This is a genomic window from Pseudoalteromonas phenolica (genome assembly GCF_005876835.1).
Classification (GTDB): domain Bacteria; phylum Pseudomonadota; class Gammaproteobacteria; order Enterobacterales; family Alteromonadaceae; genus Pseudoalteromonas; species Pseudoalteromonas phenolica_B.
The window spans coordinates 115343-173013 of record NZ_PPSW01000008.1 but is presented as its reverse complement, the minus strand read 5'-3'; the positions used below and the strand labels follow the sequence as shown (position 1 = coordinate 173013).

Genomic DNA, 57671 nt, shown 5'->3' with positions numbered 1-57671 from the left:
TGCCGGGTTAGTACCGTGTGCTGAGCTTGGGATTAAACAGACGTTACGGTGACCTTCGCCACGTGACTCGTGGTATTTACGAATCGCGATAAGACCTGCGTATTCACCTTGTGCACCTGAGTTAGGCTGCATAGATACTGCGTCGTAACCTGTGATGTTTACTAACCAGTCGTGAAGCTCACCAATCATTGTTTGGTAACCTTGTGCTTGATCTAGTGGGCAGAACGGGTGAAGCTCTGCAAACTCAGGCCAAGTTACTGGGATCATCTCAGCTGTCGCGTTTAGTTTCATAGTACATGAACCTAACGAGATCATTGAGTGGTTAAGCGCTAAATCTTTGTTTTCAAGACGCTTGATATAACGCAGCATTTCAGTCTCGCTGTGGTACGAGTTGAAGTTAGGGTGCGTTAAGATTTCGTCGTCGCGTACTAGGCTTGCAGGAATACCTGTGATGTCGTCTGCAGATACTTGTGCATCAAGTGCTGCAACATCAAGACCGTGGCCTTCACCTAAAATAACATCAAATAGTGCCAGTACGTCTGCACGTGTTGTTGTTTCGTTCACAGATACTGAGAACTCACCCGCGTGGTTCGTTGCAAAGTTAGTCTCTGCCGCGATTGCGCGTGCAACGATCTCTTCTTTGTTGTCAGCTACCACTGTAATTGTGTCGAACCAAGTGTCATGCTTAAGGCTTACACCTTTCGTTTTAAGACCTGTCGCTAAGATGCTTGCGAAACGGTTAATGCGCTGTGCAATCGTCTTAAGACCTTGTGGACCGTGGTAAACCGCGTAGAACGCAGCCATATTTGCAAGAAGTACCTGAGCTGTACAGATGTTTGAGTTCGCTTTTTCACGACGGATGTGCTGTTCACGAGTCTGCATCGCCATACGAAGTGCGTCGTTACCTAAACGGTCTTTAGATACACCGATGATACGACCTGGTAGTGAACGCTTGTACTTGTCGCGTGTTGCGAAGAATGCCGCGTGTGGACCACCGTAACCCATAGGTACACCAAAACGCTGTGCCGAACCAAGTACTACGTCAGCGCCAAGTTTACCTGGTGCTTTAAGTAGCATTAAGCTCATGATGTCAGCAGCAACACAGGCAATCGCTTTTTTGTCTTGTACTTGTGCGATTAGGTCAGTGATGTCTACCACTTCACCTGATGTTGTTGGGTACTGGAATAATGCACCAAAAATTTCATGGTTTGCTGCATCTGCCGCAGGACCTACTACAACTTCGAAACCAAACTGCGCTGCACGTGTTGCTACAACGTCGATTGTTTGTGTGTGAACGTCGTCAGCGATGAAGAAGATGTTTGCTTTTTTCGCTTTAGATACGCGCTTAGCAAGTGCCATTGCTTCTGCTGCTGCAGTTGATTCATCTAGTAGAGATGCAGATGCTAGGTCTAGACCTGTGATGTCAATCGTCAACGTTTGGAAGTTTAATAGTGATTCTAAACGACCTTGAGCGATCTCAGGCTGGTATGGCGTATATGCTGTGTACCAACCTGGATTTTCTAATACGTTACGTAAAATTACATTCGGTACATGTGTTGGGTGGTAGCCCTGACCGATGTAAGATTTAAAGATTTTATTTTGGCTAGCAACAGACTTTAGGTAGCTTAGTGCTTCAACTTCTGTGCGGCTCTCACCCACTGCTAAACCCTGCTCTAAACGAATACCAGCTGGTACTGTTTGCGTGATTAGCTCTTCAACGCTCGATACGTTAAGTGCCGATAGCATGTCGCTCACTTGTGCCGGTGTAGGGCCAATATGGCGGCGGATAAAATCTTGCTTTTGCTCTAATTGCTCAAGAGATTTAGCGTTTGACATTAGTCTAGATTCCTATGATCCAAAAAATTTAGGGGGTTAGTGCTGATTCCTGCTGCGGGTACTGCTCTGGCTTCAGCTTTATCAACCTATCGCTAAGTTGATGAAAAAGTTCTGTACTCTGTATGGTTTAGTACGGACCTTTTTAAAAATTAAACTCTAAAAGTTTAAAACAACAAAAGCCCCACAAGGGGCTTTTGTGATCAACGAAGTAATTAGTCTTCGTCGATTGTGTTTTCGTAACCTTCAGCGTCAAGAAGGTTCGCAAGCTCTGACTCGTCAGACGCTTTAACTTTGAACAACCAACCGTCACCGTATGCGTCGTTGTTAACGTTTTCTGGTGAATCTTCAAGGTCTTCGTTGATTGCTACAACTTCACCAGTGATAGGTGCGTAGATGTCAGATGCTGCTTTTACAGACTCTGCTACTGCACAGTCTTCGCCAGCGTCAACTTCGTCACCAACTTCTGGTAATTCAACGAATACCATGTCGCCTAGAAGCTCTTGTGCGTGCTCTGTGATACCTACAGTGTAAACGCCGTCGCCTTCAGCGCGAACCCACTCGTGTGAAGACGCGTATTTTAACTCGCTAGGAATGTTGCTCATCTTTTTGTTCCTTTGGTTCGGTGTAATAACTGGGCGATGGTTCGCCCTTATTAATATTAAATAACTGACTTGCCGTTACGTACGAAGCAAGGCTTCACTACTTTAACGTCAACTAACTTTTTACGCATTTCTACTTGCGCTGTTTCGCCCGTTGAGCGAGGAACACGCGCTAGTGCAACACTAAAGCCTAATGTCGGAGAGAATGTACCAGAAGTAATGATACCTTCGCCACCTTCTACGACAACTTTAGAGCCACCACGTAGAACACCTTTGCTTTCAAGTACTAGACCAACTAGCTTGTGTGTGCTCTTTTCAGCACGTTGCTTAGCAACCGCTTCACGACCGATGAAGTCACGATCTTCAGGTTCCCATGCAATCGTCCAAGCCATGTTTGCAGCAAGTGGAGATACAGTTTCATCCATATCTGAACCGTATAGGTTCATGCCCGCTTCTAAACGTAGCGTATCACGTGCGCCAAGGCCAGCCGGAGCGACGCCTGCGTCTAATAATTTTTGCCAAAGGTCAGCTGCATCATCGTTGTGTACAACGATTTCGTAACCTGCTTCGCCTGTGTAACCAGTCGTTGCAATGAATAGATTGCCCGCTTGTACACCGAAGAATGGTTTCATCCCTTCAACTGCAGCGTTTTGCGCGTCATCAAGTACTTTAGCTGTTTTTTCTTTTGCGTTAGGACCTTGTACTGCGATCATTGCAAATTCAGGACGCTCAGTGATTTCTACTGCGAAATCAGCCGCTACTTTAGCAATGTGCGCTAAATCTTTTTCACGCGTTGCTGAGTTAACAACTAGGCGGTATTCAGTGTCAGAGAAGAAGTAGATGATAAGGTCGTCAATTACGCCGCCTTCTTCATTTAACATGCCTGTGTAAAGTGCTTTACCAGGTACCTCTAGCTTAGCTACATCGTTCGCTACAAGCTTACGTAAGAATGCTTTTGCGTCTGCGCCTTTAACGTCCACAATCGTCATGTGAGATACGTCGAACATACCTGCATCAGTACGTACCGCGTTGTGCTCTTCGATTTGTGAACCATAGTTGATTGGCATTTCCCAACCGTGGAAGTCAACCATTTTTGCGCCAGCTTCTACGTGCTTAGCGTGTAGTACAGTTTTAGAAGTCATATCATTCCTTCACTAATTACTGACCTTGTAGTGTATGGCTACAAGATTGCCTCTTCGAGGCGGGGTTAATGCAATAACAGCTAAGGCACCCGTATTGAGTGCCTTAGCAAATTTTATTTGAAATCTAGTTTAGGCTAAAGCCTTGTTCTTGCAACTGCTGATGCCATTTGTTCAGAGTGTCTGTTTGGGCAATCAACTGATACTGCTGCAAGTCGCCTGCAAGTAATGAAGTGACGAACACTTCACCACTTTGACGGCCGTAGCACACTTGCTCGTCTGATAAACGCAGACCCGGTGTTAAGCCAAACTGTTTGATAATGGTATCAAACGCTTGCTCACCGCTTAGTGTGCTCATGCTTAAATCTTTACGCGCCACCAGCTCAATGTCGTAATCACTGTGGTGGGCTTCAACCAAGTTTTGTAGCTCATCAGCGTGATTTTGTTCAATCACAAAGCGGTAAGCCGTTTCGCTGAAGTAATAAACCGTAAATGCCGCACCCGATGCCAGTTGGCCTTTAACGCCTAAACCCGGTGCTAATAGTTTATTTAGATTAATACCTAAAACTTGATTTAAAAATGGTGTGGTTTCGAAGCCACTGAAGTCTAAGACCAACTGTGCGCTGTCTAACGCTAATGTATTTAGCGCAGGCGCTGTGCCTTGACGATGTTTTGCAAACATACTGGCTGAAAATGTCATAACCACACCTTAATAAAACTTTAATTTTTGCAGTATATGAGTGCATTTGGGCAACAACAAATTGTATTTATTTATACATTGATAAATAATGCTTATGTAACTTGGTTTTATAAATTGATTTTTTAAATATGAAGAACTTATCGAACGACGGCTTACGCACATTTGTTACTGTGGTTGAATTAGGTGGCTTTGCCAAGGCCGGTGAACTACTGGGATTATCGCAACCTGCGGTGTCATTACAAATCAAACGACTCGAAGAAATGCTCGGCTGTCGACTGTTTAAAAAACAAGGCCAAAGACAAGTTATCAATCAATATGGCGAGCTTTTGCTGCCGCTGGCTAAACAAATGCTGCAACAAAACGACGCCATCCTACAGCAGTTCACCTCAGAGAGTGTGACCGGTAAAGTGCGCCTAGGTATTCCGAGCGAATTTGCAGCCCGTATTCTGCCGTCGATTATTGGCGACTTCGTTTCTCTTTACCCTGATGTGGCCCTCGAAGTTAAATCACGTTTGAGTAAGCATTTGTTATCTGTTTCGCGCCAAGATCAATTCGATTTAGTGTTGGCACTGAATGAAGAGCTTAATTCAGATCAGTTCCCTGTGTTTATGCAAGACCAACTGGTATGGGTCGGCAATTTAAACCTCGCTAAGAACGATATAGTGACTTTGGTCACCGCACCTGAGGGCTGCATCTACCGCCGCCGCGCCATCGAAGCCCTACAGCAAGCCGGATTAAAATACCGCATTGTATACAGCAACGCCGATTTAACCGGTTTAATCGCCGCGATTAAAGAAGACCTAGGCGTCACCGTGCTTGCTAAAAGCACCGTACCAAGCGATTTAAACTACCAGTCACACACCCCTCACCTGCCCGAACTCGGCCAAATTGGTATTTGCTTGGTAAAAAATTCACCCGAATCTGTGCATGCCGTTGATAAGCTGGCTGAGTTCATTGAGTTGAGATTGGGGTAAGAAAGCTTTCAACAAGCGCGACATGAAGTCGGCGCCCACAGGAAGGAGTTTAGGCTTTCTTTGTAGGCGCGGGTTTACCCCGCGCAGATTAACTTTGAAATGAATATTGGTGTTGTATTACATCCATGTAGCTACGCCCATCGGGTATCCATCCCCTCACCTCCTCGCGCTGCGAAACTTCGTTTCGGTCACTCGTCACCCTTGCGCAAAATAACCTTGCTTCGCAACATATATTTTGCACGGATGCACTTACTTACCCACGGCCTCTTTGGCAAACAGGGTTTTAATCGGCCCAAGGTTATCAACCATACTCAACCCAACACCACGGATCAGTTTCTTCAGCGGGTTATCGCCTTCAAACAACTCTTTTAAGCCTTGCATCATGGCAATGTGCTTTTGTGCATCGAGTTTACGAGCTCGTTCGTATTCACGCAGCACGCGGGTACTGGCAAATTCTTGCTTGCTGTCGGTGAGTAGTTTAATTAAAAGCGCTGCATCTTTAAGACCTAGGTTCATACCTAACCCAGCCAGCGGATGGATGGTGTGTGCAGCATCACCCATTAATGCAATCTTGCCGTTTACCCACTGTTGGGCGTAACGCATTTTCAGTGGGAACACTGCACGGTCGTCTTGTACTTCGCATAAACCGCACTGACCGTCGATAGCGACATTCAATGCTTTATTAAACTCAGCGTTGTCTAATGACATCAAATGCTGTGCTTGCTCAGGTGACGTTGACCATACTATTGATTGGCTTCGTTCATCACTCAGCGGTAAAAACGCCAAAGGTCCGGTTGGTAAGAATACTTGTCTTGCAGTGTGGCTGTGTGTCTCTTGCGTCTTAACCGTTGCGACGATGGCGTGGTGGTCGTAGTCCCAAAAGGTAATGGGCATTTTAAACTGAGTACGAATACCCGAATTTGCCCCATCTGCTGCAACTAATAGCTTGGCCATAACCGGCATGCCTGATTCTAAGGTGATTAACACGTCAGTGTCGGTTTGATGAATAGCTTGATAGCGAGTATTAAAGCTAAGCGTTGCAGATGAATACTGTTTTAACTGCTGAAACAGCGCATAACGAATGGCATCATTTTCAATGATGTGGCCAAGCTCAGGTAAATCTAGCTCGGTGCTGTTAAACGCGATTTTGCCAAAACTATCTTTGTCTCTGACATCCATATGTGTATAGGCACAAGTTCGCTGCGCTAAAATATCACCCCATGCGCCTAGCTCAGTAAATAACGTTTGGCTGGCAAGACTGATGGCACTCACGCGATTAGCAAACTGCTCAGTAAGTAGCGCAGGTTCATTACCCGCATCAATCACGTGTACGCTAATGTTATTTTTCGCCAGACCTAACGCCAAAGTGAGGCCTACACAGCCACCACCGACAATACATACTTGCGCTTGTTGCATCAGCTTTTTCCTTTAATAACATGACCCATTAGTTGCTTGGCTAACGGTGCTTTTAAATTTTCAGACAGTGACATGGCAAGTAAACCGCAACTGCGACCGAGTGCCATTAAACGAGATGAATTGGAGAATAGTCGCACGAGCGCATCGGTCAGTGTCATCACCATTTTGATGTCTTGTGCGCGCGCACGGTTATAAGCTTGTGTGAAGGCATGCTCACCCAAAGCATGTTGCTTTGATGCAATCAGCTCAACCAAAGCTTGAATGTCTCTTAAACCCAAATTAAAACCTTGCCCAGCAATAGGGTGAATAGCATGAGCTGCATTACCGATTAATAGGCTACGGTGATGAACGAGCTGCTCGACTCGCCCTAGTACCAGCGGATATTGTGCGCGCATACCAACTTGCTTGAATACTCCTGCGCGATAGCCAAAGGCAGTTTGCAGCTCTGAAATAAAGGCGTCAGGTTCAAGCGTTTTATAATGTTCAAGGTGTACGCTTGGCATACACCAAACCAGCGAGTAGCGGTTTTGTGTCATAGGCAGCAGTGCCATTGGCCCATGCTCGGTAAAACGTTCAAACGCTTGACCGCTATGACCACCTTCAACTTCGATATTGGCGATTAGTGCCCCTTGCTCATAAGCCAAACTATCAAAACCAATGTTTAGCTGTTTGCGCGTGGGGGATTGTGCGCCATCGGCAACAACCAACAGCTTTCCACTTAACTGGGTTTCGTCGTTTAAGGTCAGCTCAACACTAGATTGGGTTTGCTTTAATTCATTAATGGTCGCTGGGCAGTATAGTTGAATGTCAGTTTTAGCTAGCTGTTGGTGTAAATAAGCACCAAATGGGTTCACTTCCACCACATAACCAAGGGCATTCGTTTTATAGTCTTGATGGTGCAGTGAGGTTTTACCAAAGTGACCTCTATCAGACACGTGCACTTGCTTAATGGCTTCGGCAAACGGCCAGTCGGCATTAAACAAGTTAAACTGCTTTAAATACTGCACAGACTGATCAGCCAAGGCAATTGAGCGGTCGTCAAAACTGGGATGTGTTTGGCTTTTTGGTGCAAATGCCTCAATCACGGCAACTTGCAAAGTTGGGCTGGTCTTTTTGATTGCCAAAGCAGCGGTGGCCCCCGCCATACCGCCGCCTACAATCACAACATCAAAGTGCTGCAACGCATTCTCCTACTGCTGCATTAACGCTTCTATTTCTGCTACGGTTTTCGGCACGTCTTGGGTCAGATTTTCGTGACCATTTTCAGTTACCAATAGGTCGTCTTCAATACGAATGCCGATGCCTTTATATTGCTCTGGCACTTGCGCATCTTCATCGAAGTACAAACCTGGCTCTATGGTCAACACCATACCCGGTGCAAATGGACGGTCGGCTTCATCGAGCTTGTACTCGCCCACATCGTGAACATCAAGACCTAACCAGTGACCTAAACCATGCATATAGAACGCTTTGCATGCTTGTTTTTCAACAAGTGTATCTAACTCGCCAGATAAAATACCGAGCTCGATCAAACCTTGGGTCATTACTGTCATCACCGCTTTATTAGCAGCAACCAAAGTACCGCCCGGCTTCACATGCTCAAATGCCGCCGCTTGAGCTTTTAATACCAGCTCATAAATGGTTTTTTGTGGCTCACTGAATTTACCAGACGCAGGGAAAGTTCGCGTGATATCAGCGGCATAACCTTCAAGCTCACACCCTGAGTCAATCAACACTAAGTCGCCAGCTTTTAAGGTATCGCTGTTTTCTGTGTAATGCAGAATATTGGCATTATTGCCTGAGCCGACAATGGTGCCATACGCCGGGTAGCGTGCGCCATTCATTGCATAATGATGATGAAGCTCGGCTTCTAGTTGATATTCTGTGGCATCAGGCTTGGCAAACTGCATTGCTCGCACATGACCTTCAGCGCTAATTTGACCCGCTTTACGCATCACGGCAATTTCGGCGTCTGATTTAAACAAACGCATTTCGTGAATAAGCGGTCGTGTATCTTTGATTATCTCCGGCGCGCGATAGCCTTTTTTTGGTGCGCCGCGCAGGGTATTTAATAAAGCCCATACCTTGTCATCAAACGCACTGTAAGTACCTTGCGCATAAAATAAAGTGCGATTGCCATTTACCAATTGCAGTAGCTCATCGTCTAACTCACTCAACGGGTAAGTTTCATCAAACTGATAATCAGATTTGGCGCTTTCATAGCCCACTCGGCGGCCGTGCCAAATCTCGGCAGTTTTATCCTTGTTACGACAGAATAACGTGCTTTTGCCTTCACCTTGCTTGTCTTTTGATAAGACTAAAACGGCATCTGGCTCTTTAAAGCCTGTCAGGTAGAAAAAGTCACTGTCTTGGCGAAACGGGAATTCGGTATCGCGACTGCGGGTGATCTCAACCGCAGCAGGAATAATCGCTACGCTGTGGTTGTCGAGTTGCGCAAGTAATTTGCTTCTGCGCTGAACAAATTCTTGAATGCTGATCATTAGTGTAACGTCTTTGATGGAGTAACAGTTTCTCTGCCCATTTCAGCAAAACATAACAGCGCTGAAACACGGATATATTCAACTATCTCGTGGAAAGCTTGTTGGTCTTCTTCTTCTTCACCGAAATCAGTGTCGAGTTTAGTGATTTCACTAAAATCGTTGATCACTTCTTTTACATCAACCGACAGCTTGCCATAGTCTTTTTGCTTTAAGCCAAAGCCCAATAAAAAGCCCGACACCCATGCCACTAGCGCATTGGCTTTATCTAGTAGGGTTTCGTCTTCATTTGGCAAATACAGCTCAAAGTTTGGTTCTTCGCTGTTGAAGCATGACATAACATGCGTGAACATTTGGCCAAATAGCCCTTTTAATTCGTTGGAGAAACTTTGTCCGTCGTTAAACACGTCACTTAACATGATTAAGTAGTCTTTTTCATCAATGTTTAAGCCACAAGCCAGCAAACCACTGATGGTGCCGTGTGCTTCTGAAGGCGATACGAAAATATCATGCTTTTCAAGCAGCAGTTGTGCTTGTGTGTAATCGGTCATTTCTGTCATTGCTAATGCTCGTCAAAGAATCTTCATTATAAGAACACACTCCATTTAAAAAGTATGTCTTAATTTAATTGCTATCAATGCTAACACTCACAGTATAGCAACTCCAAACAATTGTCTTTAAAGGGCTTCAATTATGAACAGTTGTCGGTTATGTCGGCAATGGCGTTTAATTTGCCAGCAGTTGAACTGATATTTTTTGATTTATGGTTTACCTCTGCTGCAAGTCTTATATACTGAACTTAATTCCCTAGCTCGTAGGACAGCAGATTAAGTCCCTGAGCCGATAAACTTTATCTAGGGGTGTAGTTTGCTTACTATTGCGCAAGCTTGGCATGTACCGAGAAGCCTACGGTGAGCTGTTACACTCCGCCTTGAACCTTAGGGTTCAAGGGCTGACATCAGCATCCGCGAAGCCGGGGAAGTCTTACCTTTATTTCTGAATCTCTTTTCTTTATCCATCTAAATTTCTTACCCCTATTTTTAAATATCGAATTGTTAAATATAGCTTTTTTAGGCAAAAAAAAGCCCCGGCATTTGCCAAGGCTCTTATCTATTAACTCAATCGAGATTAGTCAGCTTGTGGACGCATATGCGGGAACAAGATAACGTCTTTGATTGTTGGTGAGTCAGTGAAAAGCATCACTAGACGGTCAATACCAATACCCTCACCCGCTGTTGGTGGTAAACCATACTCAAGCGCTTGAATGTAGTCAGCATCGAAGTGCATTGCTTCGTCATCACCGGCATCTTTTTCTTCAACCTGACGCGCAAAACGCTCAGCTTGGTCTTGCGCATCGTTAAGCTCAGAGAAACCATTAGCAAGTTCACGACCACCAACGAAGAATTCGAAACGGTCAGTGATGAATGGATTTTCATCGTTACGACGTGCAAGTGGAGATACTTCCCACGGGTACTCAGTGATGAAAGTCGGTTGAATTAGCTTATGCTCAGCAGTTTCTTCGAAGATCTCACATAAGAACTTACCTGCACCCCATACACATTTCTCTGGGATCTTAACGTGTACTTTCTTCGCGTAAGCAACTAGCTCATCGAAGTGGTTTTCAGGATCTTTGAAGATATGCGCGATTTCTTCAGCATCAGGACCATGCTTGATGATGGCATCAGCCATAGATAGACGCTCGAACTGCTTACCGAAGTCATATTCAATCGTCTCAACCACTTCGCCTTCAGCGTTTTTAACTGTATTAATCACTGTTGTTGTACCAAGAACGTCTTGTGCAACAGTACGTAACATGTCTTCAGTTAAGTTCATTAGGTCGTTGTAGTCAGCATACGCTTGGTAGAATTCGATCATCGTGAATTCTGGGTTATGACGCGTTGAAAGACCTTCGTTACGGAAGTTACGGTTGATCTCGAATACACGGTCAAAACCACCTACTACTAGACGCTTAAGGTAAAGCTCAGGCGCGATACGTAGGTACATGTCGATATCTAGTGCATTGTGGTGAGTCACGAATGGACGCGCCGTTGCACCACCTGGAATAACCTGAAGCATTGGCGTTTCAACTTCCATGAAGTCACGCTCAGCTAAGAAACGACGAATACCTTCAATCACTTTTGAACGGATACGGAATGTTTCACGCGTGTCCATGTTGGTGATCAGGTCAACATAACGCTGACGGTACTTAGCTTCTTGATCTGTTAGGCCGTGGAACTTCTCTGGTAACGGACGAAGTGACTTAGTCAGTAACTCGTACTGAACCATGTCTACGTAAAGGTCGCCTTTACCTGACTTATGAAGTGGACCAGACACACCGATGATGTCACCGATATCTAGTTGACCATATTTTTCTTTAAGCGTTTTTTGCACGTCTTTTGATGCATATGCTTGAATACGGCCTTTCATGTCTTGTAACACAAGGAAAGGACCGCGTTTAGCAAGGATACGACCTGCAACCGATACCTGATGGTCTAACTCAACAAGCTCTTCCTTCGATTTATCACCAAACTTAGCCTGTAGATCAGCCGTATAGTCTTCACGGCGGAAGGTGTTCGGGTGGCCATTGGCATCACAATTCTCACGAATTGTATCCAATTTAGCACGACGCTCAGCAATGAGTTTATTTTCGTCTTGGATTTGATCTGTCATTTTTTAGCTCTTAGTTTAGCTTGTTGATTAAAGGCCTGATTTCAGGCTGGCTTCGATAAATTTGTCTAAATCACCGTCTAGTACCGCTTGGGTATTACGGTTTTCAACGCCAGTACGTAAATCTTTGATACGTGAGTCATCTAATACGTATGAACGGATTTGACTGCCCCAACCGATATCTGATTTAGCATCTTCTTGAGACTGCTTTTCGGCGTTTTGCTTTTTCATTTCAAGTTCAAACAATTTTGCTTTTAGCTGCTTCATTGCTTGCGCTTTGTTTTTATGTTGTGAGCGGTCATTCTGACACTGCACAACGGTATTCGTTGGTAAGTGGGTAATACGTACCGCAGATTCTGTACGGTTAACGTGCTGACCACCGGCACCCGATGCACGATATACGTCGATACGTAAATCAGCTGGGTTAATATCAATTTCAATGTTGTCGTCAATTTCTGGGTAAATAAACGCAGACGCAAATGAAGTATGACGACGACCTGTTGAATCGAATGGGCTCTTACGCACTAAACGGTGTACGCCCGTTTCTGTACGTAACCAGCCGTAAGCATATTCACCAGATACACGCACGGTTGCGCCTTTAATACCGGCAACATCACCGTCGGTCGCTTCAACGATTTCAACTTTAAAGCCTTTTGCTTCAGCCCAGCGTAAGTACATACGCAATAGCATGTTACACCAGTCTTGTGCTTCAGTACCGCCCGAACCTGACTGTAAGTCAATGTAAGCATCGTTAGCATCTTGTTCACCAGAGAACATACGACGAAACTCTAGTTTTTCTAATTGACCAACGAGGCCTTCTACTTCAGCTTGTGCTTCTTCAAAGGTTTCTTCGTCTTCGGCTTCAACGGCTAGTTCTACTAGGCCTTCTGCATCGTCTGCACCACCAACAAGGTTATCAATGGTTTCAACAATCGCTTCAAGATTCGATTTTTCACGGCCCAATGCTTGTGCTTTTTCAGGCTCGTTCCATACTGCTGGGTCTTCTAACTCTGCGTTTACTTCTTCTAAGCGCTCTTGTTTTAGAGCGTAGTCAAAGATACCCCCTAAGCAGCTCAGTGCGTTCGCGAATTTCCTTGATTTGGTTAATCACAGGATTCACTTCAAACATGCTCACTACTCCAAAAAAATTAACGTGTCACGCGGCTAAGAACAACGACGTATCGCTTTTTCTGCCCATAAAAAAGGCGCGTGATTTTTAAACGCGCCATGATAACAGACAATCTGTGCCCTATAAATGGATTTATGCGGGTTGTGCTTGAATTTCTCGCACCAATAATTGCAGTGAGAACTTGCCTCTAAATTCATTTATATCGAGCTGATACGCCAATTTGGCGTATTGTGCAGCTGTATTTGGCCAAGCTTTTACATCAATGTTGAAAGCGATGGCATCAACTAACTGACCAGAGCTGTGTTTTAGCACCAATTTTAGGTGTTTTTCACCGACAATACGCTGCTGAATGAGTTCAAATACGCCTTCAAATACAGGTTCAGGGAATTGCTGACCCCAAGGCCCTGCTTGCTGAAGCAGCTGCGCAAAGTCTAAGTTGAAACAGGTCGCAGGTAATTCGCCGTCGGTCAATAGCACACTCTGTTTATGCTCTTCGGTCAAAATCGCACTAGCAGCATCAGTAAACGCCGTTTTAAAACGTTCAAAGTCACGCTCTAAAATGGTTAAACCTGCAGCCATGGCGTGGCCACCAAACTTCGCGATTAAGTCTGGGTGCTGAGTATTAATTTGCTCAAGTAGGTCGCGCATATGCAAGCCTTCGATAGAGCGACATGAGCCTTTTATTTCACCCTCGTCACCTTGTGCAAAAATAATTGCCGGACGGTGATAACGCTCTTTCAAGCGCCCGGCTAAAATACCAATCACCCCTTGGTGCCAATCGTCTTGATATAAACAGACAACATCAGGCACGCTTTGTTGTGCCGATACCAAGCGCTCAAGTACAGCTTGCGCTTCTTGCTGCATGCCCGCTTCAATTTCACGGCGTTCATGGTTAAGTGCGTCAAGCTCGCCCGCTATGCGTCTTGCTTGATTGATGTCTTTCGATAACAAACAGGCGATACCTAAACTCATATCATCCAGTCGGCCCGCAGCATTTAGACGCGGCGCCAGTGCAAAACCAAAGTCACTGGCAGATAAACGCGCTGCGTTGCGCTTTGCCACTTCAATCAGTGCGGTGATCCCCGGTCGTGTTTTACCACTACGAATACGTGCTAGACCCTGATAAACCAATGTGCGGTTATTAGCATCGAGTGCCACAACGTCAGCAACCGTGCCTAGTGCAACAATATCGAGTAACTCTGCTAAATTTGGTTCAGGTTGTTGTTGAGTCACAAAATATTGCAGCTCGCGAAGACTATGACGCAGCGCCACCAGCAAGTAAAACGCTACACCCACACCCGCAATGCTTTTTGAAGGGAAGTTACAACTATGCTGATTTGGATTAACGATGGCATCGGCATTAGGCAGTTGCTCACCTTGCAAGTGGTGGTCTGTGATAAGCACTTTAATACCGGCATTTTTAACAATCTCAACGCCACTGATACAAGAAATACCATTATCTACAGTGATCACGAGATCTGGCGCGATGGTAACAATTTGCTCTGCCAGCGCAGGGCTTAAGCCATAACCCAAACTAAAGCGGTCTGGCACAAGATAATCGACATGCTGGAAACCGAATAACGCTAACCCTTCCATCAGTACTGAGGTACTGGTTGCGCCATCAGCATCAAAATCACCAACGATTAAAACTTTACTTTGCTGTTGCAATGCTTCGACTAACAAAGCACAGGCCTTATCCATATCTTTGAATAAGTTGAAATTTAATAGGGTGCTAGCACGATTATCTAGCTCAACAGGGTCGCTTACACCGCGAGCGGCATAGATTTGTTTAATTACAGGATGAAGATGCGCAGGAAGATGACTGTCATCCACGCGCTCACGTGTTGCTATCACGGTTTGCATTTATTCTTTTACCCTTATACCTGCTCTCAATAATACTGAATTAAGAGGATAAGCATTACAACGTTAAAACAGAGGTTTAACAGACAACAAAAAAAGGCCCTTAGGCCTTTTTAAGAATACGGTGATTATAGCGAATTTTATCGCTTATGACTTCTTACCGTCTAGCGCTTGTGCCAGTGCTGCTGCAGGTTGGTAGCCAGGAATAATCGAACCATCTTCTAGAATGATTGCTGGCGTACCAGAAATGCCAAAGCTCTGACCTAACTGGTAGTGCTCAGCCACAGGTGCAGAACAATTTTTAACTTCTGCCACTTCTTCACCCGCTTTTGCCTCTGTTAATGCTTTGGCTGCATCTTCAGCACACCACACATTCATTAAGTCTTTGTAACCTTTACCGCGTAAGCCACCACGAGGGAATGCAAGGTACTTAACTGTGATACCCGCATTTAGATAATCATCTAATTCACGGTGTAATTTACGGCAGTAACCACACGTGATATCTGTAAATACTGTAATTTGATGCTTTTCGTTTTCAGCTTTATAAACGATCATTGAGTCTTCGTACTCAGTTACGCCGTCTTTACGAACACCACTTAGAGCTGATTCAGTTAAGTTTTCACGATTCTCAACATCGATCATCGTACCTTGAACCAGGTAACGACCATCTGGGCTTACGTAAAATACGCCTTTGTCTGTTAAAACCGTATTTAAGCCAGCGACTGGGCTATCTTGAATTGCTTTAACTGTTAAGCCTAAGTTATTTAACTGAGTTTCGATTGGGCTTACTGTTGTTTCTACTGCGTCAGCTAAAGGAGCAGTCACTTGCTCAGCCATTGCGCCTGTAGATAACGCCATTGCTGCAGCTAAAATTAACTTTTTCATTCTGTTCTCATAAATTTCGTTGCTACCCAGTATGACCGGATAAATTCAAAAAAATTCCATCACGCACGAGGATGATGTTCTTGATGCAGCGATTTCAATCTTTCACTCGCTACATGAGTATAAATTTGTGTCGTCGATAAGTCGCTGTGGCCTAACATCATTTGCACGACTCGTAAGTCAGCACCATGATTCAACAAATGTGTTGCAAAGGCATGACGTAACGTATGTGGCGATAATGGCGACGTTATGTTTGCCAAAATAGCATAGTGTTTGATTCTATGCCAAAAAGTTTGACGAGTCATACCTATGCCACGTTTTGATGGGAAAACAAAGTCAGTGGCATGCTTAATCATTAAAGCACGACCTTGCTGTATAAATAGCTCTATCCAGTGCTGCGCTTCTTCTCCCATCGGCACCATGCGCTCTTTACCACCTTTACCACGCACTAACACCACAGCTTGGCGCAAATTAATTTGTTCCATACGTAAGCCCACCAGCTCAGTGACACGTAAACCTGTTGCATATAAAAGCTCTAACATGGCTTTGTCTCTAAGCCCCATTGGGTCTTCAACATTAGGCGCATCAAGTAAGGCTTCAACTTCGTTTTCGGTGAGTGTTTTCGGAATTGCCTGACCAGTCTTTGGCAGAGCAATATTGACCATAGGTGACGCTGAAATTTTTTGCGCTTTCACCCAGTGCAAATAAAAACGCTTTAACGCACTGATTGCTCTGGCGGTGCTACGAGGCTTTAAACCCAAATCGACTCGGTGCGCCAAGTATTGCTCAATATCTTGTTGCGTTACTTCAAGTAGATTCTCTCTGCCTTGTTCTGCTTTCATAAAAGCATCGCACTTTTCTAAATCGGTGCGATAAGCAGCTAAGGTATTTTCACTCAAGCCATGCTCAAGAAAAAGCACATCGATAAATGCTTCTATCACATCTTCTTGCTCGGTTATGTCATTTTCAAAATCTGCTAAATCGCTCACTGGTCGCCTGTATCAATTTAAAGTGTCATCAGGTAAAATTTGTCCCATCATATCAGCCTTATAAGAAGTGATAAACCGCATGCAAATTGGCTTATTCTATGGTTCAACCACCTGTTACACCGAAATGGCCGCTGAAAAAATTCAAGACATCATCGGCAAAGACACCCTGTCTATGTTCAACATTAGAGATGTGAACTTAAAAGACGCTGAAAATTTCGATTTTTTAATCTTCGGCATTTCGACATGGGACTTTGGTGAACTACAAGAAGATTGGGAATCAATCTGGGACGACATCGAAAACGTCAACCTAGCAGGTAAAACCATCGCGCTATTCGGTATGGGCGATCAGCAGGGTTATGGCCAGTGGTTCCAAGACGCCCTAGGCATGCTACACGATAAAATCGCACCACAGGGTGTGACCTTTTTAGGCTATTGGCCAAATAACGATGAATATGAGTTTGAAGCCTCAAAAGCACTCACCGAAGATAAGTCGCACTTTGTTGGCTTGGCTTTAGATGAAGACAGCCAGTACGAAAAAAGTGAAGAACGCATTGCTACTTGGGTTGAGCAAGTACTTACTGAGTATAGTGAGACTTTGTAACTTTCTTTTTAAAGAGCTTGAATAACATCAAGCTCTAAACCTCATATCAACAGAATATTTCATATTCATTTCAAAAAAAGTTGAAAAAACATACGATTGCTTCAGAATACTTTCGAACCTTAATTAGGGTCAAGGAAGGAAAATAATGCAATTACACTTTTTCAAAACAAAAAATACGCTCGTTCGTTTTAGCTACTTAAGAAACAGATAGTCACTGACGCCATTTAGCCAGGTTTAACTTGCTTAAACCTATGTCGTTCCATTATCTCACTCTTAATAAGCAAACTATGCAAAAACATATTCAAACAAAAAAAATCAGTTTACTTTTAATCGAAATAAAGTGCTTCTCTTAGTAGTAATCATTTTTACGATAATAGTGACTTTCCTATTTAATACTCAAAATTATGAAGCGCACTTAACACCTATTGAAGTAAGAACCGACTCTAAAAGCTCAGTAATAAAAGGCTTAGGTACCATTAAACCGCTCAGTCTGAAACTTATATCCAGCCCTGTCGATGCCACCATCAGTGAGCTGCATATTCGCGAAGGGCAAGGGGTAAAAACCGGCGAAGTGCTAGCCAAGCTCGAAAACTTTGAGCTTGAAGAGCAATTACAAAATGCTGAGTATCAAATCTCGGTATTAGATTCGAAGTTAAACATAGAAAAAAGTGACCTTGAAATATCGCGCTCTAAATTGCACACTGAGCTCCTTAGGGCCAAAACCGCCTTTGCACAGCTCAAACTAGAACTCGATGCCAACAAAAAACTTCAAGAACAAGGCATTGTGTCGCTGATTAATTATCAAAAAGCTGAACTGTCTTATCAGCAAGCAAAATTAGACATTACTGCACGAGAGCAAGAACTGACTTTATTTGATAAAAGCTATCAACACCGCCTCGCAGCCCTAGAAGTCGACCGCTCAATCGCCGCTAAAAAACTCAGTTTTTTACGCGCCCAAAAACAAAGGCTCACAATAACCGCCACACAAGATACCACGGTAGCCAAAGTCTATGGTCACCTGGGTAATAACTTTAGGCAAGGTGCGCCCTTGTTCGAAATCATAGAGGGCAGAGAGTTTTTGGCTGAGGTGCAAGTGCCTCAATATAGCGCCAATAAAATTTCGACCGATTTTACTGCAACCATACATACCCCCAACGGGCAATTAGCGGCAAAAGTTGATTATGTCGACACAGTAGTTAGAAATGGCGCTTCTACGGTGATTTTAAACCTAGTAGACGCAGCCCCCTCTTGGCTAAAACCAGAACAATCTATTGAAGCTGAGATCCAGCTTGAGCGCTCAGCACAACAAAATCAACTTAAGTATTTAGAGACACCGGCACAGTTTAACCCGCAACATGAATGGGTTGTCTACGAAATCCGCCCCAATGGTGATGCACACCGCGTAAGTAAAGTCACAGTTGATAGCAACAGCCCAACAAGAGTCTCACTGCCCAATTCGTTTAGTGGTAATTACGCATTACTGATACCCGCTGACTTTAACCAACCAATAATAAAAAATGTTTTATGAGTGATACACACCTATTAGCGCTAGATCAGGTTTCGTTTAGCTATAACGCCCAAGAAACCATTTTAAAGCAGATTAACTTTACTTTAGATAAAGGCGACTATACTGCTGTTGTGGGTACTTCAGGCAGCGGCAAAAGTACTCTGTTGTCAATTTTAGGGCTGCTTAATCAACCCACCCAAGGGCGTTACTTAGTAATGGGTCATGACAGTGCCCAATTGACTAACGACTCTATTGCACAACTCAAAACCTATGAAATTGGCTTTATTTATCAAAACTTCAATTTACTCAACCACATGAAAGTGATGGATAATGTTGCCCTGCCACTGACCTATAACAAACACGTTAACCGCAAACAGTATCAAGAAAAGGTCCTCGACGCGCTCAGTATAGTGGGCATGGAAAGCTTTTTACATCGATACCCCAATGAGCTATCTGGTGGTCAGCAGCAACGTATAGCTATAGCCAGAGCCTTGGTAAATAACCCGTCGGTATTACTCGCCGACGAACCAACTGGGAATCTAGATTCTAAAAATAGTGAGATCATTTATGACCTCTTCGCACGCTTGAATCAAGCTGGTAAAACCATTTGTTTGATCACCCACGACCAAGCTCACGCACAGTTGGCAAATACACTATGGCATATAAATGATGGGGTGATTGCACAACATGCATAATCAGCAAGCCATTGATTACGCCATAAATTGGCTCAAGTATTTAAAAAACCAACCAAAACTTTGGTTAGTTAGTCTACTTGTTGCAATACCCCTATCATCAATTATGGCTTTATATAGCTATAAGCAAGCCTATGTATCACCAAGCTTTGCTGGTATCAGTGCCACCAATGGCATTGCGCAGGTTTATATTACCGGTGAAGGTACACACTCACCGTTAGACACCAGCATACTTGAAGAGTTGAAGCGATCCGCCCCGAATATTTACCCCGGTGCCGAAAAACAATTACCTTTAAAAGCCATGCTCAGTGTTGGGCAACCTCAGCCTATAGACATGAATGTGAGCTTTTTTAGCGGGGGTTTTCAACAATTAGGCTTATCCGCTTTTCAAGGCAGTTTTGAGCAAATGGAGTTTCCAAGTGCCGGCAGTGAAGTCGTCGGTGCTATCAGTTATCAATTTTGGCTGACCCATTTCAAAAAACAAAACCCACTCAACCAAGCTATTTCGATCAATGGGGTGATGATTAAAATCGTCGCGGTTTTACCTCCTGAATTCCGCTCTTTGAGAAAAAACACGCAAACAGACATTGTTATTCCTTATGCTTTTAAGCAAAACATCACTGGCAGCAGCTCCTTTACCCCCGACACGTTAACCTACTTAATGGGCGTAGACACGACGCGTGCGCAACAGCTACTCGATAATGCAAAACCGAGTTTAATTGAAAACTTTTTTATTTTTGACGATAACAATCTGGAGGCTATTTCAGCGTTTGGGTTAACTCCGAGTGACTACCTAATAACCACACAGCGAGTGTTAATGCTGACCTTAGTGTTTGTGACATTGTTATTATTTTGCATTATCGCATTTTGTGGTTACGTGATTGGTGAGCTTTATAAAAAACAAAAAGAGTATCTTGTTAGAACCATGAGCGGTGCCAATAAACGAGATATACGCGTACAAAAGCTCATCGAAGAAAGTTTATTGGCGCTGTTTGTCACCTCGCTTGTTATGGTGTTACAGCCTGTAGCGCATTTTATGATTTTTGATTTTTTTAATGCCAAGCAAGGCCATTTACCAATTTCACAACTTATTTTATTTTACGCGCTGTTGGCCAGTTGTCACTTTGCACTGTTAAGAGCCCTGACACTCACCCAAGAAAACACAGTGAAAACTTCATTAGGTAGAAGCAGTTCACTGACTTTGAGTGAAAGAATACAAGCCTATGGGTTACTTAGCTTTTTAATGTGTACAACTTTAGCCGCACTAGTCATTGCCAGCTCGGCGCTCAACCGGCAAGTTGCTTTAAGCAAGGTCAGTTATGGCTTTAAACCAGAAAACATTCAATATTTTGAACTTAAAATTGATAACAACAACCAAAACACTTTTTATGCGAACGATCAACACCGTCAATTGCTCTTTGAGTTGAAAAAAATTCCAAATCTAAATCATGTTGCACTGTCTTTCACTATTCCCCTACTTGATAGGAGCACTTTTTCGCAGTGGTATACCAGCTCAAGCAAGGCCATTGGCGACACACAGCAAACTGAAACCGCCTCTATAGCCGTTACACCCGATTATTTTGTTGTGCTGGGCACAAAACTCATTATTGGCAACACTTTCACAGAAACCGACTATACAAAAGTCATTGTAAATCAGACCCTTTGGAAAAAGTACTTTAAAGACCAATCGCTTAGTAACGCCCACTTAGTTAGAGTTGATACAAGTGGTCATTCTAGAAAGTATCAAGTCATCGGGGTGGTTGAAGACATCAAATACCAAGGCCCTGATAACACACCAACGCCTGTTGTCTACGAGCCTAAAGTCGCCTTAGCGGGTAGCGCAATCATCATAGTTAAAAACGAAACAGGTTTATTTGATAAGTCAATCATACAGCAGAGTGTCAAAAGCATTAGCCAAAAATATGATATTGGCTCAACGTGGCAGTTAGAAAACTTGGTAAATGAAGAGCAAAAACCACGCTGGACCATCACAGTGCTTACCCTGATTGTCGCCATCACGCTGTTACTCGCTTCAGTCTTATTCAGTGCGTCTTTGGTGTCGCAATTAATACAAAAGCTGGCATTAGAATTAAGCCTTAGACACAGTATGGGCGCCCGCTTTATATCGCTTTTCATGCAACTGTACTTACCCTTTTTTATCCCTTTCTTCATATTTAGTGCTGTGATTTTTATCTCACTTCCCTATTTGTCTAAATTTGCTGCTTTTGAGCATTTAACGCATGTGACAACAGGCCAACAAAACACCTTGTTTATCACCTGTTGCTTTAGCCTTATTGCGATAACAAGCGCCATTTTTATGATTAACCTAAAGAAAAACTCAAACAACACATGGCATACGCTTAGTTAAGGAAAAACAATGAAATATTTTACGCTACTGATTTTACTGTTCGCAAATACCGCTTTGGCCAAAAATTACGACATAACATTTCCTGATAAAGTCAAAACAAGCTTAGGCCGAGGTGCTCCTCAAGTTTATATTTTCGACAAAAACCAAACGCTTATTTACAAAGTAAAAAGACAAGACGACAACTTATTAAGTAAATTTAAACTGAAAACACCTTTGGCAGATTCAGACACACTTAAACAAGAATTAGAGTTTTTGATGAAAGAGCCACTGATATTTAATGGTGATGGCTTTACCCTAATTGCAGTTTTACTTGATATTGGTGGTAAATGTCCACCTTGCAAAGCACAAATGGATGTTATTAATAAAATTCAACGCAAATTTAAAGACAGACTGACCGTACATACTTTAACTGTTATACAGAGCAATTTTGCACCTGAGGACTTACCAGAGCGCTATCGTCCAAAGTTAATTGGAAAGCAGAAAACAAAGGAAAAATAATGAAATATCTAGTATTAATCGCTTTACTGAGCATAAATATTGCCGCAGCAAAAGAGTACCAATTCACTCATGAACAAATTGTTGCTAGCCCTATTAATAATTCTGGGCCACAGATTTTCTTATTTGACCAAAGCCAAAAGTTAACTTTTAAGAGTGAACGTTTTAACAGTGCCTTATTAAGTAAGTTTAAACTGAAAGTCGCCTTACCTGATTCAGACACAGTGAAAGAGAACCTACAGGAGTTATTAAATGAGCCGCTCACCTTTAACTCGACAGGCTTTACATTATTCTATGTGACGATTTCACCTGATGTCGGGCCTTGTAAACCTTGCCGCGACCAAGAAGCTTTAATCAAAAAAATAAAAAGTCGCTTTAAAGATAAACTCGAAATACACACTATCACAATTATTCAAAGTGATACCTACAAGGATTAAGTTATGACCTTCATTAAAAAGCTTGGCATGTACCTAGCCATTGCATTAGGCAGTTATTTGATTACTTACACTGCAATGCATTATTTAAAAGCACAGCCAGAGATACAAACGTCAGAAAGGCAGATAACCGATAAGACTTACTGGCAAGTTGAAAACGGCAAAGTGACCGTGTATACCGCAAAGTGGTGTAGCGCTTGTAATGCGTTAAAAGCGTATTTAAAGGCCAATAATATTGCCTACACAAACTTTGATATTGAAGACTCTGAGTTTGCTAACAACAAATTAAAAGAGCACGATATCAGGCAGATCCCTGTTATTTTAATCAACGACAAAATGCTTTTAGGTTTTAATCAGTTGAAACTAGAGGCTGAGTTAAAAAACCTATAACTGTTTTTAGAAATAGTGAAGGTTATCAATCACGGAAAAAACATAAAATATTATACCCACCTTTAAAGATTGCATCGGTAGCAGCGACTTCATATCGCGTTTAGGCAGCATATCAATGACCCGACGTAAAGTCGGTTCTACCGAGTTTAGCCTAATGTAAAGAATTAAAAATTTAGAGCTTAAGATCTATTCCGGTTGCAGCGATTTCATATCGCGTTTGGTCATATATCAATGACCCGACGTGAAGTCGGTGCTACCGAGTTTTCGTCTAATGCAATGCATTGAAATCAGGAGCTTTATCGGCTGCTTCGGTAGCAGCGATTTCATATCGCGTTTAGGCTGCGTATCAATGACCCGACGTAAAGTCGGTGCTACCGAGTTTCATCTTATTCAAAACATCAAAAACCAGAGCTTCATTGTTTGAACCGGTAGCAGCGATTTCATATCGCGTTTGAGCTGCATATAAATGACCCGACGTAATGTCGGTGCTACCGAGTTTAGCCTAATGTAAAGAATTAAAAATTTAGAGCTTAAGATCTATTCCGGTTGCAGCGATTTCATATCGCGTTTAGGCAACATACCAATGACCCGACTTAAAGTCGGTGCTACCGAAAAAGACTTAACACCAAATTTCAGGCATAAAAAAACCCTAACCAAACGGTTAGGGTTATATAAAAAGTGGTACCAGTGGGCGGACTTGAACCGCCACGCCCGAAGGCAACGGATTTTGAATCCGTCATGTCTACCAATTCCATCACACTGGCATAATTTTTCTTTGATCTTCTAACTAAGAGAAAATAAAGAAAAACCACTTTGAGCTCAGGCTTTTTTTCTATGCCCTCATCTCTGTGCAAAACACTATACAAACATCCCCTAGTGGGAGCAAGCAATTTTTTTATTGCTTCATTTAACTGCTGATATTTTAATCGCTTAACTTTTATAAACAGCAGTTTCGCCATTTTCATTGGCTTTGTGTAAAATAGCTGCATTATTTTCTTATTTTAAGTGTTGGCTAAGATGTCTGAATTTCCTCGCGCTGGATTAATGCGCCGACTTGCTTCTTTGATGTATGACGGTTTAGTCGTGATCGCGTTTGCTATGCTAACTACCGTGGCTTATCTGCTCATTATTCAGGGCTTCATTTCACTAGGTATGATTTCATTAGGCGATCATGAAGATGTGTCTGCACTGATTCAATCCACTCCTCTGCTATACGGTCTTCGTAGTGTATTGTTAGTTTTAGTTAGTATGATTTTTTTCAGCTACTTCTGGACTAAAAGCGGTCAAACCATTGGTATGCGAGCATGGCGTTTAAAAGTTCAAACCCCTGATGGTCAACTGCTATCTTGGCCGAAAGCCATGGCGCGTAGTTTATTCGCATTATTAGGCTTAGGTAATTTACTGGTACTCGTCGACTTTAAACAAAAGCGTGCGCTACAAGATATGATCTGTGGCACAGAAGTATTATTACTGAGCAAAGAAGAAAACAAGCGTGTCTATAACAGCTTAGATTAGAACTATACCCAAACTTCCTCAAGATGCATGATTCAGAGCGCTGCCTTCTGTTCTAGTTCAAGGAAAAGAACGCAGCGTAATGACGAGTCCTTTCCAAGTTCTTTGACGATGAAATAGGACTGAAAGCACGCTCCCTTGGGCGAGTTTGATTGGCTTCCATACTGCGCTATCAATTTTCGATTTAGAACCACTAGACCTTCAAATCGATGCCTTGTCTGACAGCCAATCAATTCTCGCTGAACCTCGTATCTTGAGGTGGTTTGGGTATAAAAATAACAGCAACAAAAAAGGCTTCAAATCTGAAGCCTTTTTTGATGTTAAGCCAAATATAATACAGTTGCTTAACTGCCTTTAACTTGTAAGTTAAGAAACTCTGCTAACTTTTCAGGCTGCTGAGCCAGGCCAGCCAATTCCATTGCAAGTTGCGATACCGCTTTGTTTTCGTTTAGTTGCATTGAAATATTTAAGCTATTTAAGCCATTTACAAAGTTCATTAATTCAGACTTTGAATCTTCAGCAAGCGGCAGCATATCTACTTGCATCTGTGCTTGTTGCACAAACGTCAGTTTATCTAATTGAACCGCAGACAGTTGCTTCTCAACAACAGTATCGAACTGACCTTTGTTATTAAACGTAAAGTTGAATGATTGCGGTTGCAGCTCTTGCATTGCCATCATCATTTTACTTTGAAGTTGCAGCTCTTGCTCCATAGTCAGTGGACTTTGAGATTGCAGCTTTTGCGACTCTAGAGACACTTCCATAAATGACTTAGAGTTACCTAATGAGAAGGCCATATCCATAGAGGCAACTTCACCAGCAACAAAGCCAATGTCGAAGTCGCTTTTACCGCTGGCTTCGTCATACTTTAAGCTTGAAGTAATGTCATAACTTGCATTTAATAACTCTGACGGTGCCGTTTGCTGTGCTTGCTCAATGAGTGGCTGCGCAAAACGTAAACCTTGTAAGTCCATTGATGTGTATGGACTAATCTTGTCAGTTTCATAACCTTCAATGATGATTTGGTTAATCACAGCAAGGTCTTCACCTTCTGGGCCTTTAAACTGAATGTCTTTGAGACTGACTTCTTGGCTAAGCAATGAGTAATTTGCTTCTTTGTAATCAACAGAAAAGCCAGATGTTTCTTCAAAAACAGAGATCTGCTTAGCAATCTCGTTATTTAGTTTTTCATTGGCTTTGTATTGAGTTACACCGTAACCCGCTGCTATTGTGCCAATAACAGCAATCGCGATAAGCGGTTTTTTCATGTTTTAACTTCCTGATTAAAATAACGCGTCCAGGGCTTCGCTTAGACTGTTCACGCCTATAACTTCCATCCCTTCAATAAGCTCCTTCGGCTTATTGGCGTTTGGTACAATAGCACGTTTAAAACCATGTTTCGCGGCCTCTCTTAATCTTTCTTGACCACTTGGCACAGGACGAATCTCGCCACCTAGTCCAACTTCGCCAAAAACCACCAGTTGTCTATCGAGTGAGAAGTTCTTAAAACTCGATACCAGCGCGGTGATCAAAGCCAAGTCAGCACTGGTTTCAGACACTTTAACGCCACCGACCACATTAACAAACACATCCTGATCAGAAACTTGCAAACCGCCATGACGGTGCAATACAGCTAATAACATCGCTAAACGGTTTTGCTCTAAACCAACGGTAACACGGCGCGGGTTGGCTAGCTGGGAATAATCAACCAAGGCTTGTACTTCAACAAGTAGCGGGCGTGTGCCCTCCCAAATAACCATAACCAAAGAACCCGGTGTTTGCTCTTCACCCCGGTTCAAGAAAATAGCCGATGGGTTAGATACTTCTTTTAGACCTTGCCCTGTCATAGCAAACACGCCTAATTCATTCACTGCACCAAACCGGTTTTTATTACCGCGTAATGTTCTAAAACGGCTGTCACTACTGCCTTCTAATAAAATAGAACAATCAATACAGTGCTCTAATACTTTAGGGCCCGCCAAAGTGCCGTCTTTGGTTACATGACCTACCATAATAATGGCGACTTGATTCTGTTTCGCAAAACGCGTCAAGTAGGCGGCACTTTCACGAACTTGAGAGACACTGCCCGGTGCCGATTGCACATCGCTCATATGCATCACCTGAATTGAGTCAATCACCATGATGCTCGGCTTTTCTTGTAAAGCCAGTTGGCAAATTGTCTCAACATTGGTTTCTGCAAGGGTTTTCAATTTGTTAGTTGGTAGCCCTAAGCGGTGGGCACGCATGGCAACTTGTTGCAGTGACTCTTCACCAGTGACGTACAAAGTATTCATCGACTCGGCAAGTAAACACATGGTTTGCAGTAAAACGGTACTTTTACCTGCACCCGGTGAACCACCGATCAAAATTGCACTGCCGGGAACAACGCCACCGCCAAGCACACGATCAAACTCTTTAAAGCCAGTCGAAAAACGCGGTAAGCTCTCAAGGTTTACTTCATCAAGGGTCTGCACCTTAGCATCAACCATGCCCGCATAGCCTGCCATCGCTGAGCTGCGAGGTGCTGACTTAACACTGGGCACCCTAAATTCAGTGACGGTATTCCAAGCTTTACATTCTGAGCATTGACCCTGCCATCTGGCAAATTCGGCACCACACTCACTACATACAAATGCTGTTTTTTTCTTTCCCATACTAAGGCACACTTTTTGCTTTAAAATTCACTGAGTAAAATTATATTCAGTTTTGTCATATAAATCTGGCACTTTACTCATTTATTGCTCAAGAATAAGTTAACTATGTCTAATTATTGTCATAGTATTAACTAAGAAATCTAAAAGAAAAATTAATGCCGGTATTTGTACGATTACAAAACACGGTAAGTAAAATGGTTTTATATGGCTGAAGATAAGCTGCAACAATATCAACCTTTGATAGAAGAACTCAAGCAACAGTTAGGCTCGCCTGGCTTTGATGGGCTCTTTGCGCAAAAAACAGCCCACCTGTCTAAGCCAGATCAGTTTTTGATCAAAATGGAGATGTCTCGCCTCTCCCAACCTATCGCACGGTTTATCGATTTACGCGGGCAGGTTTCTGGTGAAGTAAAACCTTATATTCATGATGGTAAGCAGCACTTTATGGACGACTTAGCCATCGCAGTGTTTGAGCAAGAAATTGCCAAGCATGGGCAATACACGCTGGCTGTCTATGAAGCTGTCATGAATACCGATAATAACTTTAGAGTCATGCAAAAACGCGCACAACAGCAAGCGCAAGATGATGCTGACACACCAGCACTCACACTCACTCATGGGGCAAAGTTAATCAAGTTTGCTTCTTATGAAAGCCGTATCGAAGAGCGAATGAATTATTCGATCAAGATCACGGTTGAAGTATCTAAGAAAAGTATTATTTCTGCTAATACGTCAGATATTTCATTAAGTGGTGCAAAGATCAAAGTACATTCGAAAGCCGCGTTTGAGAAAGGCCAATTACTGAGTATTCGACTAGTAGGGCTTGAACAAGATTTTGAGCTAGGTCTTAAAGGTGGTATTCAATATGAAGTCGTTGCTGTTGAGCCTGTAAATAATGAATATCAATTTGTGCGTTTAAAGCGTACCTTTGTTGAAAATAATCAAGGCTTTGATGAGTTCTTAAATAGTTTCATACACGGTAACAAGCGCCGATATAAAATTAATTTAGATAACACCATGGATGCGGTCGTGTGCAAAGGCTATGAACAATACTACTTGCCACGAGTCAGCTCACTGTTTGTTTTTCTCAGCAAGGTCAAAGACAAACTCACACTCCCTTCAATGGTGCTGACCAACGAAAACAATGCTTTCATTCATTATTACTTTGAAGATGAAAGAAAAAAATCGTGTTTGTATAGTATTTTTAATCAAAAGCGACTGGCCTATTTAAATAGCCTTCATAGCCCAGTAAAAGAAGCGGTTTTGTATACCTTTACTCACTCAAACGGCGGTAAAATTTACTATTATTCGGCCTTTGATTTCGAATTAAAGCAAGAGCCCAGTCTTAACCCGTTATTCTTTGGGTTTGGTGCACAAAAAGACAGCTGGCGCGCTTTTAAAGTACAGATCATGCCTAGCTACCATGAAGATGCTTTTATTCCGCTGTCACTGCCTGCTAGTGCCGGAAAGTCGCTCGAAAAACTGAATAAAAGGCCAACCCCTCGCGTTCAGGGCTTTATTCAAGACGTACAAAACTTGATGCTATTGACTGATATTACTGATCCGCGTCGCACCGCAGAATATAAAAAGCATCAATTTGATGCTGGGCAAGTCAATTTACTCAAACACTTTGGCCATGGTAAGTCATCCACTCCGCCAGCATTAGAAGTTGTAGCGCTAGAGTATGTAAACCTTCGCGCGCATAAACGCTATCTGTATAAAACAGGCACCATTTTTCATGTTGACAGTCAAACTGTAATTGAAGGTCATACACGTGATTTGTCTGTTATGGGCCTTCAAGTCGAGCTTAATTCGCCCACTGATTCACAAAAAGGTGATTTGGTTTATATCGACTTGCCTGAATTACAAAAAATCACCAAGAAACATGATTTAAAACACTTACGCTATCAAGTCATGGCGATAAGTAAATCAAAAACAATCATCAATTTAAAGGTACATAAAGTATCTGAAAATAAGCACCCTGCCATTGAGTTCTTTACGCAACTCATTGATAAAAATAAAAGCAAGCTGCAAGCCTGTGAGGAGACGCCAAAGATCCCAGGGTTATCGACAGCACTGCGTAATATGATCACTAAGAGTGTATGCCAGTTTCCTTTATACTTACATAAAGAGTCAGCACACTTTAACATTGGTGCTATAGGCCGTGGCCTATACTCTACCAAGCTGCACAAAGCTTTAGAGCACTTCAACCAAAGCGGTGATGAGCAAATAGAAATCGCGCCGGTTTTTCCTGCTAATTTTATTGAAGATGAACTTTCTGAAGCGCTACGTAAACAAACACGACAAGATAAACCGCTAAAATATACCCTATTTATGCGCTTAGACCCAGACAAGAAAACCTTAACTGACGCCGTTAAAAGCCAAATTTTGAGAGATGAAGACTCACTTGATAGCCTGTTTTTATTTATCAAAAAAGCGCTCAGAAAAGAGATCTTATTTGTATTCCAACTACAAGTATCAAAAACAGGCCGCCCAGATACCGACTATTTGGCGAATGAGCTCAAGTATGTAAGTCATTATGCACTTCACAAGGCAAAAGATTTAGAAGAGTCATTGTGGAATGTAGCAGGAGTCTGCGATCTTATCGATATTACCGATGAAGTGATCCCGACACTTGAAGTTGAAGATAACTTAATCGAAAAAATGACAGAAAAAAAGCGACTCTGGTTTGAGTCGCTTCCTATGTAATTATTACTCGCGGTCTGAGTAAGACGTTTTAAGCAACACCACCAAACAGCGTAAGCAATGCTATCAGTGCCAAATAAAACAAAATATTACGCTTAACCAAACGCATCATACAGGTGGCTTCGTAAGTACAGCCCGCGTATTGTTGCTCGATTTGCTCTGCGGCAAGCGCTGTGCTGGTCACGACTTTACGGTTTGGGGTTTTGAAATCTAACGCATATTTCAGCCAACAGCCTGTGCCCTTTGAAAAGTTACCAATGATCAGATAACCAAAACTGGTAATGCGCGCCGGTAACCAGTTCAACCAATAAAGCATGTCGGCTAATACGCTACTGCGTGCAGTAAGAATACTCTCTTCACTTTGCTGGGCATGGTCGAATAAGCTACGCGTCACAGCGTACATCACTGCTCCCGGCGCACCGAACACAACAAACCAAAAAATTACCGCACAGTAATGTCTAAAGTTGACCCAAGCTAGCGTTTGACCAACCCATTCACCGCCTTGTTGATCTTCAGTACGGTGTTGGCCTAACTGAAGTGCATATAACGTTGCGCCTTCACTGTCACCTCGCGTAAGCGCATTTAAATAGCCCTTATACAAAGCGCGCGGTTTAGCACAGCCAAAACAGACAAGTAATAACAGCGCATTTAATGCCAACTCAAAAAGGAAGAAGTCGGCAAAGTCCATCACAAAATACACACCTAAAGCAGGTAATAAAACCCATAGCGCAAATGCAAATGGCGATTTTAATAATGAATTATTCTGCAATAACGACTGACTCATATTGAGATAGCCGTTACTGTAATGATCAATCTGCCAATGTGCATCTCGGGCACCTAGCCGCTCAATGGCCAGCGCTAAAATTATTGAGATCAAAATCATAATTTACTCATTCACTTAACAACTTAAAAAATTTCTGCCAATCAAAAGCTTCTCCAGGATCTGTCTTTCGACCTGGTGCAATATCACAATGCCCAACGATATGACTTGATATAATATCTGGGTATAGCTGCATGATATAACGGGTACAGGCTACCAGAGCAATGTATTGTGCGTCGGTATAAGGCGTTGTATCTGTGCCTTCTAATTCAATGCCAATGCTAAAGTCATTACACCTTTGTCGACCTTTAAACTCCGACACACCTGCATGCCATGCTCGCTTATTAAATGGCACATATTGCAACACTTGCCCATCTCGTCTAATAAAGCAGTGTGCTGACACTTTTAGCCCTTCTAAATCGGTAAAGCTAGGATGTGCTGCGCAATCTATATTACCAGTAAATAGCGCATCTACATGTTCAGTACCAAATACCCCCGCGGGCAAAGAAATATTATGAACCACCAGCAAGTTCACATCTTGCTCATTCGGTCTCTCATCAAAAAAAGTACAAGGCCTTTGCGTCACCCTAAAGCTTGAATGTGGCAAGCAAAACTCTGTGTGTTTCACGGTTAAAACCATTTGCTTCAATAATAAGCTAACCTTAACAAGCTTTATGAAATTTCACTAGCGCGATTGTCTTAAACTCTTGGAAGCAGTAAAATTTAATTCTCGCAAAATGCAATTAGACAACATAAGTGACGCTTAGTATGCAAAACCAACTTCTTACGCCTGCTCTTATTAGTGAATTAGTCACACAAGCTTTAAATGAAGACCTTAACTTTCAATCGGCTGCCGATGGTGATATCACAGCGCAGTTAATACCTGAAGCGCAGCAAGCCAACGCTTATGTGATCACCCGTGAAGACTGTGTATTCTGTGGTAAAGACCTAATTTTAGAGGTATTTAAACAGGTTGATGCGAGCGTTGAAGTTGAAGTGCTCGTCAATGATGGTGATTTTGTTGCAGCGAATAGCCAACTCTTTACCGCTAAAGGCTCAGCCCGTGCCATTTTAACCGCAGAGCGTACTGCCCTGAACTTTGTACAAACGCTTTCAGGCACCGCAACAACCACAGCTCATTATGTAAAAGCACTGACTAACAGTAATACTCAACTCCTTGATACACGTAAAACTGTACCGGGTCTTCGTGCATTACAAAAATATGCCGTGGCTTGTGGTGGCGGTAAAAACCACCGCATTGGATTATTCGATGCGTTCTTAATTAAAGAAAACCACATTGCAGCCTGTGGCGGTATTGCAGCCGCAGTTAAACAAGCCAAATTGAATCACCCAGCTAAACCAGTTGAAGTCGAAGTTGAAAATCTAGACGAGCTACAGCAAGCCATTGAAGCTGGTAGCGACATCATCATGCTAGATAACTTTAGCGTGCCACAAATTCAACAAGCAGTAGAAGTGACAGCACAGCGCGCTAAACTTGAAGTGTCGGGTAATATGACCATAGAAATCTTAGCAGAATACGCGCAAGCGGGTGTCGACTACATTTCAAGTGGTGCACTGACTAAAAATGTACAGAGTATTGACCTATCAATGCGCTTCAATAACACGCAAGTGTAATTGCCTGTAATCTATGATAAGTGCATAAATGTTGACAATTGATTTTAAAGAGAATTTAATGAGCGGGTTTTTATATGCTGGTAACAAATTATTAATTTTTTCCTTGAGATATAAATTAATATAGAACATTGCCAGTATTAAATAATTAGCTCCAGCTCTTAAAATAAGAATTAATTCTTATTTACTCTTGTTAATATCAAGTTTAACAATTAGAGTAGCAAATAATTAAGTTTGTCGTTTATTTAAATACAAAATTGCCGATAACCTAATATTGGTAATTTTAATTAAATAAAAAATCAAAACTTTAATTGAGATGGTGGTAATGCGTTAAGCCATAATTAAAAGGTGATACGTACGCTAACAACCCATGTATGGCGAATTGTTTAAGATATATTTTCAGGCAATCAACAGCCATCATAGTGGTAGCCCCATTAAATGAGTTAGCACTATAAATTTGCAATACAATGGGTGTAAACTTTACCTGTTGGTACAAACTTTATAACTATTTAATAACCTAGCTTACCACGGTGAGTTAGCATTTTTCCTTTAGGAGACACATCATGACGCAAAATCAAAAGGGTTTTACCCTAATCGAATTAATGATTGTAGTTGCAATCATCGGTATTCTAGCTGCAATCGCATTACCGGCTTATCAAGATTACGCTGTACGCGCTAAAGTAAGCGAAGTAATTCTTGCTTCAAGCTCATGTAAAGCAACAGTTACTGAAACTTCTCAGACTGGTTTAAGTGCAGCTCCTACTGCTGCAAACGCAATGAGCAAATTCGGTTGTGAATCAAAAGCTTCGCAGTATGTAGCTTCTGTTGCTGTATCTGAGGCTGGTGTTGTTACTGTTACAGCTCAGAATATCTCAGCACTAGGCACAGCTAACAAGCTTACATTCACTCCATATACTAATGCAGCTAAAACAAACGCAATGACAGCTGCTGGTTTTGATGGTTCTGACGCTGATAATCCAATCACACCTATCGTAGGTTGGACATGCTCTTCAACAGGAGCAACAGGTATCGAAGCTAAGTACCTACCAGCTGATTGCCGATAATATTATTGGCTAAACTCAAAGGGCTGTTTACACAGCCCTTTTTGGTTATTTATGAAAAAAGACAAAAACACTGCAGACAAACTCGACACCTTCGTTTGGACTGGTTTAAGCGCCCGAGGTAAAAAGCTCGAAGGCGAAATGACCGGCACCAGTATTGCCCTTGTTAAAGCTCAGCTTCGTAAACAAGGCATTACCCCTTCTAAAGTAAAACGCAAGCCTAAGCCCTTATTTGGCATTGGTGCCGGTGGTCAAAAGATTACAGCCAAAGACATTGCCATTTTCACTCGACAAATTGCTACCATGTTGACTGCGGGCGTACCGCTTATTCAGTCTTTAGAAATGATTGCATCTGGGGCAAAGAATAAAAGTTTAAGTAAACTCATTGGCGGCATTGCCGATGAAGTTAAAGCAGGTCAGCCGTTGGCAAAATCACTCCGTGCTTACCCACGCTATTTTGATGAGCTCTATTGCGATCTCATTCACTCAGGGGAGCAGTCAGGTGCCCTTGATAAAATTTTTGACCGTGTTGCCGTTTATAAAGAAAAAGCCGAAGCGCTAAAGTCAAAAATTAAAAAAGCCATGTTCTACCCTATTGCGGTAGTTGTGGTCGCACTGATTGTGACTTCTATTCTTCTCATTTTCGTAGTGCCGCAGTTCCAAGATATCTTTAATGGATTTGGGGCTGAACTCCCTGCATTTACCCTATTTGTCATAGGCATCTCCGAGTTTATGCAAGAAGCATGGTGGCTCATCGTTTTAATCATTGGCATCACTTTTTACTCTTATAAAGAAGCTTTGATCCGCTCATCTGCCGTGCGCCATTTCAATGACCGCTTGGTATTACAATTACCCGTTGTCGGTATGATCTTACACAAGGCTGCTGTAGCACGTTATGCTCGTACACTTTCGACCACATTTGCTGCGGGTGTGCCGCTGGTTGACGCCCTCGACTCTGCAGCAGGAGCATCAGGCAATGTCATCTATAAAAATGCCATTACCGAAATCAAAGCCGAGGTTAGTTCAGGTAACCAAATGAACTGGGCGATGCGCAATTCAAAACTCTTTCCAGATATGGTGGTACAGATGGTCTCTATCGGTGAAGAGTCGGGCTCACTCGATGGCATGTTAGAGAAAGTAGCCAATATTTATGAACAAGAAGTCGACGATGCCGTTGATGGCCTATCAAGCCTACTAGAGCCGTTAATCATGAGTGTGCTTGCTGTGCTTGTTGGTGGCCTTATTATTGCCATGTATTTGCCTATCTTCCAACTGGGCTCTGTGGTTTAAGCCCTGTTTTCTACCTTTTAGAAAGTGACGTTTTAATGCAAGAAGTAGTTTATTTAATGCAAAGCCAGCAGTGGTTTTTTCTATTGACCGTTGGTTTAGTGAGTTTGTGTATCGGCAGCTTTTTAAATGTGGTGATTTACCGTCTGCCAATTATGATGCAACGTGAGTGGCAGCAAGAGTGCCGTATTTCACTGGCCGATGAACTGTCAAACTCAAGTAAAAAAGCTAAATTAAGCAACGACACTTTCAACCTGATTAAACCTAACTCGACTTGCCCACACTGCAAAACCCCAATTAAAGCCTGGCATAATATTCCCTTGTTGGGCTGGCTGATATTAAATGGCAAATGCGCCAGTTGCGCAGCAAAAATCTCAATTCGTTATCCACTAGTAGAGTTAGGTACTGTCCTTGCCTCTCTTTGGATTGCATTGCAGTTTGGCGCAACTGAACTTGGCTTGCTTTATATTTTTATCACCTGGGTTCTCGTAGCGCTTATTTTTATCGATATCGATCACATGTTATTACCCGACCAACTCACGCTGCCTTTAGTTTGGCTAGCGTTAATTGCTAGTGTTTTGGGCTATACCCTTCCACCCAGCGAAGCCATTGTCGGTGCTGCGGTAGGCTACTTAAGTTTATGGACGGTGTTTTGGGCATTTAAGTTACTCACAGGCAAAGAAGGCATGGGGTATGGTGATTTTAAGCTGTTAGCTATTTTTGGCGCACTATTAGGTTGGCAGGCCATTTTGACCATAGTTTTACTCTCAAGCGTTGTGGGCGCCATCATTGGCAGCATTCAATTAGCTGTGCAAGGTAAAGAGCACAGTACGCCTATTCCATTTGGGCCGTATTTGGCCATAGCGGGTTGGCTAGCAATGCTGTATGGCACCGAGATTCAAACTTGGTACTTTTCTCTTTTAGGCTAATTCAGCCCGTTTTTCAGGTAAACAAGTATGAGTAACTGGATTTTAGGACTCACAGGAGGCATAGGCGCAGGTAAAACGCTCGTGTCTAATCACCTTGCTTCTCTGGGTATTGAAATTGTTGATGCCGATGTCATTGCCCGAGATGTCGTAGCAATTGGCAGCGATGGGCTAAACGCCATCAAGCAGCACTTTGGTAGCGCTATTTTGTTAGACGATGGTTCACTCAACCGAGCTAAGCTGCGTGACATTATTTTTGCCGATTCAGAACAAAAAAACTGGTTGAATAATTTGCTACACCCACTTATCCGTCAAAATATTACAGAGCAGCTAAACAACGCCAAAAGTCCTTACGTGGTGTTAAGTGCCCCCCTACTTTACGAAAACAAACTTGATGCGCTCTGCAACCACACTTTACTGGTGGATGTGCCTGTCGAGGTGCAACTGACACGCACAGCAAACAGAGATTCAGTCAGCACTGAGCAAGTAAAGAACATTATTGCTGCACAAATGTCTCGCGAAGATAAGCGACAAAAGGCCGATTCAATTCTTGATAACCATCGTGACATTGATTCAGTGCTTGCTGACGTTGAAGCTCTACATCACGCTTTTTTACAACACGCTGAAATAAGTAAATAGCTTAATTGGTCTTTATTATTCGGCAGCTCGTACTGAGCATTCATTAAGCACTAATGTAATACTTTGAGTTAGGTCTATTTTTTGCTTTGATATTTTTTGCTAAGCTAAACTAAGTTCAAGTCGTCATAGAGGCATTATGGAACATCACTCTCCCCTTTTACGGAAATTTATTACACTCGGTCGTGTAACCGCAGAGCAATTAAAGTTAAAGCAGGCTGAAGCTCAATCAACGGCAGAGCTTATCTGTTTATGTAGTGGGATGACAGGTCAAGAGCTGGCAGAACAATGCCTAGATCTCTTTAGAATACCAATGTTTGACCTTAGTGATTTTGATGTTGAACAGCTACCAAAAGAGCTTATTAAAGAAAAGCTGATCCGCCAACACCATTTACTGCCTTTAGTCAAAAAAGGCCGCAAGCTGTATATCGCCACCTCTGACCCCACTGATTACGGTGCATTTGAAAACTTCGAATTTAGCACCGGTTTACAATGTGAAGTGGTGGTAGTTGATTACAAGCAGTTAGAGCAAAAAATAGATCAACTATTCGATGCCAATGGCGGCCTATCCATGAGTGAGGATGACTTTAAAGAATTCTCAGGCATGGATGTTGAAGACACTCAACAGCAGCAAGATACCAACGATGAAAAAGACAAAGATGATGCCCCTATCATTGTCTACATCAATAAGATTTTAATGGATGCCATTAAAAAAGGCGCGTCAGATTTACACTTTGAGCCATACGAACATAAATACCGTATTCGCTTTCGTATCGATGGCATGTTACATGAAATGGCAAGCCCACCAACCAGTTTATCAACGCGTTTGTCAGCCCGTATCAAGGTTATGTCTCGCTTGGACATCGCCGAAAAGCGTAAACCACAAGATGGTCGTATTAAATTAAAGATCTCAGATCGTAAAAGTATCGATTTTCGTGTCAGTACCCTGCCCACTTTATGGGGTGAGAAAATCGTAATGCGTATTCTTGACTCATCAAGCGCCATGTTAGGCATTGATGTGCTGGGTTACGAGCCTGAGCAAAAGGCACTCTACATGGATGCGCTGGCGCAGCCACAAGGCATGATCTTAGTAACTGGCCCAACAGGTTCTGGTAAAACAGTATCACTTTATACGGGTTTAAATATTCTTAATAAACCAGAGCGCAATATCAGTACTGCGGAAGATCCGGTTGAAATTAATCTTGAAGGGATCAACCAAGTTCAGATCAATCCAAAAGCAGAGATGACTTTTGCCAATGCGCTTAAAGCCTTTTTACGTCAAGATCCCGATGTGGTGATGGTTGGTGAGATCCGTGACTTAGAAACCGCTGAAATCTCTATTAAGGCTGCTCAAACTGGTCACTTGGTAATGAGTACGCTACACACCAACTCAGCACCTGAAACCTTAACCCGTCTATTAAATATGGGTGTACCCGCTTATAACGTAGCAAGCTCTATTAGCTTGATCATCGCACAGCGTCTAGCGCGTCGTTTATGCCCTAAATGTAAAACACCTGAAACCTTGCCTGAAGAAGAGCTCAATCGCCAAGGTTTTGTCAAAGCGGGGATCAACGACATAACACTATACAAAGCCAATGGCTGTGATCACTGTACCGAAGGCTACAAAGGCCGTGTCGGTGTGTATGAAGTAGTGAAGATCACGCCTGAAATCGCACAAGTTATTATGGAAGGTGGTAACTCGATTCAAATCGCTGAAATGGCGGCAAAGGCAGGGTTTGCTAATTTACGTATTTCAGGTCTGAAAAAAGCCGCAGCAGGCGTCACTTCTCTTGCAGAAATAAATCGAGTAACCAGTTACTAAATTAAAGGTACTTTAGCCTAGCCGTTAGTATCTAGGTAGCAAAGCGCATTGCTTTTAATTACACTGTGGCCAAACCAAATCAACAGAGAATGATGATGGCCACAGTTGTAAAATGCCCGACTTGCCAAGCAGATGTCGTATGGGGCGAGCAAAGCCCACACCGCCCTTTTTGTTCAAAGCGTTGTCAGTTAATTGATTTAGGCGAATGGTCTGAAGAAAATAACAAGATATCCAGCAAGATATCTGCAAACGAAGAACTCGATGAGCAAGCTAAACAAAATATGATTGAAGACATTGAAGCCATGCTGGCTAAAAACGATGACTTCTTTCAATAATCTCTTTCTATAACTCGAAAATAAGTTTGAAAGAATGTGAAAAAGGCGACTACCTTATATTGATAGTCGCCTTTTTTATGTTGAAGAGGTTTTGCAAATGCCTGTTAGTCGTGGTGACGACGCTGCTTGTTTTTACGCTTTTCTCGCATCTCGGTTAATTTTTCTCTTTGCTCTACCGTCAGTAGCTGCCAAATCTGATGACGACTCTTTAGGTGCGCTAACATTTTTTCTGAACGCTCAGCTTTTATGTCTGACATCAGGGCTTTTGCTTTATCTTCATCAAAGCTTTCAGCTTCGACTAAAGCACGAAATGCTTCACGATTTTCTTTACGTTCAAGCTTTCTGTCTTTTTTATCCGCTTTTAACTCTGTAATAATCGACTTGATTTGTGCTTGCTGATCGGCCGTCAAATCCAATGCTGCCACTGCACGCTTAGAAAGTAAAAAGTCTCCGCGGTGCTCTGAATGACCTTTAGCGTTGGCCGCCAGCGACACTAAAATGCTGCCAGATAAAACGATGGCGCTTAATAAAGTTGATAATTTCATAATAAATTCTCTCTCGGGTTAGCTCTGATTGACTTGTTTCTAAGCTTAATCGCTGCAATGCAAAGTAACGCAAGCGAACGTAAAGAGTGTGTAAAGTTCTGCAATACAATGTGATTATCAGTACACTAGAGTTAAGAAGTACAATGCTGTCAGGTGCCTCATGAGCCAATTATTACTAATAGAAGACGATATTGAATTAAGTAATTTACTTTGCGAATACCTGCAAAGTCAGAATCATACTGTCAGCCAAGCGTTTGATGGAGGATCGGGTTTAGCAATGGCTAAAGCAGATAACTTCGACGTCATTTTACTTGATATCATGCTGCCTAAACTCGACGGCTTCGAAGTGCTCAAGCAGTTACGCCAGACTCACCTGACTCCCGTGATCATGTTGACCGCCAAAGGCGATGATTTTGATCGCATATTTGGACTTGAGTTAGGTGCCGATGATTACATTTCCAAGCCTTTCAATCACAGAGAATTATTGGCTCGTATTAATGCCATTACCCGCCGAGTCGAGTTTGTAAAACAAGCTGAAATCGCTGAGATCATCGAACACAACCGTGTTGCTCTGAACATGGCTGCGCGAACCGTGCACGTCAACAAAGCACAACTGACACTCACTGGCACCGAGTTTGCTGTGTTGCAACTACTTATGGCTCAAGTCGGTAAAGTCGTTACCAAAGAAACAATTAGCCAAGAAGTGCTGGGCCGTCGGTTAGCACCATTTGATCGCTCTATTGACATGCATGTCAGTAACTTACGAAAAAAAATCGCGCAATATAGCGATGCGAATTGTATTCAGACCATGCGAGGCAGCGGTTATGTCTTTTTGGCTCAGTAAAAATAACTTTAAACAAGCGCTTAGTAGTCGGCTATTCTATAAAGCATTCGCTGGATTTTGGCTGACCATAGTTTGTATCTTTTTATTATTGGTTTTATTCACCCGCCTGCAAGGCGAGCTGTTAGATAATGACCCGCTTCATGACAGACAGTTAGACAGCCTTAATCATTTGAAGCGTAATATTGTCAGGCTGGTTGAAGGTCATAATAAAACGTTACAACAAGCCGTAGACCACCCGCGTTTATCTCGCCACAGTATGATTTTATTGGTCCATGACAATATCGATAAAACCATTGCGACCGGAAATAACGACCGTAATTTAAATTTATCGGTATTAAATGACCTTGGCGATGAAAACGTGCCGAGCCAAATTAGAACTGAGCGCTATGCCGCTTACGGACCTGTTGATATATCACTTAACCAAGAAGCATACCGCTTATATCAAATTAAGCCTCTGCGCAGACCTATGCTTTTCCATTCCATCCGTATGCTACCTGCATGGATGAAATTACTCGCAGTATTTATTCCTTCTGTGATTTTGAGCATCTTCTTAACCATTTATTTAATTACACCATTAAATACGCTCAGTCGAAGTGCAAGACGCCTTGCACAAGGCGAACTTAATGTACGTGCTCCATCTGAGTCCCAACGCAAAGATGAAGTCGGTCAGCTTATTCATGACTTTAACTTTATGGCCGATAAACTCACTCACAGCATACAAGCACATAAACAGTTACTGGCCGATGTCTCCCATGAATTGCGCACGCCGCTGACGCGCTTAAACCTGGCCAATGCCATGGCACAAGATACCGCCAATGACGCCACACACAGCTATTTAGCCCGGATAGAAAAAGAGTCTCAATGTTTAGATAAAATGCTCGCTGATGTACTGACCTTGTCACGCTTAGAATATGCTGATCATCAACTTAACATTGAGCCAATCCCACTCTCTAGCTTGCTACAAGAATTACTTCAAAATGCCAAATTTGAAGCGCACCAACACAATAAGACTCTGTCGAACAATGCAATCCCCAATCTAGAACTAAATTGTGATGCTGCCTTGTTGACATCTGCAATTGAAAATATCACCAGAAACGCCATCAAATATGCCGACTCTTCTATTGAATTCGACATCAAGCAGCAAGCAGATAATCTGATCATTCGCATTAAGGATGACGGTCAAGGTGTTGATGATGCGGCATTGACTGAACTTGGTAATGCGTTTTACCGCACCGATAGTGCTCGAGCTCGACAATCTGGTGGGATTGGTTTAGGTTTAGCCATTGCTAAGCGGGCACTGTTCACCCACCAAGGTGATATTCACTTTGCTAACCACCAGCCACATGGGTTAACGGTCACAATTACATTACCACTATGACGTTTTACAGCTATTCAGATCAACTTAACGACAATATCAATACCATAGAGCAGCATTGGCAGTCGGGTACACATAGCCAATTTGCCGGTAAAAATGGCAATTTGTTTTACACCATTCATCAGCCTGAACACATCGATTATGCGGTGGTGCTGATTTCTGGGCGCATTGAAGCTAGTCATAAATATAGAGAGTTAATCTGGGAGCTCAATCAGAACAATATTGCCGTGTACTGCTGTGACCATATTGGCCAAGGGCAATCTGCGCGTCTCACAGCCGATCAACAGCTAGGATATATTGAGCAATTTGAAGACTTTGCTGACGACTTACACCTTTTCATTGAAAGCATCGTAAAACCTCAAATTAACTGCGATTACTTTTTATTAGCGCACTCTATGGGCGGTGCGATTTGCTGTGATTATATGGCGAGATATCCGGTGAACGCACAAGGTGCCTTTATTTGTGCGCCTATGCTTGGCATTAATACCGCTCCTTTTCCAAGTAAAGTGGCTCTTTGGGTAGCGCGCTCAGCATGCCGTCTAGGTTTTTCACAGCGTTATGCGTTTGGTCAAGCAAGTTATGCAGAAAAGCCCTTCTCTGAAAACGAGTTAACCAATAGCGCTGAAAGATATACGCATTTTAGAGCGTTATATGCACATCAAGCCCATCTTCAATTAGGCGGAGTAAGCTTTGCGTGGTTACAAGCGGCACTCAATTGGACTTTTTTATTGCCTGAACTTTTAAACCCAGTACCAATCCATATTGCACTTGCAGAGCAAGACAGTATTGTTGATAACCTAGCAACAAAAAAGTGGGCGCAACAACAAAAAAACATCGGTATTTCTGAATTTCCAATGGCGAAACACGAGCTGCTAAATGAAATTGATTCTATTCGTCACCCACTGATGCAGCAGTTTTATGGGTTTTGTGATTCACACCGCTCATTTAAGGCAACCGGATCTTGATGCACCATAATATCGATGTGCTCGCCAAATACCGCGCGAATTTTTTCGCAAACTTCAGCTGAAATCGCATGTGCTTGCTGTAAGCTTAGCTGCTTGTCGAGTTCAATATGAAATTGCACAAATTTTTGTTTGCCACTTTGCCGCGTTCTTAAATCATGCACCCCTTGTACATCAGGATGCTTTGAAATAATAGAAATCAGACGAACTTTTTCTTCGTCTGAGATTTCTTTATCCATTAGATGATTGGCACTTTCTTTGGCTATTTCCCAGCAGTTAAATAACAGATAGAACGCCACCCCAATGGCAAACACGGAATCTGCAAATAAATAACCTATTGATGCTAAGTAAATACCTACTAGCACAGCAGCATTGAGCAGTAGGTCTCCTTTGTAGTGCAGTGAATCTGCTTTTACAGCGATAGACTCAGTATGCTTCACCACATATTGCTGAACCGCAACGACCAATAATGTGCAAAGTATTGCGAAACCACTGACCCAAACGCCCAACATGGAGTGAGGTAAAGGAACGGGGTTGATCAGACGCTCAATACCATGAAATGCCAAAAAGCATGCAGAACCGGAAATAAACGCGGCTTGACCTAACCCTGCCAAGGCCTCTGCTTTTCCATGCCCAAAGCGATGGTCGTCATCAGCAGGTCTGAGCGCGTAGCTTAAAACCAAAAAGCTCATCATTGATGCCGAAATATCTAACAAGGAGTCTGTAAGCGAGCCCAGCATAGCCGCGCTACCAGATGCTAACCAAGCCCAAGCCTTTGCCGCTATCATGATACTTACGACTACCATAGTAAATAGACTTGAAAAACGTACTAGCACATCGTACTGACGCGTCATAAACTCACTCCTTAATTGGTTCTCATTAGGTATAGACACCTAAATGACTTATTGCTCAGTATACTTTTCGGTATACTTAGCTCAATAACTTTAGAGGTGATTATGTTAGATATTGTTTTATACCAACCTGAGATCCCACCAAATACGGGAAATATCATTCGTTTATGTGCTAATACCGGCTACACATTACACTTAATAGAGCCACTAGGCTTTGAGTGGGATGATAAGCGTATTCGTCGTGCAGGTCTTGATTATCATGAATTCAGTGAAGTAAAACGTCATCCTTCCTTTGAAAGTTATTTAGAAACTGAGCAACCTAAACGCGTATTTGCTTGCACCACAAAAGGCAGCACGTATCATCATGAGCCAGAATACCAAGCCGGTGATTGTTTAATGTTTGGGCCTGAAACGCGCGGGTTACCCGAAGACATCATCTTTTCTCTGCCCGCAGAGCAAAGAGTGCGTATTCCGATGAAGCCTGACAGTCGCAGTATGAACCTATCAAATGCGGTATCAGTATTCGTTTACGAGTCATGGCGTCAACTCGGCTTTCCAAACTCAAAATAGTTAGCCGTTTTTTAACATTTTACTCGCACAGCGATGAATAATTCACTAATATTAAATATTAAAAGGACTGAGGAGGATATTAAATATTATGAAGTTATGGCATTCATTGCTGTTGTGTCTCGTAATATTGTGCAACTCAGTTTTTGCATCGCAGCGCACTACCCAAGCCATAGCAAGTCAGGCCAATAATCAGCATTGGTTTTTATATGCTGATGATCTTATTAAATTCGACGGCCATAACGAGTTTAATGCTCAGCAACTCACTCATGACCTCACAGCACCATTTTTAAGTATTTTAAGTCAAGCGCCTTTTCTTTGGGTAGGTCATCAAAATGGCCTAACTAAGATCAATACAGTGACAGGTGAAACACGCACCTGGTTACAAACCCCAGTCACAAAAATCAGCCAAACAAACAATGGCATCATTTTTCAAAGCAATGAACGCCTTTATCAGCTGGTGAATACGACATTATCGGTTTTGCCTATCGATTTAAAACAGCAACTCTGGCAGACCTCGCCAAAAGGCGTGGTCTATGTCTCTGAAGACAACGCCCTTATGCGTTGGGACATGATGAGTGGCAAGCAACACTTCGCAACCTTGCCATTTGACGCTGATACATTATTACTGCATCAAGATAAAGTCATCTTAAAATCTTTGACTGGCGAGATTTTCCTGTTTGATAAAACTTTACAAACTCAGCCTCTTTTTTCAGCTGACAACCTCGTCGTTTTTGATTCTAAACTAGTGAGTTTTAAAGGTAGTTTTATTAACAGCTACAACTTAAATACTCAGACCCAGTATCAATACCAAGTTAATAACTTACCGATTGATGATTTAAAAGTGTCAAACCAGTCAATCTGGCTTTCTCAACTGGGTCAATGGCGCAAATTTCAACCTACTCAATTAAACTTACAAACTGACATTGAAAATTCTGAAGAGTTGAAGCTTTACCAAATAGGCATGCGGGCTTTTCAGCAATTTGCGAAAAGTCAGCCTGTAAATGCTGTACGTTATATTGATGGTGGTCGCTGGGCGGTCGCAACAGAACAGCAAATTTTTATTTTTAGCGGGGAGAAAGGGAGTTTCACTCCTTTTATTGATAAGCAAAATACACAAGCGCTCTATTTCACCCATGATGGCAATTTGTGGGTCAGAGACAACAGTGGTTTAAGCCAATTTGATATAGGCAGTAAAACGCTGTTACACCGCTATGATATTGAAAGTATCCATAGCATCACACAGTTATCAGATAATCAATTTATCGCTTCGACAACCAATGCATTATGGTTGCTTGAACAAGGCTCTGCACAAAAGTTGTCATTACCTTTTAAAAGCCTGACATTCCATGATGTGCTCTACACTGAGTATAATAATACACTCCTGCTTAGTACCGAATCGGGCTTGTTTGCGCTGACTTTGGTCAATAAACAAATAACAGGCTTCATCCAGCGCAATCAATTTGCCGGTAAATATTTAGCCCACGCAGAAGAAGGGATTTGGCAATTTGATAAACAAGGGATCGCGCATTATAAAAATCGCGTCACCAAACGCTTGATCGCACCATTTCAAGCACAACGCCAAGTGCTGAGTTTTAGACAAAAGCTAATGCTATTGAATGACAGTTTCTCTCTTATCGCTGAGCAAGCGCATGTTCAATCTCCAACACTTGCGCTGTCGCATGTACGCTACCATTACCGAGATAAAATCACTGAGTCATTTTCACCAAAATTACCGCTTACCATAGAAGCGGATGTAAAGCGTTTTAGTTTATGGTTTAACACCTGCGAAACCTGCCAGCTAAGCTATCGTTTATCTGAAGATGCACCATGGCGATTACTTGAAAACAATAAGCTCACCCTGACTCCCACTGAAATGTCGGCATTAGAAGTGGTTGCGTCTAGTCAAAGTATGTCGAAAACGTTGACGGTGACAGCCTCAAAACCAAAGCAAGTTTGGTGGCACTGGGTGTTAGCCCTAGTCATGAGCGCTGGCTGTGTTTACTGGTTGCTAAACAAGCAGCTACGTACTTCTAAATCAAAACTGACTGAGCATTTCAGCGACATGCTCATGACCCATTCAAAAGATGCGATTTGGCTTGCCGACGAACACTTTAATGTACTCAAAGTGAACCAGGCATATAGTGATATTACAGGTTACTCTGCTGATGCATTAGTAGGTCATAAACCAAAAATTTATACCGAACAAGGCAGAGACCGCAGACTTGAGCAACATATCGTTGCAGAGAGCCAGTTAAACGATTATTGGACTGGCGAAATCTGGACGCTTGGCGCCAATCATCAAAAACTTGCGCTCGATGTAACAGTGACTAAGTTGACCCATGAAGATCACCCTTCAGAGGTATTTTATCTCGGTGTACTGACAAACATTTCAGAGCGTAAAGCCAATGAAAAAGCGTTACTGAACTTATCAACGCGAGATTCAATAACCGGACTTGCCAATCGTACGCTTTTTATTGAATCACTGAACCAAGCCATCGCGAGCTGTAATAAGGCGTTTCCATCCTTATTACTGGTGTTGATCGATATCGATCACTTCAGAAAAATCAACGACCTCATGGGTCATGAAAGCGGTGATGCACTGCTAAAAGAAGTCGCTAATCGTTTATCCCAACACCTTGATAAAGGCTTTACTCTGGCACGTGTCAGTAGTGATGAATTTGCAGTACTGATACCGCCTTACCTGTTCTCTGGTATGACGATTTTCTTTGCTAAAAAACTCGCTGATGACATTTTAAAATGTATTAATCATCCCTTTACGCATCAAGGCGTAGAGACCTCAGTCAGCGCTTCTTGTGGTTTAGCTATCTATCCTGACGATGCAATTGATAGTGAGCATCTGATCCGCTGTGCAGACTCTGCATTAGATCATGCAAAACACAAAGGTAATAACAGTTACCAGTTTTTTGATAAACAGCGTCATCAGTTAGACCCCACTATCTTATCCCGAGAATCTGCCCTATTAAGGGCCATAGACGATAAGCAGTTTAAACTTTTTTATCAGCCTAAATATCAAGCTGAAAGTAGAAAACTCGTTGGGTTTGAAGGACTCGTTAGGTGGCAGCAGGACGATGGCAGCATAGAAAGCCCTGCTAATTTTATTCCTTTTGCTGAGGAATGTAGCGCGATTATTCCTATGACGAATTACTTATTGGATGTTGCTTGTAAGCAAATTAGTCATTGGCGCATGATGGGGCTATCTGGTAATCATGTGGCGATCAATATTTCAGCTAAGCATTTTGAAAGTGATTTCTTAGTCGACACTGTCCGTGAATGCCTGCTAAGGCATCATATTCCAGCCCATTGTCTAGAACTTGAGATCACTGAAAGCGCGATGATGACCGACCCTGAGCAAGCCCTTAAAATTATGCATCGCCTTAAAGCGCTGGGCGTGACGATTGCACTTGATGACTTTGGGACTGGCCATTCATCACTTGGCTATTTAAAACGCTTTCCGATTGATATTCTCAAAATTGATCGCTCGTTTATCATGGATATTGAGCAATCAGATCAAGATAGAAATATCACCGCCACCATCATTCGCTTGGCCAAATACCTCAACATTAATGTAGTCGCTGAAGGGGTCGAGAATGAAAGACAAGCTTATTTATTAAACGTTATGGGCTGTGGCATTTTACAGGGCTATTATTTTTCTAAACCACTTCCTGCTGATAAAGCAACTCAGTTGTTAGAAAGTGAGCTCGAAGAAACCGCAACACTGAACTAGCCTTCATAACTCGTTAAACTGATAACGCATAAAAAACGGCGCAATTAAGCGCCGTTTTTTGTTATTACTTCTTTGAGTGTTACTCAGACTTTTGCTCTCTACCTAACAGCGCCATGGCTGCCTCTTTTACATCTTTATTTTCATAAAGTACTTGGTAGATTTGCTCACAGATTGGCATTTCAATACCGCTGCGTTGAGCCAATAAATACACTTCTTTGGTATTACGGTAACCTTCAACAACCTGACCAATGCTCTCCATGGCTTCGTCAACACCTAACCCCTTTCCAAGGGCCAGACCAAAGCGACGGTTGCGAGATTGATTATCTGTACAGGTCAGGATCAAGTCCCCCAAACCTGCCATACCCATAAAGGTTTCAGATTTGGCACCCAGTGCGCAGCCTAAACGACAAAGCTCGGCAAGACCACGTGTAATTAATGCTGTACGTGTGTTTGCGCCAAAGCCAAAGCCATCTGACATACCGGCACCAATGGCGATAACATTTTTTACCGCGCCACCTAATTGAATACCAATGAAGTCATCATTGCTGTAGACACGAAATGAACGACCACAGTGCAGTAATTTAGCTAAATCACTGGCAAACTCAGTTTCAGTTGCAGATACCGAAATAGCAGTAGGTAAACCTGCCGCCATTTCTTTGGCAAACGTCGGGCCAGATAATACAGCCAAAGGCACGGCTTCTCCGAGCTTTTCAACGGCAACTTCTTGCAGTAAGCGCCCAGTATTAGGTTCTAACCCTTTCGTCGCCCACACCACTTTAGCACCCGCATTGAGCTTAGGCTGAATTTGCTCTAATGTTTTTGCAAAAGCATGGCTTGGCACAACCACTAAGATGATCTGACTAGCCTTAACTGCTTTTGCTAAATCACTCTCAAGCTTTAAAGTTTCAGGGAAAGTAATATCGGGAAGATAACGTTGATTCTTACGCTCAGTTGCTAGCGTCTCAACATCATCGGCGTTTCGACCCCATAAGGTTACTGCATGTCCATTTCGGGCAAAACTAATAGCAAGGGCGGTGCCATAAGACCCCGCCCCTAGTACAGATACAACTGATTGTTCTGTTTTCATATAATTATGCGTCAGCTGGCTGCTCTGCTTGTGCTGCACGTTGCTGCATGTACTGAGCAAATAGCGCATCAAAGTTTACAGGCGCTAGGTTAAGTTGTGGGAAAGTACCCTTATTCACTAAACCTGCTACTGCTTCACGTGCATATGGGAAAAGAATGTTCGGGCAGAATGCACCTAGCATGTGTGCCATTTGTAACTCTTCAAGTTCAGCGATTTGGAAAATACCCGCTTGCTGAATTTCGCATAGGAATGCAGTTTCTTCACCGATAGAAGCGGTTACAGTCAGTGCTAGTACAACTTCAAAGATACCTTCGTCTAACTTGTTAGAACGTGTATCCATGTCTAATTTAACTTCAGGCGTCCACTCTTTTTGGAAAATAGCAGGAGAGTTAGGCGTTTCAAAAGATACGTCTTTTGTGTAAATACGCTGAATTGTGAATTGTGGGCCTTCCTGCGGAGCTGCAGCTTGATTTGCTTGTTCTGTCATGAGTGTTCCTAAAACTTGTATTTCTTAATGTAATTATTATGCGTTCAATAGGGTATCTAGTTTACCCTGCGCTTCGATTGCCATCATATCATCGCAACCGCCAATATGCGTGTTATTGATAAAGATCTGTGGAACTGTCGTGCCACCATTTGCTTTTTCAATCATTTCGTCGCGTAATTCAGGCTGAGCAGCAATATCATACTCAGTGTATGTTACACCTTTACTGTCTAATAATGCCTTTGCTCTATGGCAAAACGGGCAGTAATCTTTAGTATAAATAACAACGTTGCTCATAAAATCCTCTTGATTATTTACCAGTTGCTACAGGCAGGTTAGCATTTTGCCATGCGCCCATACCACCGTTTAGTACATAAACATGCTCGAAACCCGCTTTTGATATGTTGTTTGCGATACCATTTGCTGTCATGCCTGTTGTGCATACCAATATAATGGGCTTAGATTTAAACTTTTCAAGGCCTGCAAAGTCACTTTGTTTGGCTTTTTCAGCGCTCAGTTGAACAGCCCCCGCAATACGGCCTGCGTTAAACTCTTTTGCCGGACGAATATCAACGACTTGACCATCTTCTTTATTAACCAACAGTGTCAGTTGCTGTGGGTTAATTTGACGAATTGCAGAAAATTTGCTTTTAAACCAGCTCATTACAATCATCGCAACAAGGGCTAACCAAATAATGCTTAGTACCGCATTATTGCCGATAAATTCAATATATTGTTCCATGAAAATTCCAACTACTTTAGATCTAATGATTTAGATCTTGTCTTAATGCTCAATGACTCGGCAGTATACCGTTTGCAATTGTTTGGGTATACCCTTTTGTAAATACAGCCCTTGCAAGATTGCTAGATGAAGATTATTCCTTTTCAAAGGGCTGAATATTCATACAAAACACGGTATGCTACGCGCAGAGTTCGTGCCTTAGTTTAGGAGCCCAAATGACTGCACAGAAAAAACCACTTGTTCTAATGATTTTAGATGGTTGGGGATACAGAGAAGAAAGCGAAAGCAACGCAATTTTAGCTGCAAACACGCCCGTTTTAGATAACTTATGGGCCACCCGCCCTCGTACACTCATTTCAGGTTCAGGTTTAGATGTGGGTCTACCAGATGGACAGATGGGTAACTCTGAAGTCGGTCACGTAAATTTAGGTGCTGGCCGTATTGTTTATCAAGACTTTACCCGCATTACTAAATCAATCGACGATGGCGAATTTGAACACAATCCAGTGTTAGTAGAAAACATCGATAAAGCCGTTAATGCTGGTAAAGCTGTACACTTAATGGGTCTATTAAGCCCAGGTGGTGTGCACAGTCATGAAGATCACATTATTGCGGCTATTAAACTTGCAGCAAAGCGTGGTGCAAAAGACGTTTACTTCCATGCCTTCTTAGATGGTCGTGATACGCCACCTCGCAGTGCACAAGCTTCAATCGAAAAAATCGAAGCACTATTTGCAGAATTAAACTGCGGCCGTCTTGCTTCAATTGTGGGCCGTTATTATGCAATGGACCGTGATAACCGCTGGGAGCGTGTAGAATCAGCTTACAACCTAATGGTGTGTGCTGAAGGTCAATATACTTACAGCAATGGCGTTGAAGCGTTGTTAGCCGCTTACGACCGTAATGAAAACGACGAGTTTGTTGCAGCATCACTGGTTCAGCCTGATGCAGCGCCTGCTTCAACCATTAATGATGGTGACACGATTATTTTCATGAACTTCCGTGCTGACCGTGCCCGTCAAATGACACGTGCGTTTGTCGATGCTGATTTTGCAGGGTTCGAAAAGAAACAAGCACCTGAATTAAGCGCCTTTGTGATGATGACTGAGTATGCTGCAGATATTAACGCACCAATCGCCTTCGCACCTGAAAAACTGCATAACGTGCTTGGTGAGTGGTTAGCAAAACACGATAAAACACAACTACGTATTTCTGAAACAGAAAAATACGCACATGTGACCTTCTTCTTCAGTGGTGGTCGTGAAGAGTTATTTGCTGGTGAAAAGCGTGAGCTGATCCCTTCTCCACAAGTTGCCACTTATGACCTTCAACCAGAGATGAATTCAACGATGTTGACTGACAAGCTGGTTGAAGCAATTGAAAGCGGTGAACACGATGTGATCATCTGTAACTATCCGAATGGCGACATGGTTGGTCACTCTGGCGTATTTGAAGCGGCAGTAAAAGCCTGTGAAGCCGTTGATGCATGTATTGGTCGTGTTGTTGAAGTGTTAGAAAAAGTCGGTGGTGAAGCACTGATCACAGCTGATCACGGTAACGCTGAACAAATGACCAATGCAAAAACGGGTCAAGCTCATACAGCTCACACTAGCGAGCCGGTACCATTTATTTATGTAGGTCGTGATGCACAACCTCAGGCAGGTAAAACATTAAGTGATGTGGCGCCAACTATGCTACACCTACTTGGTATGGAACAACCTGCAGAAATGACAGGTTCACCTATTATGACCATTAAGTAATGCGCACAAGCTTACGCATTATTTTCGGCATAACGACTATGTTGGTATTGGCTTTTGCCAATGCCAACGAGTCTCGTACTAAGCAAGATTTAGACGCAGTACAAAAAGAACTAGAGAAAAGCCAAAAAAGCTATCAACAGCAAAGCGAAAGATTCAATAAACTGCAACGCAAATTACGTGACTTCGAGTTACAAATTGCACAGCACGCTAAAGCACTGTCATTGACCGAGCAAGGGATCAATGAAAATCGCCAGCAACAATACACCCTCGAAAGTGAAAACAAGCACTTAAAACAACAAAAAAGTAAGCTACAAAGACTACTCGCAGGACAATTAAAAAGCGCCTACATGACTGGCAGTCATGACTATTCAAAAATGTTACTAAATCAAGAACATAGCGCAACGCTTGAGCGTACTTTAAGTTATTACGATTACTTCAATAAAGCCCGTATCACACAAATTGAAGCGTTAAAGAAAGTCATAGAACAACTAGCTGAAAACCAACAATCGCTTGAACAGAAACAACAGCAACTCAATGATTTATTTACGCAACAAACAGAGCGTTTAGCCGCACTTAAAGCCACCAAAGAACAGCGCCAAAACAGCCTTTCACAACTTAATAGCGCTCTAAAACAAACTCAAAGTGCGATTGCCTACTTAAAAGAGAATGAGCAAACCTTAATCACCACGCTCTCGCAATTAAATGAACAGCAAAGCGAGTCATTGGTGCCTGTTGAATTAACTGGGTTACGCAGTAAAAAAGGTAAATTGCCTTGGCCGAGTAAAGGCCGCTTAAAACACCGCTTTGGCCAACGTAAACATGCTGGCATGAATTGGAAAGGTGTATTTATTGCTGCAAAAACAGGAGATAACGTTAAAGCCGTGCAGCAAGGCCAAGTGGTTTTTGCCGATTGGCTCAATGGTTTCGGGTGGGTCATTGTCATCGATCATGGTCTTGGCTATATGAGTTTATATGGTCACGCACAAACGCTTTTAAAAGATGTCGGTGATCAAGTTCGTAACGGTGAAAGTATTGCATTAGTAGGTCAGAGCGGCGGACAAGCTGATCCTGGTCTATACTTTGAGTTACGGCATAAAGGAAGCGCTGTCGATCCAGTAAAGTGGTGCAAATAAGTTAAAGAATAACTTTGCTGCACCTGACTAGGAGCAGCATATGAATTCAATCTTAATCAATTCAAAACCGTTAGATTGCCTTAAATCTAAATTTATTTTTTTATGCGTGTTTACGATGCTGAGTTTATATATCAGCTTTACAGCTATTGCATCTACAACACAATTTACTCAGCAACAAACCAACGAAATTCTTTATCATATTCACACTTATTATGTGGATGATGTGCCATTAAGTCAGTATCACAAAAGCAACTTAACCGATGTCTTTGAGCAACTTGATCCTTACTCAAAGTATTTGAGCGAAAGTGAACTTGAAAGCTTGTTCAGTGCCGCGAATGGCCGTTATACAGGCATTGGTATTGAGGTAGAAGAAGTCGATGATCGCATTGTGATCTTAGGGACATTACCCGGCTCACCCGCTGAGCAAGCTGGTCTTGAAGGCGGCGATAAACTGGTGGCAATAAACTCTGAAGATGTCACAAAAAGAGACATCGCCCACGTGTCGAAGTTACTCAAAGAAGCGGCGCTAAAAACCATTTACATCACTGTCGAACGCGCTAAAAGCGAACTTACTTTGGCTTTAAGACGGGAAGAAATTAATGTAGAGAGTGTATTTAGTCAGCTTTTAACCAATCAAAACGCTTATATTTCCCTACAAAGCTTTAATAACCACAGTTACCATGACGTTGCACGTCACATCAATAAACTGACTTCAAATAATGGTGGAGCACTTTCTGGGCTGATCATCGATCTACGTGATAACCCAGGCGGCACTTTAAGCAGCGCGGTGGCTATTTCAGATCTATTTTTACAAGCAGGCACTATCGTTACTACCAAAGGACGCTTTTATGATGCTAACCAACAATTCGTTGCACAACATGGTGATATTTTAAATGGCGCGCCGATTGTGGTGTTAATCAACGAGCAGTCAGCTTCTGCAGCAGAGATCTTAGCTGGCGCTTTACAAGATAACCAACGCGCAATCGTCGTTGGCAGCAAGTCATATGGTAAAGGCTCTGTACAGTCACTGATCCCCATCGGCGATGGCACTACAGCACTGAAACTCACTACCGCAAAATACTTTACGCCTTCTGGTCGCTCCATTGATGGTGTGGGTATCAAGCCTAATATTTTACTGGCTGAACAAGGGCTTTCACATTTAAATAAACGCGCTATAATGGCTGGTGAACTTTCGAACAACATGGCTAATTTAGCCTTGCTCGACAAGCATTTAGTTGATGCGAAAGGGTATTACAAAGATAAAAATTAAATAAGAGAGTACTCACTCTCAAGCTACAGGCTTATAAATAGAAGAATACACTGTGCGCTCATTATTTTGGTTATTGTTAAGTGTCTTTTACTTAGCAATACCTTTACATGCTAAACAAATTGCCATAGTGATCGACGATGTGGGAAACCACCAGCGCGATCTCAATTTGCTATCTCTTCCCGGTGAGCTAACTTTTGCCATTTTGCCGCATACCCCCTATTCTCAAAAATTTGCATACCTAGCCAGTCAACAGAGTAAAGAACTACTTTTGCATGTGCCTATGCAAGCAATTGAAGACAAAGCGCTCGGACCCGGTGCACTGACTTTAGACATGGATAAACAAACGCTACAAATGACACTAGGTCACGCGCTAGCCAGTTTACCTCAAGTCAGTGGTGTGAATAATCATATGGGTTCGGCACTGACTCAATATAGCGATCCGATGAAATGGACCATGGAAGTCTTACGTAAACGCGGTTTATACTTTCTTGATAGCCGAACGACCAATGAGTCACAAGCCCAAACCGTGGCGGACTTATACGGTGTGGCTAATATTGCGCGTCAGGTTTTTCTCGATAACGAAAAACAAGATGCTTACTTTGCTCAACAATTAAATGAAGCAAAAAGCATCGCGTTAAGAAATGGCCAAAGCGTACTCATCGCGCACCCATATCCTGAAACGGTGACTTTTTTACAAGCACAGATCCCGCTTCTACTAAAACAAGGCTACGAGCTTGTTCCCCTGTCGCAACTCGTTCGCACTCGCTACATTCAACTTGCGAAAAACATGAGTGCAGTCGTGCCAAGCATCGCTGAAAAATAAAACTTTGATCTCGATTTAAGCAAGCTCTAACAAAATGGGTTATAAGTTTATACATTGATCCAAATTAGGACTGTTTAATATGCTTCATATTGTTTCTGATCTCATGACTGCCGATCCATTTGCAGTGCATCACCAATCAACCGTTAAAGAAGTGCACGACTTGATGCGCGAAAAAAACATTCGCCACATTCCAGTGATCGATGATCAAGGTATTTTAAAAGGTATGCTGACACAAAAGATCATGGTCGCACAGGTGATGAAAATCATGGCAACCTATGGGCCAAATGCGATTGAAAGAAAAGAAAAGCAAAGCATTGCCCAAGACATTATGGCAACTGATTTTGCCAGTATTCGACCAGAACAGTCTCTTAGTGAAGTGGCACAGTTTTTTGTCGAAAACCGCCATGGTTGTATGCCTGTCGTCGACGAAGAAGGAAAACTATTGGGCATTTTAACCTCATCTGATTTTGTCAGACTTGCAGCGGCCCTTTTGTCTTAATACTTCTACTAAGCTCTTGATTGAATCAGTTATAAAGCAAATACAAAAAAGGAGGCTGAGCCTCCTTTTAAAGTGCATATAGCTAAAAACTTACGCTTTTGCTTGTAATGTTCTTGCTACTGTACGCATACCTAGCGTTGTCGCACCTGCAGACCATAAGCTACCAGCATTGTTTTGGAATGAAGCAGCTAGATCTATGTGTACCCAACCTTGACCTTCATTTGGTACAAAGCGCGATAAGAAACCCGCAGCATTCGATGCACCACCGAAACCACCACCTTTTTGCGCTCGGCTGTTAGCAGTGTCAGCGTAAGGTGAAGGGCAGTTGTTTTGGTGCCACTTTTCAAGTGGAAGTGGCCAAGCCGCTTCAAACTCTTCTTCAGCGAACTGCTGAACTTCTGATACTAATGCTTTATCAAGACCGAATAATGCATTGTATTCTTGACCTACAGCAACCAGTGCAGCACCCGTTAGCGTTGCCGCATCAATGATTAATGGCGCACCCGTTTCACCAGCAGCCATTAGACCATCGGCCAGAACTAAACGGCCTTCAGCGTCCGTATTTACGATCTCAACTGTTGTGCCATTTTTATAAGTTAGGATATCACCTAGCTTGTAAGCATGGCCTGAAATTAAGTTTTCAGCACAACATAAGAATAATTTGATGCGCTTGTCGATACCACGTTGAATTGCAATCGCAAGACCTGCAGTCACAGTCGCCGCACCACCCATGTCGCACTTCATTGATAACATACCTTCGCTAGGTTTGATTGAGTAACCACCTGAGTCAAACGTAATACCTTTACCTACAAGCGCAGCGCTTACAGGCGCATCTTCATTACCTGTTGGGTTGTAGTCAAGCTCAAGTAATACCGGTGGGCGCTCACTACCACGACCTACTTCGTGGATACCGATCCACTGTTGTTCAAGTAGTGCATTGCCTTTGATGATGTTGTAACTCACATGCTCAGGCGCTAGAGATTGGATAAACTCAGCCGCTTTGCTCGCTAGACTCTCAGGGTAAACATCTTCAGCCGTGCCGTTGATCATCTGGCGTGTCCAAGTTGCCGCATTTTTCAACGCTGTAAGTTCAGCTAAATCTGATTGTTCATTGTCAACAAACTCAACACCATCAAGTTGCTTAGCAGTGACAAAACCTTGATAGAACGCCCACTGTGACTCAGTGCACCAAGCATCGCCTTGTAATACCGCTTGCTTAACACCTTGTTGAGAAAGGCTACGTGCTGCTTTTTGTACTAATTTAAGTGTTTCGTTTTGCTGCAGGTGAACAATGGCACCAAGTTGATCAAACGATAGCAATGCATCGGCACTCCACGGTGCTGTAGGTGCTTGTTCACTGATACGAACAATGAATTTATCAGACATAGATTGTGTTCTCTTATACGCTTATTAGTGGCATTAAGTGTACACTAGCACCGAGTATCACCCAACCTATTGCGATTAAACAATGAAGTTCACGCCAAAGCTCGAAAAAGCCACTTTAATAAAGCGCTATAAACGCTTTTTAGTCGACCTAGAAACACCTAACCAAGAATTTACAGTTCATTGTGCCAATACAGGTAAAATGACTGGCTGTGCTGATCCGGGTTTTAATGCTTACTACTCAACCAGTGATAATCCTAAACGAAAATATGCTCACTCGTTAGAACTCACTGAGAATTCAGCAGGCGACCTTATTTGTGTGAATACCGCGATTGCAAACAAATTGGCGATTGAAAGCATAGAACAAGGTACAATTTCTGAATTACATGGCTATGCGCATTTGCAACCCGAAGTGAAATACGGACAAGAAAATAGTCGCATTGATATTTTGCTTAAAGATGAACACAAGCCACTTTGCTATGTTGAAGTCAAATCAGTCACTTTATTAGAAGACGGACAAGGTTACTTTCCCGATACTCAAACTGTTCGCGGGCAAAAACACCTCAGAGAATTAATAGACATTACCCAACAAGGACATCGCGCTGTACTACTATTTATGGTGATGCATACGGGTATAGAGTCTGTAAAGGCTGCAGCCCATCTTGACCCTAAATACGCGCAATTACTGAGTGAGGCACAGACTGCAGGTGTAGAAGTTATCGCTTATAACTGTGAAATAAGCCCAGAGGAAATAATCCTAAATCATAAAATTCCCGTACTTAGCTCTTGAATTAGTCATCTATGCCCCCATATAGCCAGCCAATATTAAGTTGTTCTCTTAATCTGGCACCTACTGTATTTTAACCAATCCACAGTAAAAAAGGTTTGCTTAGGGGAGCATATTTTGCTATTTATAGCCGCCGGCGATAGCCGCCGTTATGTTAAGGATTTAGGAGAATGCTATGCCAGACCAAAAAAAATTAGGGTTATTGGCTCAAGCCGGTTTACAACCATATCAAGAACAACCGGGC

The 57671-nt window shown here is 42.6% G+C and carries 53 protein-coding genes, 1 tRNA gene and 1 other RNA gene (2 of these 55 running past the window's edge); 30 read left to right on the top strand and 25 right to left on the bottom strand.

The window, feature by feature from the left end:
• The 4 genes from gcvP to C1E24_RS06620 form a co-directional block, all read right to left on the bottom strand.
• Window positions 1-1836: the 5' portion of an aminomethyl-transferring glycine dehydrogenase gene (gcvP, locus tag C1E24_RS06635; protein ID WP_138479927.1), read on the bottom strand. 1056 nt of this gene lie to the left of the window's left edge; 1836 of the gene's 2892 nt are visible here — the first part of the coding sequence; it begins with the start codon at window positions 1834-1836; the stop codon falls past the left edge of the window.
• Between the two features lie 212 nt (window positions 1837-2048).
• Entirely contained in the window at window positions 2049-2438 is a 390-nt protein-coding gene (gene gcvH, locus C1E24_RS06630; protein ID WP_138479925.1) for a glycine cleavage system protein GcvH, read from the bottom strand.
• A gap of 56 nt (window positions 2439-2494) precedes the next feature.
• Entirely contained in the window at window positions 2495-3577 is a 1083-nt protein-coding gene (gene gcvT, locus C1E24_RS06625) for a glycine cleavage system aminomethyltransferase GcvT (protein ID WP_058028878.1), read from the bottom strand.
• A gap of 124 nt (window positions 3578-3701) precedes the next feature.
• Complete coding sequence (locus C1E24_RS06620; RefSeq protein WP_138479923.1) at window positions 3702-4274, bottom strand: hypothetical protein; 573 nt, start codon at window positions 4272-4274, stop codon at window positions 3702-3704.
• 128 nt (window positions 4275-4402) lie between these two features.
• Here C1E24_RS06620 and C1E24_RS06615 point away from each other — a divergent pair, with 128 nt between their 5' ends.
• Complete coding sequence (locus C1E24_RS06615; protein ID WP_138479921.1) at window positions 4403-5248, top strand: LysR family transcriptional regulator; 846 nt, start codon at window positions 4403-4405, stop codon at window positions 5246-5248.
• 249 nt (window positions 5249-5497) lie between these two features.
• On the opposite strand, the gene C1E24_RS06610 is transcribed toward C1E24_RS06615, so the two are convergent.
• The 4 genes from C1E24_RS06610 to C1E24_RS06595 are packed head-to-tail and all read right to left on the bottom strand — an operon-like array spanning window position 5498 to window position 9722.
• Window positions 5498-6664, bottom strand: a complete 1167-nt coding sequence (locus C1E24_RS06610; protein WP_138479919.1) for an FAD-dependent oxidoreductase — start codon at window positions 6662-6664, stop codon at window positions 5498-5500.
• Window positions 6664-7845 (bottom strand): 2-octaprenyl-6-methoxyphenyl hydroxylase, encoded by a 1182-nt coding sequence (gene ubiH, locus C1E24_RS06605; RefSeq protein ID WP_138479917.1) that lies wholly within the window; start codon window positions 7843-7845, stop codon window positions 6664-6666. The genes C1E24_RS06610 and ubiH overlap by 1 nt, the downstream gene beginning before the upstream one ends.
• Window positions 7846-7854: 9 nt before the next feature.
• A complete protein-coding gene (gene pepP, locus C1E24_RS06600) occupies window positions 7855-9165 on the bottom strand; it encodes a Xaa-Pro aminopeptidase (protein ID WP_138479915.1) in 1311 nt (436 codons plus the stop codon).
• A complete protein-coding gene (locus C1E24_RS06595) occupies window positions 9165-9722 on the bottom strand; it encodes a UPF0149 family protein (protein ID WP_138479913.1) in 558 nt (185 codons plus the stop codon). Before C1E24_RS06595 ends, pepP begins: the two co-directional genes overlap by 1 nt.
• Before the next feature lie 241 nt (window positions 9723-9963).
• On the opposite strand from C1E24_RS06595, the gene ssrS reads away from it, so the two are divergent.
• Window positions 9964-10146: non-coding RNA, 6S RNA (ssrS, locus tag C1E24_RS06590), on the top strand.
• Window positions 10147-10290: 144 nt separating this feature from the next.
• On the opposite strand, the gene lysS is transcribed toward ssrS, so the two are convergent.
• The 5 genes from lysS to xerD all read right to left on the bottom strand — a co-directional run bounded on the left by lysS (window position 10291) and on the right by xerD (window position 16689).
• A complete protein-coding gene (gene lysS / locus C1E24_RS06585) occupies window positions 10291-11832 on the bottom strand; it encodes a lysine--tRNA ligase (protein ID WP_138479912.1) in 1542 nt (513 codons plus the stop codon).
• Window positions 11833-11859: 27 nt separating this feature from the next.
• Window positions 11860-12958 (bottom strand): peptide chain release factor 2 gene (gene prfB / locus C1E24_RS06580; protein WP_130256774.1). Its coding sequence is split into 2 segments (ribosomal slippage): window positions 11860-12882 and window positions 12884-12958, totalling 1098 coding nucleotides; the frame shifts between segments, so codons are not numbered across the junction.
• A gap of 132 nt (window positions 12959-13090) precedes the next feature.
• Complete coding sequence (gene recJ / locus C1E24_RS06575; protein ID WP_138479910.1) at window positions 13091-14821, bottom strand: single-stranded-DNA-specific exonuclease RecJ; 1731 nt, start codon at window positions 14819-14821, stop codon at window positions 13091-13093.
• Window positions 14822-14965: 144 nt separating this feature from the next.
• Window positions 14966-15703, bottom strand: a complete 738-nt coding sequence (dsbC, locus tag C1E24_RS06570; RefSeq protein ID WP_138479908.1) for a bifunctional protein-disulfide isomerase/oxidoreductase DsbC — start codon at window positions 15701-15703, stop codon at window positions 14966-14968.
• 59 nt (window positions 15704-15762) lie between these two features.
• On the bottom strand, window positions 15763-16689 hold the full coding sequence (gene xerD / locus C1E24_RS06565; protein ID WP_138479906.1) for a site-specific tyrosine recombinase XerD: 927 nt from the start codon (window positions 16687-16689) through the stop codon (window positions 15763-15765).
• A 79-nt stretch (window positions 16690-16768) separates the two neighbouring features.
• Here xerD and fldB point away from each other — a divergent pair, with 79 nt between their 5' ends.
• From fldB to C1E24_RS06530, 7 genes are all read left to right on the top strand, one after another.
• A complete protein-coding gene (gene fldB / locus C1E24_RS06560) occupies window positions 16769-17290 on the top strand; it encodes a flavodoxin FldB (RefSeq protein WP_138479904.1) in 522 nt (173 codons plus the stop codon).
• Between the two features lie 376 nt (window positions 17291-17666).
• Entirely contained in the window at window positions 17667-18818 is a 1152-nt protein-coding gene (locus C1E24_RS06555; RefSeq protein ID WP_171040810.1) for an HlyD family secretion protein, read from the top strand.
• Window positions 18815-19492, top strand: a complete 678-nt coding sequence (locus tag C1E24_RS06550; protein ID WP_138479900.1) for an ABC transporter ATP-binding protein — start codon at window positions 18815-18817, stop codon at window positions 19490-19492. The genes C1E24_RS06555 and C1E24_RS06550 overlap by 4 nt, the downstream gene beginning before the upstream one ends.
• Complete coding sequence (locus tag C1E24_RS06545) at window positions 19485-21857, top strand: ABC transporter permease (protein ID WP_138479898.1); 2373 nt, start codon at window positions 19485-19487, stop codon at window positions 21855-21857. The genes C1E24_RS06550 and C1E24_RS06545 overlap by 8 nt, the downstream gene beginning before the upstream one ends.
• Before the next feature lie 9 nt (window positions 21858-21866).
• Window positions 21867-22355 (top strand): TlpA family protein disulfide reductase, encoded by a 489-nt coding sequence (locus tag C1E24_RS06540; protein ID WP_138479896.1) that lies wholly within the window; start codon window positions 21867-21869, stop codon window positions 22353-22355.
• Window positions 22355-22789: a hypothetical protein gene (locus tag C1E24_RS06535; protein ID WP_138479894.1), complete on the top strand. Its 435-nt coding sequence runs from the start codon at window positions 22355-22357 to the stop codon at window positions 22787-22789. The genes C1E24_RS06540 and C1E24_RS06535 overlap by 1 nt, the downstream gene beginning before the upstream one ends.
• A gap of 3 nt (window positions 22790-22792) precedes the next feature.
• Window positions 22793-23176: a glutaredoxin family protein gene (locus tag C1E24_RS06530; RefSeq protein ID WP_138479893.1), complete on the top strand. Its 384-nt coding sequence runs from the start codon at window positions 22793-22795 to the stop codon at window positions 23174-23176.
• Window positions 23177-23855: 679 nt separating this feature from the next.
• On the opposite strand, the gene C1E24_RS06525 is transcribed toward C1E24_RS06530, so the two are convergent.
• Window positions 23856-23940, bottom strand: a tRNA-Leu gene (locus C1E24_RS06525).
• Window positions 23941-24193: 253 nt separating this feature from the next.
• Between C1E24_RS06525 and C1E24_RS06520 the strand changes: the two genes are divergently transcribed.
• Entirely contained in the window at window positions 24194-24691 is a 498-nt protein-coding gene (locus C1E24_RS06520) for an RDD family protein (protein ID WP_138479882.1), read from the top strand.
• 341 nt (window positions 24692-25032) lie between these two features.
• Here the strand turns inward: C1E24_RS06520 and C1E24_RS06510 are convergent, their stop codons facing one another.
• Together C1E24_RS06510 and radA are read right to left on the bottom strand one after the other, a co-directional pair.
• Window positions 25033-25956, bottom strand: coding sequence for a hypothetical protein (locus tag C1E24_RS06510; RefSeq protein ID WP_138479879.1), 924 nt, complete (start codon window positions 25954-25956; stop codon window positions 25033-25035).
• A 15-nt stretch (window positions 25957-25971) separates the two neighbouring features.
• Window positions 25972-27342 carry a DNA repair protein RadA gene (gene radA / locus C1E24_RS06505; RefSeq protein ID WP_138479877.1) on the bottom strand — a complete coding sequence of 457 codons (1371 nt, stop codon included), beginning with the start codon at window positions 27340-27342 and terminating at the stop codon, window positions 25972-25974.
• Window positions 27343-27546: 204 nt separating this feature from the next.
• Here radA and C1E24_RS06500 point away from each other — a divergent pair, with 204 nt between their 5' ends.
• Window positions 27547-30051, top strand: a complete 2505-nt coding sequence (locus C1E24_RS06500; RefSeq protein ID WP_138479875.1) for a PilZ domain-containing protein — start codon at window positions 27547-27549, stop codon at window positions 30049-30051.
• Window positions 30052-30079: 28 nt separating this feature from the next.
• Here C1E24_RS06500 and ampE read toward each other — a convergent pair whose 3' ends face one another.
• Window positions 30080-30931, bottom strand: a complete 852-nt coding sequence (gene ampE / locus C1E24_RS06495; protein WP_138479873.1) for a beta-lactamase regulator AmpE — start codon at window positions 30929-30931, stop codon at window positions 30080-30082.
• A 7-nt stretch (window positions 30932-30938) separates the two neighbouring features.
• Window positions 30939-31475, bottom strand: coding sequence for a 1,6-anhydro-N-acetylmuramyl-L-alanine amidase AmpD (gene ampD / locus C1E24_RS06490; RefSeq protein WP_240721957.1), 537 nt, complete (start codon window positions 31473-31475; stop codon window positions 30939-30941).
• A gap of 161 nt (window positions 31476-31636) precedes the next feature.
• Here ampD and nadC point away from each other — a divergent pair, with 161 nt between their 5' ends.
• From nadC to yacG, 7 genes are all read left to right on the top strand, one after another.
• On the top strand, window positions 31637-32503 hold the full coding sequence (gene nadC, locus C1E24_RS06485; protein ID WP_138479872.1) for a carboxylating nicotinate-nucleotide diphosphorylase: 867 nt from the start codon (window positions 31637-31639) through the stop codon (window positions 32501-32503).
• Between the two features lie 560 nt (window positions 32504-33063).
• Complete coding sequence (locus C1E24_RS06480; protein ID WP_138479870.1) at window positions 33064-33564, top strand: pilin; 501 nt, start codon at window positions 33064-33066, stop codon at window positions 33562-33564.
• Between the two features lie 51 nt (window positions 33565-33615).
• Window positions 33616-34851: a type II secretion system F family protein gene (locus C1E24_RS06475; RefSeq protein ID WP_138479868.1), complete on the top strand. Its 1236-nt coding sequence runs from the start codon at window positions 33616-33618 to the stop codon at window positions 34849-34851.
• 35 nt (window positions 34852-34886) lie between these two features.
• Window positions 34887-35777 (top strand): prepilin peptidase, encoded by an 891-nt coding sequence (locus C1E24_RS06470; RefSeq protein ID WP_138479866.1) that lies wholly within the window; start codon window positions 34887-34889, stop codon window positions 35775-35777.
• Window positions 35778-35804: 27 nt separating this feature from the next.
• Complete coding sequence (coaE, locus tag C1E24_RS06465) at window positions 35805-36413, top strand: dephospho-CoA kinase (RefSeq protein WP_138479864.1); 609 nt, start codon at window positions 35805-35807, stop codon at window positions 36411-36413.
• Between the two features lie 136 nt (window positions 36414-36549).
• A complete protein-coding gene (gene pilB / locus C1E24_RS06460; RefSeq protein ID WP_138479862.1) occupies window positions 36550-38232 on the top strand; it encodes a type IV-A pilus assembly ATPase PilB in 1683 nt (560 codons plus the stop codon).
• A gap of 95 nt (window positions 38233-38327) precedes the next feature.
• Complete coding sequence (gene yacG / locus C1E24_RS06455; RefSeq protein WP_138479860.1) at window positions 38328-38567, top strand: DNA gyrase inhibitor YacG; 240 nt, start codon at window positions 38328-38330, stop codon at window positions 38565-38567.
• Window positions 38568-38671: 104 nt separating this feature from the next.
• Here the strand turns inward: yacG and C1E24_RS06450 are convergent, their stop codons facing one another.
• Window positions 38672-39112, bottom strand: coding sequence for a Spy/CpxP family protein refolding chaperone (locus tag C1E24_RS06450; protein WP_138479858.1), 441 nt, complete (start codon window positions 39110-39112; stop codon window positions 38672-38674).
• A 160-nt stretch (window positions 39113-39272) separates the two neighbouring features.
• Here C1E24_RS06450 and C1E24_RS06445 point away from each other — a divergent pair, with 160 nt between their 5' ends.
• From C1E24_RS06445 to C1E24_RS06435, 3 genes are read left to right on the top strand one after another with little or no spacing between them, the layout of a single operon-like run.
• Entirely contained in the window at window positions 39273-39956 is a 684-nt protein-coding gene (locus C1E24_RS06445; protein ID WP_138479856.1) for a response regulator transcription factor, read from the top strand.
• Window positions 39937-41334 carry an ATP-binding protein gene (locus C1E24_RS06440; protein ID WP_171040808.1) on the top strand — a complete coding sequence of 466 codons (1398 nt, stop codon included), beginning with the start codon at window positions 39937-39939 and terminating at the stop codon, window positions 41332-41334. The genes C1E24_RS06445 and C1E24_RS06440 overlap by 20 nt, the downstream gene beginning before the upstream one ends.
• Window positions 41331-42296 carry an alpha/beta fold hydrolase gene (locus C1E24_RS06435; protein ID WP_138479853.1) on the top strand — a complete coding sequence of 322 codons (966 nt, stop codon included), beginning with the start codon at window positions 41331-41333 and terminating at the stop codon, window positions 42294-42296. Before C1E24_RS06440 ends, C1E24_RS06435 begins: the two co-directional genes overlap by 4 nt.
• Here the strand turns inward: C1E24_RS06435 and C1E24_RS06430 are convergent.
• Window positions 42248-43147: a cation diffusion facilitator family transporter gene (locus C1E24_RS06430; protein ID WP_138479851.1), complete on the bottom strand. Its 900-nt coding sequence runs from the start codon at window positions 43145-43147 to the stop codon at window positions 42248-42250. The two genes, C1E24_RS06435 and C1E24_RS06430, sit on opposite strands and share 49 nt — an antisense overlap.
• A 102-nt stretch (window positions 43148-43249) precedes the next feature.
• On the opposite strand from C1E24_RS06430, the gene trmL reads away from it, so the two are divergent.
• Both trmL and C1E24_RS06420 read left to right on the top strand, forming a co-directional pair.
• A complete protein-coding gene (gene trmL, locus C1E24_RS06425; RefSeq protein ID WP_138479849.1) occupies window positions 43250-43714 on the top strand; it encodes a tRNA (uridine(34)/cytosine(34)/5-carboxymethylaminomethyluridine(34)-2'-O)-methyltransferase TrmL in 465 nt (154 codons plus the stop codon).
• An 88-nt stretch (window positions 43715-43802) separates the two neighbouring features.
• Entirely contained in the window at window positions 43803-47459 is a 3657-nt protein-coding gene (locus tag C1E24_RS06420) for a bifunctional diguanylate cyclase/phosphodiesterase (RefSeq protein ID WP_138479847.1), read from the top strand.
• Between the two features lie 79 nt (window positions 47460-47538).
• Here C1E24_RS06420 and gpsA read toward each other — a convergent pair whose 3' ends face one another.
• The 4 genes from gpsA to C1E24_RS06400 are packed head-to-tail and all read right to left on the bottom strand — an operon-like array spanning window position 47539 to window position 49772.
• Window positions 47539-48546, bottom strand: coding sequence for an NAD(P)H-dependent glycerol-3-phosphate dehydrogenase (gpsA, locus tag C1E24_RS06415; protein ID WP_138479845.1), 1008 nt, complete (start codon window positions 48544-48546; stop codon window positions 47539-47541).
• A 4-nt stretch (window positions 48547-48550) separates the two neighbouring features.
• Window positions 48551-49033 carry a protein-export chaperone SecB gene (secB, locus tag C1E24_RS06410; protein ID WP_138479843.1) on the bottom strand — a complete coding sequence of 161 codons (483 nt, stop codon included), beginning with the start codon at window positions 49031-49033 and terminating at the stop codon, window positions 48551-48553.
• Between the two features lie 36 nt (window positions 49034-49069).
• Window positions 49070-49327, bottom strand: coding sequence for a glutaredoxin 3 (gene grxC / locus C1E24_RS06405; RefSeq protein ID WP_058028845.1), 258 nt, complete (start codon window positions 49325-49327; stop codon window positions 49070-49072).
• Window positions 49328-49340: 13 nt separating this feature from the next.
• Window positions 49341-49772 (bottom strand): rhodanese-like domain-containing protein, encoded by a 432-nt coding sequence (locus C1E24_RS06400; protein WP_138479841.1) that lies wholly within the window; start codon window positions 49770-49772, stop codon window positions 49341-49343.
• A 215-nt stretch (window positions 49773-49987) separates the two neighbouring features.
• On the opposite strand from C1E24_RS06400, the gene gpmM reads away from it, so the two are divergent.
• From gpmM to C1E24_RS06375, 5 genes are all read left to right on the top strand, one after another.
• On the top strand, window positions 49988-51532 hold the full coding sequence (gene gpmM / locus C1E24_RS06395; protein WP_138479840.1) for a 2,3-bisphosphoglycerate-independent phosphoglycerate mutase: 1545 nt from the start codon (window positions 49988-49990) through the stop codon (window positions 51530-51532).
• Window positions 51532-52665 (top strand): murein hydrolase activator EnvC family protein, encoded by a 1134-nt coding sequence (locus C1E24_RS06390; RefSeq protein WP_138479838.1) that lies wholly within the window; start codon window positions 51532-51534, stop codon window positions 52663-52665. Before gpmM ends, C1E24_RS06390 begins: the two co-directional genes overlap by 1 nt.
• 40 nt (window positions 52666-52705) lie before the next feature.
• Window positions 52706-53935, top strand: a complete 1230-nt coding sequence (locus C1E24_RS06385; protein ID WP_138479836.1) for a S41 family peptidase — start codon at window positions 52706-52708, stop codon at window positions 53933-53935.
• A gap of 52 nt (window positions 53936-53987) precedes the next feature.
• Window positions 53988-54758 (top strand): divergent polysaccharide deacetylase family protein, encoded by a 771-nt coding sequence (locus C1E24_RS06380; protein WP_138479834.1) that lies wholly within the window; start codon window positions 53988-53990, stop codon window positions 54756-54758.
• Window positions 54759-54837: 79 nt separating this feature from the next.
• Window positions 54838-55257, top strand: a complete 420-nt coding sequence (locus tag C1E24_RS06375; protein WP_138479832.1) for a CBS domain-containing protein — start codon at window positions 54838-54840, stop codon at window positions 55255-55257.
• Between the two features lie 90 nt (window positions 55258-55347).
• On the opposite strand, the gene pepB is transcribed toward C1E24_RS06375, so the two are convergent.
• Window positions 55348-56643: an aminopeptidase PepB gene (gene pepB, locus C1E24_RS06370; protein WP_138479831.1), complete on the bottom strand. Its 1296-nt coding sequence runs from the start codon at window positions 56641-56643 to the stop codon at window positions 55348-55350.
• An 82-nt stretch (window positions 56644-56725) separates the two neighbouring features.
• Here pepB and sfsA point away from each other — a divergent pair, with 82 nt between their 5' ends.
• Window positions 56726-57430 carry a DNA/RNA nuclease SfsA gene (gene sfsA / locus C1E24_RS06365; protein WP_138479829.1) on the top strand — a complete coding sequence of 235 codons (705 nt, stop codon included), beginning with the start codon at window positions 56726-56728 and terminating at the stop codon, window positions 57428-57430.
• A gap of 172 nt (window positions 57431-57602) precedes the next feature.
• Window positions 57603-57671: the beginning of an RNA polymerase-binding protein DksA gene (dksA, locus tag C1E24_RS06360; RefSeq protein ID WP_138479827.1), read on the top strand. Its footprint extends 375 nt past the window's final position; 69 of the gene's 444 nt are visible here — the first part of the coding sequence; the start codon lies at window positions 57603-57605; its stop codon lies off the right edge, out of view.

Bases quoted from the DNA above. Each gene is read 5' to 3' on its own strand.
- ampE (WP_138479873.1), bottom strand. From the start codon at position 30,931: ATGATTTTGATCTCAATAATTTTAGCGCTGGCCATTGAGCGGCTAGGT.
- C1E24_RS06385 (WP_138479836.1), top strand. From the start codon at position 52,706: ATGAATTCAATCTTAATCAATTCAAAACCGTTAGATTGCCTTAAATCT.
- C1E24_RS06450 (WP_138479858.1), bottom strand. From the start codon at position 39,112: ATGAAATTATCAACTTTATTAAGCGCCATCGTTTTATCTGGCAGCATT.
- dsbC (WP_138479908.1), bottom strand. From the start codon at position 15,703: ATGAAAAAGTTAATTTTAGCTGCAGCAATGGCGTTATCTACAGGCGCA.
- C1E24_RS06500 (WP_138479875.1), top strand. From the start codon at position 27,547: ATGGCTGAAGATAAGCTGCAACAATATCAACCTTTGATAGAAGAACTC.
- C1E24_RS06435 (WP_138479853.1), top strand. From the start codon at position 41,331: ATGACGTTTTACAGCTATTCAGATCAACTTAACGACAATATCAATACC.
- C1E24_RS06615 (WP_138479921.1), top strand. From the start codon at position 4,403: ATGAAGAACTTATCGAACGACGGCTTACGCACATTTGTTACTGTGGTT.
- C1E24_RS06595 (WP_138479913.1), bottom strand. From the start codon at position 9,722: ATGACAGAAATGACCGATTACACACAAGCACAACTGCTGCTTGAAAAG.
- C1E24_RS06445 (WP_138479856.1), top strand. From the start codon at position 39,273: ATGAGCCAATTATTACTAATAGAAGACGATATTGAATTAAGTAATTTA.
- C1E24_RS06480 (WP_138479870.1), top strand. From the start codon at position 33,064: ATGACGCAAAATCAAAAGGGTTTTACCCTAATCGAATTAATGATTGTA.
- C1E24_RS06550 (WP_138479900.1), top strand. From the start codon at position 18,815: ATGAGTGATACACACCTATTAGCGCTAGATCAGGTTTCGTTTAGCTAT.
- C1E24_RS06420 (WP_138479847.1), top strand. From the start codon at position 43,803: ATGAAGTTATGGCATTCATTGCTGTTGTGTCTCGTAATATTGTGCAAC.
- fldB (WP_138479904.1), top strand. From the start codon at position 16,769: ATGCAAATTGGCTTATTCTATGGTTCAACCACCTGTTACACCGAAATG.
- C1E24_RS06620 (WP_138479923.1), bottom strand. From the start codon at position 4,274: ATGACATTTTCAGCCAGTATGTTTGCAAAACATCGTCAAGGCACAGCG.
- C1E24_RS06440 (WP_171040808.1), top strand. From the start codon at position 39,937: ATGTCTTTTTGGCTCAGTAAAAATAACTTTAAACAAGCGCTTAGTAGT.
- C1E24_RS06375 (WP_138479832.1), top strand. From the start codon at position 54,838: ATGCTTCATATTGTTTCTGATCTCATGACTGCCGATCCATTTGCAGTG.
- gcvH (WP_138479925.1), bottom strand. From the start codon at position 2,438: ATGAGCAACATTCCTAGCGAGTTAAAATACGCGTCTTCACACGAGTGG.
- secB (WP_138479843.1), bottom strand. From the start codon at position 49,033: ATGACAGAACAAGCAAATCAAGCTGCAGCTCCGCAGGAAGGCCCACAA.
- C1E24_RS06430 (WP_138479851.1), bottom strand. From the start codon at position 43,147: ATGACGCGTCAGTACGATGTGCTAGTACGTTTTTCAAGTCTATTTACT.
- trmL (WP_138479849.1), top strand. From the start codon at position 43,250: ATGTTAGATATTGTTTTATACCAACCTGAGATCCCACCAAATACGGGA.
- grxC (WP_058028845.1), bottom strand. From the start codon at position 49,327: ATGAGCAACGTTGTTATTTATACTAAAGATTACTGCCCGTTTTGCCAT.
- C1E24_RS06475 (WP_138479868.1), top strand. From the start codon at position 33,616: ATGAAAAAAGACAAAAACACTGCAGACAAACTCGACACCTTCGTTTGG.
- C1E24_RS06610 (WP_138479919.1), bottom strand. From the start codon at position 6,664: ATGCAACAAGCGCAAGTATGTATTGTCGGTGGTGGCTGTGTAGGCCTC.
- C1E24_RS06510 (WP_138479879.1), bottom strand. From the start codon at position 25,956: ATGAAAAAACCGCTTATCGCGATTGCTGTTATTGGCACAATAGCAGCG.
- C1E24_RS06520 (WP_138479882.1), top strand. From the start codon at position 24,194: ATGTCTGAATTTCCTCGCGCTGGATTAATGCGCCGACTTGCTTCTTTG.
- lysS (WP_138479912.1), bottom strand. From the start codon at position 11,832: ATGACAGATCAAATCCAAGACGAAAATAAACTCATTGCTGAGCGTCGT.
- C1E24_RS06470 (WP_138479866.1), top strand. From the start codon at position 34,887: ATGCAAGAAGTAGTTTATTTAATGCAAAGCCAGCAGTGGTTTTTTCTA.
- C1E24_RS06535 (WP_138479894.1), top strand. From the start codon at position 22,355: ATGAAATATCTAGTATTAATCGCTTTACTGAGCATAAATATTGCCGCA.
- recJ (WP_138479910.1), bottom strand. From the start codon at position 14,821: ATGCAAACCGTGATAGCAACACGTGAGCGCGTGGATGACAGTCATCTT.
- gcvT (WP_058028878.1), bottom strand. From the start codon at position 3,577: ATGACTTCTAAAACTGTACTACACGCTAAGCACGTAGAAGCTGGCGCA.
- radA (WP_138479877.1), bottom strand. From the start codon at position 27,342: ATGGGAAAGAAAAAAACAGCATTTGTATGTAGTGAGTGTGGTGCCGAA.
- gpmM (WP_138479840.1), top strand. From the start codon at position 49,988: ATGACTGCACAGAAAAAACCACTTGTTCTAATGATTTTAGATGGTTGG.
- gpsA (WP_138479845.1), bottom strand. From the start codon at position 48,546: ATGAAAACAGAACAATCAGTTGTATCTGTACTAGGGGCGGGGTCTTAT.
- yacG (WP_138479860.1), top strand. From the start codon at position 38,328: ATGGCCACAGTTGTAAAATGCCCGACTTGCCAAGCAGATGTCGTATGG.
- nadC (WP_138479872.1), top strand. From the start codon at position 31,637: ATGCAAAACCAACTTCTTACGCCTGCTCTTATTAGTGAATTAGTCACA.
- pilB (WP_138479862.1), top strand. From the start codon at position 36,550: ATGGAACATCACTCTCCCCTTTTACGGAAATTTATTACACTCGGTCGT.
- pepP (WP_138479915.1), bottom strand. From the start codon at position 9,165: ATGATCAGCATTCAAGAATTTGTTCAGCGCAGAAGCAAATTACTTGCG.
- C1E24_RS06540 (WP_138479896.1), top strand. From the start codon at position 21,867: ATGAAATATTTTACGCTACTGATTTTACTGTTCGCAAATACCGCTTTG.
- C1E24_RS06400 (WP_138479841.1), bottom strand. From the start codon at position 49,772: ATGGAACAATATATTGAATTTATCGGCAATAATGCGGTACTAAGCATT.
- pepB (WP_138479831.1), bottom strand. From the start codon at position 56,643: ATGTCTGATAAATTCATTGTTCGTATCAGTGAACAAGCACCTACAGCA.
- C1E24_RS06390 (WP_138479838.1), top strand. From the start codon at position 51,532: ATGCGCACAAGCTTACGCATTATTTTCGGCATAACGACTATGTTGGTA.
- C1E24_RS06530 (WP_138479893.1), top strand. From the start codon at position 22,793: ATGACCTTCATTAAAAAGCTTGGCATGTACCTAGCCATTGCATTAGGC.
- sfsA (WP_138479829.1), top strand. From the start codon at position 56,726: ATGAAGTTCACGCCAAAGCTCGAAAAAGCCACTTTAATAAAGCGCTAT.
- C1E24_RS06545 (WP_138479898.1), top strand. From the start codon at position 19,485: ATGCATAATCAGCAAGCCATTGATTACGCCATAAATTGGCTCAAGTAT.
- coaE (WP_138479864.1), top strand. From the start codon at position 35,805: ATGAGTAACTGGATTTTAGGACTCACAGGAGGCATAGGCGCAGGTAAA.